The following is a 47,725-nucleotide window of genomic DNA, read 5'->3' as shown; positions in this document are numbered from 1 at the left end:
AAACCGGGTGATCTAGCCATGGGCAGGTTGAAGGTTGAGTAACATCAACTGGAGGACCGAACCCACTAACGTTGCAAAGTTAGGGGATGACCTGTGGCTGGGGGTGAAAGGCCAATCAAACTCGGAGATAGCTGGTTCTCCCCGAAAGCTATTTAGGTAGCGCCTCGGACGAATACTACTGGGGGTAGAGCACTGTTTGGGCTAGGGGGTCATCCCGACTTACCAACCCCATGCAAACTCCGAATACCAGTAAGTACTATCCGGGAGACACACGGCGGGTGCTAACGTCCGTCGTGAAGAGGGAAACAACCCAGACCGCCGGCTAAGGTCCCAAAGTTCTGGTTAAGTGGGAAACGATGTGGGAAGGCTCAGACAGCTAGGATGTTGGCTTAGAAGCAGCCATCATTTAAAGAAAGCGTAATAGCTCACTAGTCGAGTCGGCCTGCGCGGAAGATGTAACGGGGCTCAAACCAGGCACCGAAGCCGCGGATTTGCACTTAGTGCAAGTGGTAGGGGAGCGTTCTGTAAGTCTGCGAAGGTGTATCGAGAGGTATGCTGGAGATATCAGAAGTGCGAATGCTGACGTAAGTAACGATAAAGGGGGTGAAAAGCCTCCTCGCCGGAAGACCAAGGGTTCCTGTCCAACGTTAATCGGGGCAGGGTGAGTCGACCCCTAAGGTGAGGCCGAAAGGCGTAATCGATGGGAAGCAGGTTAATATTCCTGCACGACTTGTAATTGCGATGGGGGGACGGAGAAGGCTAGGTGGGCCAGGCGACGGTTGTCCTGGTGAAAGTGCGTAGGTGGTGTTTCTAGGCAAATCCGGAGACACAACACTGAGACACGAGACGAACACACTACGGTGTGGAAGCCATTGATGCCCTGCTTCCAGGAAAAGCCTCTAAGCTTCAGATTACAAGTCATCGTACCCCAAACCGACACAGGTGGTCGGGTAGAGAATACCAAGGCGCTTGAGAGAACTCGGGTGAAGGAACTAGGCAAAATAGAACCGTAACTTCGGGAGAAGGTTCGCTCTTGACAGTGAAGTCCCTTGCGGATGGAGCAGTTGGGAGTCGCAGTGACCAGATGGCTGGGACTGTTTATCAAAAACACAGCACTCTGCAAACACGAAAGTGGACGTATAGGGTGTGACACCTGCCCGGTGCCGGAAGGTTAATTGATGGGGTTAGCGCAAGCGAAGCTCTTGATCGAAGCCCCGGTAAACGGCGGCCGTAACTATAACGGTCCTAAGGTAGCGAAATTCCTTGTCGGGTAAGTTCCGACCTGCACGAATGGTGTAACCATGGCCATGCTGTCTCCACCCGAGACTCAGTGAAATCGAATTCGCCGTGAAGATGCGGTGTACCCGCGGCTAGACGGAAAGACCCCGTGAACCTTTACTACAGCTTGGCACTGAACATTGAACCTACATGTGTAGGATAGGTGGGAGGCTTTGAAGGCGTGACGCCAGTTGCGCTGGAGCCGTCCTTGAAATACCACCCTTGTATGTTTGATGTTCTAACGCAGGGCCCTGAATCGGGCTCGCGGACAGTGCCTGGTGGGTAGTTTGACTGGGGCGGTCTCCTCCCAAAGAGTAACGGAGGAGCACGAAGGTTGGCTAATCCTGGTCGGACATCAGGAGGTTAGTGCAATGGCATAAGCCAGCTTAACTGCGAGACGGACAGGTCGAGCAGGTACGAAAGTAGGTCATAGTGATCCGGTGGTTCTGAATGGAAGGGCCATCGCTCAACGGATAAAAGGTACTCCGGGGATAACAGGCTGATACCGCCCAAGAGTTCATATCGACGGCGGTGTTTGGCACCTCGATGTCGGCTCATCACATCCTGGGGCTGAAGTCGGTCCCAAGGGTATGGCTGTTCGCCATTTAAAGTGGTACGCGAGCTGGGTTCAGAACGTCGTGAGACAGTTCGGTCCCTATCTGCCGTGGGCGTTGGATGATTGAAGGGAGTTGCTCCTAGTACGAGAGGACCGGAGTGAACGAACCTCTGGTGTTCGGGTTGTCACGCCAGTGGCACTGCCCGGTAGCTAAGTTCGGAATCGATAACCGCTGAAAGCATCTAAGCGGGAAGCGAGCCCTGAGATGAGTCATCCCTGACCCCTTGAGGGTCCTAAAGGGCCGTTGGAGACCACAACGTTGATAGGTGGGGTGTGTAAGTGCAGCGATGCATTGAGCTAACCCATACTAATTACCCGTGAGGCTTAACCATACAACACCCAAGAAGTGTTCTAAGGCTTGTAGCAAACGAGCGAACTACTAATTCAGTGATAACGACAAGCCACGAGCAACATCGTTATTCACGTCAGCTTTCCAAGATTGAAGAATTTGCCTGGCGGCCATAGCGCCGTGGAACCACCTGATCCCATGCCGAACTCAGAAGTGAAACGCGGTAGCGCCGATGGTAGTGTGGCATTCGCCATGCGAGAGTAGGACACTGCCAGGCACCCAATTAAACGGTGATGTGAAAACACATAGCCGGCTGCGAGGATGACACCTCATAAAGAAGCGGCAAAAGATTTAGCGCAAGCTAACCGAATGCGGAGCGGTAGTTCAGTCGGTTAGAATACCGGCCTGTCACGCCGGGGGTCGCGGGTTCGAGTCCCGTCCGCTCCGCCACTAATTTGAAGGCCTTCCCGATTGGGAAGGCCTTTTTGCTATGAGCGTTTTTGTCCATAAGACCCACAGGTTTGCATACCAGAACGAATACAAAAGCCCGGGTTCATAACCGGGCTTTTGTATTTTTAGTGCGTTAAACCGCCAGTGTTAGCATTTATCTGCAGGAAGAAAGCTAAAATCCTGGCATTTTCTCCATTTTCTATCTATATCAAGCTCTTATCTGATGGATTACTGGCCATTTTAACTGGTTTACTTTTGGCCAAACTCTGTTCATGGCGCGCGATTAGGGTTGTATCTCGCTTATAACTCGGTAGAGTAAGGGCATCTTGAGTTTGCCTGCCCCGCGCCGAGTATGTTGGGTTCCAGGTGTAACTTGGCCAGTTTTTATCAACCTTAAGTCAGTGGTATCGATATGGAACAAGTAAACAAGTCCACCTTCAGCGATGTACTGGAATATGTGCGTATGTCCCGTCGCCAGAACAAACTCAAGCGTGAAATTGCGGATAACGAGAAGAAGATCCGTGACAACCAGAAGCGCGTGCTGCTGCTCGACAACCTGAGCGACTATATCAAGCCGGGTATGAGCATTGATGATGTGCAGGCGATCATCGCCAACATGCGTGCCGACTATGAAGAGCGCGTGGATGACCACATCATCAAGAACGCCGAGCTCTCCAAAGAGCGTAAAGAGCTGAGCACCAAACTGAAGGGCATGAGCTCTCACAAATAAGCGTTGCGCTTTCGCTTAAGAGACACCGGCCACTGGCCGGTGTTTTGTTATCAGCTCGGATCTCTGCCACTCCTGCAACAATCGGCTCCCCTTTTTAGAATTGCCCTGTTACCATCACCACAAAGCGGTCAATAGTTTCAAGCCATTGACTTGAAAAGACTAAGCTTGAGTGAAACACAATAAATTGCGCAACCATGGTGGGGCTGATATGGGCGCATCAGAACAGACGGATTTGACACAAGTGGCATCTCAAGATTCATCTGTCCAGACCTCGGACGGGAACCCAAAGCGCAAGCGTCGTCCCTGGTGGCGTTGGCTGTTCTGTTTTCTCTTTTTATTGTGCCTGGGGGCGGTGATCGCTCTGGTTGGCTATGAGATGAAAACCTCGAAGCTGCAATCTCAGGAGATCTCCCGCTATGCCGCCAAGCTCACCTATCAGGTCGAGCCAGGCCAGAGCAAGCAGATCGCTTTCCCTGAGGATGGCCCGTTCGACAAGCGGCTCGGCTATGTGCAACTGCCGATGATGCAGGAGCGCCTGCTGCAGCGGGGCTATGAAGTCAGCAAGCAGGTGCATTTCTCCGACGCGCTCTATGACTACGCCAGTCGAGGCTTCTTCGTGCCCTATACCGAGAAGGTGCAGGCTGGCCTGACGTTGCACGATTGCCGCGCCGAGCCCTTCTATCAATTCAAGTATCCGACCCATCACTATCCGGATTTTGACTCCATTCCGCCGCTCGTCATCCAGTCGCTGCTGTTTATCGAGAACCGCGACTTGCTGAGCAACGAAGAGCCGTTGGCCAACCCGGCGGTCGACTGGCCCCGTTTTGCCAAGGCCGCGCTCTCTCAGGTGGGCAAGGCGCTCGATATGCAGGATCAATCTGCCGGTGGCAGTACCCTGGCGACCCAGGTGGAGAAGTATCGCCACTCGCCGGATGGCCTGACCCTGTCGCCGACCGAGAAGATCCGTCAGATGGCCTCTGCCAGCGTGCGTGCCTATCGTCTCGGGCCGGAAACCCTCGAAGCGCGCAAGCTGGTCGCCTGGGCCTACCTCAACTCGGTACCGCTCTCGGCTGCACCGGGATATGGTGAGGTGCATGGTTTGGGGGATGGTCTCTGGGTCTGGTTTGGTGCCAATGTTGATGACGTGAACCGTCTGCTGGACCCCGCCCGCAACCAGAATGCGCCGCTGGCCGAACAGGGACTTGCCCTGCGTCAGGTTGTCTCGCTGATGATTGCGCACCGCCGTCCCTCTTACTATCTGGCTCAAGGGCGAGAGGCATTGGCTACCCTGACCGACAGCTACCTGCGCCTGTTTGTGCAGGAGGGGATGATCACGCCACCTCTGATGGAGGCGGCGCTCAAGGCCAAGATTACGTTCCGTGACTTCCTGCAGTCCCCGGCTATCACCCGGGTGAACAACAACAAGGGGTTGCAGGTTGCCCGTACTCGCCTGAGCCGTCAGCTCGGGGTGCAGCTCTATGACCTCGACCGGATGGATCTGACCGCCGATACCAGCCTCAACATGCCGCTGCAGAACGAAATCTCCCGTTATCTGCAACAGCTGGCCGATCCGACGTTTGCCGCCCAGGTAGGGCTGTTCGGTGAGCGCCTGCTCTCGCCAGAGAAGACCGGCGATGTGCGCTACAGCTTCACCCTGTTCGAGAAATCGCCGGAAGGGTTCAAGGTGCGGGTACAGACCGACAACACCGATCAGCCGTTCGATATCAACGAAGGCTCCAAGCTGGAGTTGGGCTCAACCGCCAAGTTGCGGGTGCTGACTACCTATCTGGAGATCGTGGCCGAGCTGCACGACAACTATGCCGGGATGCCGGTCGAGAATCTGCGCAAGCTGGCTGCTGTCTCTCAGGACAACCTCAGCCGCTGGGCCATCTCCTATCTGATGACGGCTCAGGACAAGAGCCTGCCTGTGATGCTGGAAGCGGCGCTGGATCGCAAATACTCCGCCAGCCCCAACGAAGGGTTCTTCACCGGTGGCGGCATGCACACCTTCAACAACTTCCGCCGCGAGGATAACAATCGTATTCCGACGTTGCGTGACTCTCTGCGTGAGTCGATTAACTTGCCCTTTGTACGGCTGATGCGCGATATCGTGCGCTACAGCCTCTACAAGGAGGGCAACCGTGCCCAGTTGCTGAAGGATGACAAGGATCCCCGTCGTCAGGAGTATCTGGCCAAATTTGCCGACAAAGAGGGCCAGACCTATCTGCTGCGCTTCTGGCGCAAATATCGCGGCAAGACCCCCGAGGAGCAGCTCGATACCTTCCTCGACGGTCTCAAGCCGAGTGCGGTACGTCTGGCGGCGGTTCACCGCTACCTGATGCCGGAAGCCAGCGAAGCCGCATTTGCTGCCTTCCTGGCGGAGCGGTTGCCGCGGGAGAAGCTGAGTGCGAAACGGGTCAATCAGCTCTACGTCAGCTATGGTCCGGGCAAGTATTCACTGCCGGATCAGGGCTACATTGCCCGGGTTCACCCGCTGGAGCTGTGGCTGCTGGCCTATCTCAAGGAGTTCGACAAGGCCACCTTTGCCGACGCGGTGGCGGCCAGTCGTGACGAGCGGCAAGAGGTCTACAGCTGGCTGTTCAAGACCCGTCATCGCAGTGCCCGTGACAGCCGGATCCGCACCATGCTGGAGGTTGAAGCCTTCCTCGATATCCATCAGCGCTGGGCCAAGCTGGGTTATCCGTTTGATCATCTGGTGCCTTCGCTGGCGACCGCGTTGGGTAGCTCCGGCGATCGTCCGGCTGCACTGGCCGAGCTGATGGGGATTATCCAGAATGGCGGTATCCGCTCGCCAACCTTGCGTATCGAACACCTCTCGTTCGCCAAAGGGACGCCCTTCGAGACCGAGTTTGAGCCGCAGCACACCGAGGGTACCCGGGTGATGCCGGCAGAGGTGGCGGCCGCCTTGCGCAGTGCGCTCTCCAAGGTGGTTGAAGGGGGTACGGCAAGACGTATCGCCGGTGCTTTTACCCTGCCGGATGGCACTGTGTTGCAAATGGGGGGCAAGACCGGAACCGGGGATAACCGGATTGAAACGGTGGGTCGTTATGGCAACGTGACCAGCTCGCTGGCGCGCAACCGCACCGCGACCTTCGTTTTCTATCTGGGTGAGGATCACTTCGGTACTCTGACCGCCTATGTACCGGGTAGCCAGTCGGACAAGTTCCGCTTCACCTCGGCGCTGCCGGTACAGGTGCTCAAGGGGATGGCTCCCCTGTTGATGCCCTACCTGCAACCGGGCTCCCATACCCAGTGTCTGGCGAACCAGTGATGCGAGCGAATTACCGCTCATCAGGCAGATAACTGACCAGAAAAAACGGGGAGGCTGACAGCCTCCCCGTTTTTATTTCCTTATCGGGCGCAGCGGTGCTCGATTGCGATCAGGCGTTCAGTACGAACTGCTCGATCACCTGAGCCACGCCATCTTCATCGTTGCGGGCAGTGGTGTGCTGGGCGAGAGCCTTGATCTCGTCGGTGGCATTGCCCATCGCAACCCCGAGGCCTGCGTATTCGATCATGTGGCGATCGTTGCCCGCATCCCCGACGCAGATCACCTGATCGGCGGTCAGGCCAAGGTGCTCGGCCAGTGCGGCCACGCCGGTACCCTTGTTGCTCTGCTTGTTCATGAACTCGAGGAAGAAGGGGGCACTCTGTACCACGGTATAGCGCTCATAGAGCTCTGCAGGCAGTCGCTCGATGGCGCGGGAGAGCTGGGGCGGCTCGTCGATCATCATCACCTTCATGATCTGCTCGTCGGCAGGCAGGGTGGCGAAGTCGATCAGATTGATCGGCATGCCGATCAGGCGGGATTCGTGCTCGGTGTAGGTGCTGACACGGGGACTGATGAGGCCCTGGGTGACCGAGAAACCGTGAACGTTCACCTCCAGCTCGTCAGCCAGTTTGGCGACGGCGCTGGCGTCACTGCCGGTCAGCAGCTGGCTGCGGATGATGCGCTGATCGGCCACCTGTTGCACCAGAGCACCGTTGTAGCAGATGACGTAGTCATGCTCTGTGGTGAGGCCGAGCTCTTCCAGATAGCGGCTCATCCCTTCCAGCGGGCGGCCGGAGGCCAGCACAACGGTTACCCCTTTGGCGCGCGCGGCGCTGATGGCGGCGTGGGTGCGGGGAGTAATCTGGCCCTGCGGGTTGAGCAGGGTGCCATCCATATCCAATGCGATCAGCTTGTACATCTCTCACTACCTGAGTCTGGGTGGCCCGCCCGGTGGGGCCAAGGAAGTGGCGAGTGTAGCGAAAATCTACGGCGGGATCACGGCCGGTTCAGCGATGGGGCCGTGCCGGTTGATCTATTTGTGCCCCTCGTAAGGGGTCATCTCGAGGGTTTCATCATGGATGGTCAGACGGGTAGGGCCTCGGGTGATGGTAACCTTGCGTTTGAAGCTGGCCATCTCGACCTCGATGCCGGAGTAGAGGTGCTGGGTGGCAATGACCTCCATCTGAGCCATCAAGTTTCGCAGCTCCTCCTGGTTGGCGGTGAGCTGCTCATCGAGCTGGGCCAGTTCGGCCAGCTGATGGTCCCGGATCGGTTTGAGCTTGCGCAGGGTATCCGGATTGCGCTTGTCGCCGGGCAGTTGCAGCAACTTCATGACCAGCTCCTTGATTTTCTCCAGCTGGGCCTGACACGCCTGCTGGCGCAGCTTGAGCTGGTGTTCCTGCTCCTTGTGGGTGAAGTAGCCGCCAAGGATCTGCAGCCGGGTATGGTTGGCGGCCTCGGCCCCCAGGCTGGGGGCCATGATCAGGCGATTGGCAATGCTGGTCCCCCCCAGCAGAGTGCCTTTGCGCATGTTGCTATCGCCTACCTTGATATCTTGTCCGCTGCGGGAGTAGCAGTGGTTGAGCTGGCTCTGGATCTGGATATCCCCCCCCGCTTCCAGCTGGGCATACTGCGCGTAGCTGGCGTGGATCTCCCCCTGCGCATTGAGTTGGCAAAGGTACTCTCCCTGCTCGTTGCGGCGGCCAATGATGCCGTGGCGTACCGTGATGCTGCCCCCGGCTTCGATCCAGCCCCCTTCGATAAAGCCGCCGATGACGATGTCACCGCTGACCTTGATCTTCATGCCCGGGTTGACGTCGCCGCTGACGATTAAGCCCCCTTCAAAATCAATGTGGCCGTGGCGGGCATCCACTTGTTTGACGCTGAGCACCTCGTCCACCTTCATGCCTGCTTTCTCCTGACAGGGCAGGCCCGCCCGACCGGCAATCAGCAGGTCGGGATCGTCGGGGGAGATGAAGGTGCCCTCACCAGCACTCATCGGACTGTCTTTGCCATCCTTGGCGGGCAGGTCCTGACCGGTCACGGTAAAACCGGGTACCCCGACGGTGGCCGGATGACGGCGCATCAGCGGAGCGCCGGCCTTGACGGTGACGATGGAGCCGAGATCCCGCAGGTCGACCTTGCCATGCCCCAACTCCTGCGGTTTGAGGATCCGTTCGGCCGGGGTCTCCACCAGCCGCTCATAGCGAGTGTCCTGACCATTGACGGCAGGCTGGCCGTTGGCAATCACCAGCTTGAGCTGACTGCCGGGGGCGGCCTCCTTGGCCGACTGGATGGCAGCGGTGAGCAGTTGCTCACTCACCCCCTTTTTGATTTCGCTGATGGCGATCGCCTCTTTCAGCTGTTCCAGCGTCACATACTTGCCACCCCAGTCGGCAGTGATCTGGGCGATGGCGCTCATGCGATCCTTCTCCACTATTACGGCGAGTCGGGCATCCTGACGCTTGCCGATGGGGATGGGGTTGGCTGGGACGGGGGCGGCAGGGTTGGTGAGCAGGGTATTGAGCAGGCTGATGGCCTGTTTGATCCCCTCGGGCAGCGGCTGATAGCGGCGACAGTTGGAAGCGAGCAGCAGAGCCTGCACATCCTGTTCCGTGACAGGTTTGGTGAGACCGGCGGCAATCCGCAGGCAGACCAGTTCCATATCGCTTGATAGCAGCAACCACTCTTTGCTTAACACCGCATCTCCTTGCTGGATGAGAACGGAACGATCGGCTCGCTCCTCTACTGTCATTTAATCTCTCAATGATTAATAAAGCGAGTCGCCAACCCTGAGAGTGGGCAGTATTCAGATATTTCCTCTGAATGGTCAATGAATTGAAGTCAAATCGGTGATGGCGGCCAGATAAATGTGGGCGCTGTTTGGAAACGGAGTGAAAAGGCGGATCGCAGCGCCAGCGACATAAGGTCGCTGGCAGGGGGGGTTATCAGCTGCGTTGGGCTGTTCTGGCCAGGGTGAGGTAATCGCCGAGCACCGGCTCACCCAGCATATGGCGGCGCAGCATATCGAGGGCGGCAAAGGCGAGGATCTTGCGGCGGCTCTCCGGGTCGGGGTGGCTGACCTTGACCGTCTGACCGATGTGCATGCCATCGGCGCTGAGCAGCAGTGGCACCCCCTCTGCACCCTCTCGCCCAATGGTCAGTTGCAGGCCTGCATCGGTGGTCGGCAGTTGTGCCAGCTCATCGGCCAGTTGCGCGCTGAAGCGTGCTTCCAGCCGGGGATGGCCGTGACAAAGCGCCAGCAGGGCGCCGCCACTCTCTCCCTCCAGCAGAGTCAGCGGTTTGCCTTGCAGCAGCGCAAGGATCTGCTGCGCCGGTTCCGTATCTCCGCAGCCAACCAGCCAGGGGCGGATCGTATCCAGCAGTCGGCGCTCTGCACTCTCCATGTCAGCGGCACTGGCGCCGTGGCCGATCAGCTTCAGCTCGATAAGGGGCATGGAGGAGCGGTAACCCAGCTCGATGCCAGCTTGCCAGGGTTCGGCATCCAGCATATCGCTGAGGGCAGATTCCGAGATGCCGAAGGTGTAAAAGCGACGCAGCTCGGTGTCGATCTGCGCCCCGGCCAGCTGTTTGAGGCGCGGCAGAATTTGCTCGCGCACCATCTGCTTGAATTCGAACGGCACGCCCGGGGTCAAGAAGAGCTGGCTCTTGCCACTTCGCACCACAAAGCCGCAGGCGGTGCCGACCGGGTTGTCGAGGATCTCGCAATTCTGCGGCAGCAAGGCCTGCTTGGCATTGCTGGTTGGCATAGTACGGCCGCGGCTGGCGTAACGCGCTTCGATGGTGGCGAGCCAGTCCGGAAACAGGGTGAGCGGCTGGCCGAAAGCCTCGGCGGCAGCTTGGGCGGTGAGATCGTCGGCAGTGGGGCCGAGCCCGCCACACACCAACACCACCTCGGCGCGGCTGGCACTCTCTTGCAGCACCGTTTTCAGGTCAGCGAGGTTGTCCCCGACCGTCAGGCGACGGCGCACCTGCCAGCCCTGCTCCAGCAGCAGAGCGCTGAGCCAGGCCGCGTTGGTATCCACCACCAGACCCGTCACTATCTCGTCTCCGGTACTGATGATCTCGATACGCATGGCAGGCTCCTTGGATTAAACGGGTGGCAACGGTTGGCCTTGGGCCAACACAATCAGGCTTTGTTGTGCTCGAAGTAGTAGCTGATCCGGGTACGCGGATTGAGGTACTCGAACACGGCGGGTGGCAGCCGTTTGGGGTGGATCACCTTGGCGATCGACAGTTCGGCTTGCTGCAGGTCGATGATGGCGGCTTCCTGACGGGGAATGCGCGGATCGTAGACCAGCACCGAGGGGTAGAGCAGGCGGGAAGCGTTGACCGACATCACCAGCCCCACCTGACCGTTGGAGAGTTGCACCACGCTGCCGGGGGGATAGATCCCCATCAACCGGATCAGCATGCTGAGGTACTCCGGATTGAACTGCGCCTTGCGCTGCTTATAGAGGCCGCTCAGAGCCGAGTAGGGCACCTTGGCCTGCATGTGGCAGAGGTTATCGTACTCGTTGATCAGCGACACCACCTGGGTCAGCGGATCGAGCTGGCCACCCTTGAGCCCTTCCGGCCCGCTGCCATCGAGATATTCATGGTGATGGAGCACGATCCCCTTAGCTTCGGCCGGGAAATCCTTGGCCAGATTGAGCAGATCAAGCCCGTAGCGCGGGTGCTGGGCCATCAGGTTCTGCTCCGGCTTGGTCAGCGGCTCGGTCTTGCGCAGGATCTGGCTCGGGATCTTCAATTTACCGATGTCGTGGAACAGCGCCCCCATGCCAACCTGACGGATCTCGTCGGCCGTCATGCAACACTCCTTGGCCAACAGCATGCTGAGCACGCTGACGTTGAGGGAGTGGAAGTAGAGGTTGTTGCCATCCTCGCTGTCGGAGACCAGATGGAGCACCATCTCGTCCACCGAGAGCAGTTGCTCGGTCATGGCGTTGACCAGCTCCTGCGCCTCGCCGATGGCATTGAGGGGGCGGGACTGGATCTTGCTCATCACGCTGCGCACCTGTGCCAGCGACTGCTGGAACTGCTTCTCGCACTGCTGCAGGTTGCGGCGATAGAGTTGCAACTGCTCGATGCGGCGATCTTTCTCCTGCTGCATCTGGGCCTGGCGCTGGGCGGCGTCTGCGCTCTCTTGTTGCTGAGGCTGTACCTGATTGAGGGGCTTGGGCGGAACGTCGCTCTTGTCGGGAATGATGGTGACCAGTTTCAGGCCGAGACGGCGGATCAGCTCGATCTCTTCTTCACTTTTGATCTTGAAGCTGGAAAACAGGAACGGGTGTTCGCGCCACCCCAGTGGCAGGGATACATAGTTGCCGACTTGCAGTCGATCTACGGAAATCTTGATACCGGTCATTATCTTGGAAGCAGGAGACACACTGAGCCGTATGCTAGTCAAAGGCAGGGGTGAATACAAAAGGTATCTGATGACAGGGCAGGAGCTTTATTATAGGCTTCTGGATGTCCAGACATATTTACTGATGCAGTACAGGGAGTAAGCATGCCGATCAAGATCCCGGATCAGTTACCCGCCGCCGAAGTGCTGGGGCAGGAGAACATCTTCGTGATGACGGAATCCCGGGCCGTCACCCAGAACATCCGTCCTCTGCGGGTGCTCATCCTCAACCTGATGCCAAAGAAGATTGAGACCGAGATCCAGCTGATGCGGATGCTCTCCAACTCGCCGCTGCAGGTGGATGTGGATCTGCTGCGCATCGATGACAGGGAATCAAAGAACACGCCGCAGGCCCATCTGGAGAACTTCTATCACGACTTTGAGCAGGTGCGTGGCAATAACTACGACGGCATGATCATTACCGGGGCGCCGCTCGGGCTGGTGGAGTTCGAGGAGGTGGTCTACTGGCCGCGCATCGTCGAGATCATCGAGTGGTCCCATCAGCATGTTACCTCCACCCTGTTCCTCTGCTGGGCGGTGCAGGCGGCGCTGAAAGCCTTGTATGGCATGGAGAAGCAGACCCACGGCGAGAAGCTCTCCGGGGTTTACCGCCACCATCGCCTCGATGAGCACGAGCCGTTGCTGCGCGGTTTCGATGACGAGTTCGTCGCCCCCCACTCCCGTTACGCGGCGTTTGATGGCGATCTGATCCGTGCCTATACCGACTTGCAGATTTTTGCCGAGTCAGAAGAGGCGGGGGTCTATCTGGCGGCGACCAAGGATTGTCGTCAGGTGTTTGTCACCGGGCACCCGGAGTACGATGCCCTGACGCTGGACGGGGAGTATCAGCGGGATCTGGCGGCGGGGCTCGACCCGGCCATTCCGGTCAACTACTACCCGAATAACGATCCGGGCAAGACCCCGCGCGCCAGCTGGCGCAGCCATGGTCATCTGCTGTTTGCCAACTGGCTCAACTACTACGTCTATCAGCTCACCAGCTATCGGGTGGAAGATATCGGCAAGGTCTTTACCTACGATCAGGGAGGCAAGTAGTCAGTCGCCCTGCGCCAGCCGCTCGGCCAGCTGGTCGAGCCATTGGCGGTGGCAGGCCAGGGTAAACGCCTTGGGTCTGTGGGCCTTGATGGCGGCCATCGCCTCTTGCTGTGGCTGGCCGAGGGTCATCAGCAGCGCGGCGGCGACCAGACCGGTACGACCGCTGCCCCCTTTGCAGTGGATGACCAGATGTTTGCCATCCCCCAGCAGCTCGCGCAGCTGTGGCAGCGCCTGTTGCCAGGCCGCCTCGAAGTCGGTGTCGGGGGCCAGATCATCCTCGATGGGCAGATGGAACCAGCGCATCCCTTCGTGCTCGACCTGCTGGCCGAGCTGCGCCAGTTCGAGTCGGATCAACTCGGCGCTTGTCATCAGGGTCACCACCCCGTGGGCACCGGCCAACCGCAGTTGATCGAGCGCCAGGGTCAGCGGCACCTGCTGGGTGCCGGGGCAGGGGGTCAGCAGCAGCTGACCGTCGACACGGGGAACCTCAAGGCTCCAGAAGGGGTGATACGGGTGCATGGCGGATCCTCGCGTGGTGGCCGCAGGGCTGCGGCCGGTGAATGGCGCCAAGGATAGGCGGGGCAGGGGGGATGTCAATGGCCGTTGTGTTTGCCCCGGTTTACGGGCAGAGTCTAAAAAATTGAGCGGTTCAAGGAGTTAAGATGAGAAACCTGGATCAACTGGATTTAGATATCCTGGCCCATCTGTTTCGGGATGCGGGCATGACCAACAAGGATCTGGCCGCGCTGGTGGGCGTTGCCCCCTCCACCTGTCTGGAGCGGGTGCGCAAGTTGCAGCAGGATGGCGTGCTCAAGGGCGCACACTGCGAAGTGGATTATCAGGCCCTGGGTGGCCACATTCAGGCCATGGTCTCCCTGCAACTGGCCCGTCACAGCCGCCAGATCATCGATGCCTTCCGCGATGCCATTCTGGCGCTGCCCGAAGTGATCAGCCTGTTCCACATGGGCGGCAAGGATGATTTTCTGGTGCACCTCTGTGTTTCCGATACCGAGCACCTGCGCAACTTTGTCTTCGATCACTTCACCTCCCGCGAAGAGGTGGTGCACCTCGAAACCTCGCTGGTATTCGAGCACAAGTTCAGCCGCTCCCTGCCCTGCTTTCCCCAGCCATAACGGCCTGCGGGCTGACAGTATGAATAGATAGAAAAAACCGCCAGCTGGCGGTTTTTTCCATTCTGCTATCGACTGAATCAGCTCGGGCGGCTCAATTGGCGGCGGTGCGTTCATCCTTGGCCGTCTGATAGAGGCTCTTCTGATAGGCCATGCTGCCCCACAGGGCCAGACCGAGGGCATCCTCCTTCAAGGCGTCCGGCTGCGCCGCCAGGGTCAGCTTCTCGCTGGCATCATCGTAGACATAGCCCTCTGCCGCGCGCTCCGGTTGCAGGATCACCACATCCTTGCCGCGCATCAGGGCGAAGTTCTTGTCGTACTGCATGATGGCGCGCCCCGGCCAGTCGGCGGGCATGCGGGTCAGATCCTTGCCGAGCATGGGGTAGTCGGCACTGATCCCCATCAGGGAGAGCAGAGTCGGCGCCATATCGATCTGGCTGACGATGCGCGGATCCTTTCTCGGTGCAATACCGTCGCCCACGATAACCCCCGGAATATGGAAGCGGGGGATGGGCACCAGACTGGCGCCACTGACCCGGCTGTCGTGATCGGCGATGACCAGGAACAAGGTGTCTTTCCAGTATTCGGACTGTTTCGCCTTCTTGAAGAACTCGCCGATGGCGTAATCCGCATACTTGGCCGCGTTGTTGCGGGTCTGCTTGGGCTGCTCGAAGAGTTCGATGCGGTTGTCCGGGAATTCGAACGGATCGTGGTTGCTGGAGCTGAACACCAGACTGAAGAAGGGTTTGCCCTCCTTGTGCAGCGCCTTGAAGGTCTCGTCGGCCTTGGCCATCAGATCCTCGTCGGAGGCGCCCCAGGAGCCCTTGAACACCGGATTGTCGAAATCCTTCTGTTCGACGATGGTGGTGAAGCCGTTGCCGAGGAAGAAACTGCGCATGTTGTCGAAGTGACTCTCGCCGCCATAAATAAAGCTGGTGTCGTAACCCCGTTGTTTGAGCAGATCCGCGATGGTGAAGAAGTTGGTCTGGCTCTTGCCGAGTTTGACCACCGACTGTGCCGGGGTTGGCGTGAAGCCGGTCAGTACTGCCTCGATACCACGCACCGAGCGGGTGCCGGTGGCGTAGAGCTGCTCGAAGGCCCAGCCCTGCTGCGACAGAGCATCGATGTTGGGGGTGAGCGGCAGACCGCCGAGGGAGCCGACAAACTGGGCGCCTAGGCTCTCCTGCAACAGGATCACCAGATTCTTCGGTTTACCCCGGAAGCTCGCCTGGTTGAAGGTCTGGCTGGGCAGCAGATCAGAGTTGAAATCACTGGCCGGACGGCCACTCTCCTTGCGCATGACCTCGAGCACCTTCTGAGGGGTCATCTCGCCGTAAAACTGGCCGGCATCCTCCTCGGCGCCCATCTGTTTGATGGCAAAGAAGAGGGAGTAGGCGGAGTTGACGGTGAGCGAGTTGACCAGCGGATCCTCGGCAAAGGCGACCATGGCCGGGTTCAGGGCGCGGTGGCCGAGACTGGAGCGGGCACCGAGAAAACCTATGGCCAGAATGAGCAGGGCGAAGGCCGGACGCAGATACCAGCGGGGGAAGCTGAGGCCACGTACCAGACGGCCGCTCAGCCACCAACCGCCGGCCAGCGCGGCGCCACTGAAGAGTACAGCCAGCAGCAGCTCGGCTTTGCGCCCCGCCCACAGCATGGCGAACACCTCTTTCGGATAGATGAGGTACTCCACATAGAGACGGTTGGGGCGCACGCCATACTCGGTGACAAACGAGGGGGTGGAGATCTCGAGGAACAGCATCAGCCAGAGTCCGACGGTCAGCCAGACGCGCATCAGTTGCAGCCAGCCCCGGCCGATGGCATGGGGGCCTGCCAGCAGCAGAGTGAGCATGGCGGGGACACCCCAGACCCAGCAGAGGGTCGCAAAGTCGACCCGGATCCCTTGCAGCAGCATCTCCTGCCAGCCGGCCACGGCATCCACCCGTTCCAGTTGCCAGAGACCGAGGGCGATTCGGCTGAAAGAGAGAGAGAAAAGCGCGAGCGCGCAGAAGACGGCGAAGGGCCAGAACGGGCCGAGTCGCTGTTTTAGATTTGTCATGTTTGTTCCTGAATGAGACTCTAAACGTCTGTCCACAGACGTTTTTTTAGTTGTTGTGAGGTTATGACAGATCGAATTGGTTAAGGTTGCATTCAAGTTTGTTAAAAGTCGGCATTAACACATTTATCATCTAAAAATGTGATGTCGCGCCACTAATGAGCACAGCATAATCTGCTGGGTAAAATGTGAGCCACCGCGTGTATGGATGGGGAGCTGGTGTTTATAATTGCCGCGAATTATCTCAATCGGAGCCGAAGGGATGCCGGTCTTTATCGATGTCGAGTATGTGCGGGGATGGCGCCTGTTTTTGGTGTTATCGGATGGCACCACGGGGGTGCTGGATCTGACCCCCTGGCGAACCCAGCCGCTATTTGCAAAGCTGGAGAGCGAGCGTCACTGCGCCCGGGTCTTCATCAACCGTCACCACCAGCTGGAGTGGCCTGTTGGCTGCACGCTATCCGCTCATGAGGTCTATCACCTTATCTCTCCCATCGATGAGCGGGAAGCCTTCAGCTAATCCCCATTTTTTGTGAGCCAACGCCAGATTCCTGTTACTGGAATGTTTGCCCGTTTGCCTTTCTGAGCCAACTTGGGTAAAACCTGCGCAACATTTTGCCAACTTGCCTTCGCTTCACCTGACAGAGGCTTGCCGCTTTCGCGCCGCAGGCCTTTTTTGCGGCCTGATGGCAAACCTTTCCCTTGCTGAAAGGTTTGGTCGGTTGAATGAAAATAACAAAATAAACAAATACATAAGGAAAATGTATGGCTTGTCATATGCGCACACCTCTTGCCCTGCTGGTGGGCGGGCTCGCCTGTCACGGCGCTGCCGGTCAGGAATCGGTGCAACAGCTGGATCCCATGGTGGTGGTGGCAACCCGCCCCGCCAGCACACTTGAAGTGACGCTGGATCCCAAGAAGCCCGGTTCCCCCATGCCCGCTGCCGATGGCGCCGGTTATCTGAAGAATGTCACCGGCATGAGCATGGTGCGCAAAGGGGGGCTCGGTGGCGACCCTGTACTGCGGGGGATGGGGATGTCCCGCCTCAACGTGCAGATGGATGGCGGCATGCTGGCCGGTGGGTGTGGTGGCCGAATGGACCCGCCCACGGCCTATGTGTTTCCCCAATCCTTTGACCGGATCCGGGTGCTGAAGGGGCCGCAATCCCTGGAGCAGGGTGCCACCCTGGCGGGAACCGTGCTGTTCGAGCGGGACAGGCCCGAGTTCACCGCACCGGGTCTCAAGGCCGATGCCTCGGCCCTCTTTGGCAGCTTCGGCCGCGATGACCAGATGGTCGATATGACGGCGGGCTCGACCGACGGTTATCTGCGCGGTCAGTTCACCCACTCCGACAGCGACGATTACCGCGATGGTCACGGTAACAAGGTGCGATCTTTCTATCGCCGCGAGAACGGCACTGTCCAGTTGGGCTGGACGCCGGGGGAGCACACCTGGCTGGAACTCACCGCCGAGCGCAGCAACGCCCGCGCCGCCTATGCGGATCGCACCATGGATGGCCCCATGTTTGATCGCGAATCCTTCGGGCTGAAGCTGAAGCAGGAGCAGATCACCACTCACTGGCAGCGCAGCGAGCTGACCCTGTGGGACAACTACATAGACCACATCATGGACAACTTCAGCCTGCGGCAAAACAGCGGCATGAAGATGCTCTCCAACCCGGATCGCCGCAATACCGGCGGGCGCTGGGCCAACGACATCGCTCTGCCAGCCGACTGGTTGCTGACCGCCGGGCTCGACAGCAACCGGGATCAGCACCGCAGTCGGAGTGGGGTCGACTATGCCACCAAGGATCGCCAGCGCACCCTGCGTTTCGAGCAGCAGGGCGGCTTCGCCGAACTGGGTCGTCAGCAGGGGGCTCACAGCTACAAGGGCGGTTACCGTCAGGATAGGGTCGAGACCACCCGCTATGGCGCCGGTGAACAGACCCTCTACAGTGATACCCTGAGTCTTAACAGCGGGTTTGGCCGCTACGAATATCAGTGGTCGCCCCGTTGGTCCAGCTATCTGGCCTGGGGGCAGGCAGAGCGGGCGCCGGACTACTGGGAGCGCAGCAAGGACAGTACCCCGTTCACCCTCAACCCGGAGCGCAGTCGCCAGTGGGATGCGGGGTTGGCTTTGCGCAGTCGCGAGCTGGACCTGACCCTCTCCCTCTTTAGCGCCGACATCAAGGACTACCTGCTCTACAACAGCAAGTCGAACAAGGTGCGCAATATCGATGCCCAGACCCGGGGTGGCGAGTTGGAAGGGCGCTGGCAGTTTGCCGAGCAGTGGCGTCTCGATGGTGGTCTGGCGGTGGTCTACGGCGAAAACCGCAGCGACAACAAACCGCTGGCCCAGATGCCACCGCTCGATGGCAAGCTGGCGCTGGGCTGGCAGCCGGACGAAGCGCTGAGTTTCACCCTGCTGGGGCGCGCCGTGGCGGCGCAGGATCGGGTGGATGTGGGCTCCGGCACGGTCGCCGGTCAGGATCAGGGCGAGACCCCTGGCTTCTTCACCATGAACCTGAGCGGCGCCTGGCAGTTTGCCAAAGGGTGGCAGCTTTCGGCCGGGGTGGACAACCTGTTCGACACCTTCTACTACGAGCACCTCTCCAAGTCGGTGCACGCCAGTCAGGCGGGGTTGGGCTATGAGCAGAGCGGCCGCATCCCCGAGCCGGGTCGCTCCTACTGGCTCTCGCTCAACTACCGTTTTGCCTCGGCAGGGGTGCTCTAACCAGTTGAGTCAGATAACGTTTTCAGTCACAGACACCGCTGTGTGAGCATCGCTATCATGGTGAAAAACAGGCGTATCAGACGCCTGCTCTCACAGCGGGAACATAACAATGAAACAGGGAACGTTACGCTATGGCGGCCTGCTCGGGGCCGCCCTGTTACTTGCGGCTTGCGGCGGCAGCGGTAGTTCAGGTGGGGAGAGTTCTCCCCCCGTCGTCAATCCGCCGGTCACTCACCCTCCGGTCTCCACGGCCAGTCGTGCCTGCTATGGCGACGATCAACTCGCCTGCAACCTGCGCATCTATCAGGTAATGGTGGAGTCGTTTGCCGATGGTGACGGCAGCGCCAACTACGGCGTCGGCTATGGCCCCTCCCAGCACAACGGCGATCTGCAGGGGATCATCGATAGTCTCGACCACATCAAGAGTCTCAACGTCAACGCTATCTGGCTCACCCCGGTGTTCGACTCCTGCGCGGGGCAAGGCGGCGATAACAAGCTCGATGCCACCGGCTACTTCGCCTGCGACTTTTTCACCGTGGATCCCAACTTTGGCAGCAATGCCAAGCTCAAGCAGCTGGTGGACGGGGCGCACCAGCGCGGCCTCTATGTATTCCTCGACGGGGTGTTTGGCCACGTCAACAAGGTGGGGGTGAGCAAGCCCTCGCCAGAGGGGCGTCTGCCAGCCCTCACCAGCGGCGGTGCGGGTTATCCCGGCCAGCTGGTGGATTACAGCAAGCCGGAGAGCCTCGCCTACTTCAAGGAGGTAGCCCGCTACTGGGTCGAGCAGTACGGTATCGACGGCTGGCGCCTCGATCAGGCCTATCAGCTTGGGCTGGATGATTGGCGCGCCATTCGCAGTGAGGTGGAGCAGGCCAGCGCAGCGCGCAAGGCCGCCGGTCAGCAGTGGGGCACCCTTGGTTACATGGTGGGTGAGGTGTGGAAGGGGGCTGACGACATTCGCGCCCAGGCTTACGGCAGCAGCGACAATCCGGCACTCTCCTCGGCCTTTGACTTCCCGTTGCGCTACGGCATCGTGCAGGCGCTGGCGGTGGAGGAGTCCGGCAAGGGCGGGCAGGGGGCCAGCGTGCTTGACGCCAGCTGGAACAAGGTGGAGAACTACCCGAATCACGCCATGCCGAACCTGATGCTGGGCAACCATGATCTGGTGCGTTTTGGTGATCTGCTGGAGCGTGGCAATTTCACGTCGACCGAGTACTGGCAGCGCCACAAGGCAGCCTTCAGCTTTATGGCGGCCCGCTCCGGCCCCATCACCTTCTACTATGGCGAGGAGTTTGGCGACGAGGTACCGGGCTTTGCCGCCAAGGCTGGTGGTGACTGCGCAGCGCAGGGCTTGTGCGACGACCATGTGGCCCGCAGCGATGGCAAGGTGCCCGCTGTCACCGGCTTTGTGCCAAGTAGCGAACAAGCCGAGCTGAAAGAGTGGCTGGCCCAGCTACTGGCGATGCGTGCCGCCCACCCCGCTCTCTATCAGGGAGAGCGAGTCAAACTGGTGGCCGAGGGCAGTCTCTATGGTGACATCAAGCAGACGGCGGGGGAACAGATAGTCTACCTGCTCAACCTTTCCACCACGGCGCTCAGCTACAACCTGCCGGCGGGCAAGCTGCGCAGCGGTAGCGCGCTGGTGGATCTGCAAAGCGGCGAGAGTCTGGCCATCGGCGGCAGCAGCGTGACGGTGGAGATACCGCCCTTGAGCGGGCGTTTCCTGCGTCTGCAATAAGTCAGCCACAGCACGCTTTGATATGAGAGAGGGCCCCATCGCGGGGCCCTCTCTGTCATTGTGGGCGACAAAGTCATGGCGGGGTTATGCGGTGCTCTGCCCCCGGTTCTCCAGCCGCTGGCGGAAGGCGCGGGCGAGGCGCTCGTAGAGGTCCTGTGCCTCTCTGTCCTCAATATCGCCACGTATCCAGGGATTGTCGATGATTTCCAGCAGCACGCAGTCGCGACCCTGCTGGCGCAGGTCGACCCCGAACAGGCCGTTGCCGAGCTGATGAACGGCGCGGCGGGCGGTTTGCAGTACCCGCTCCGGCACCTCGTTAAGCGGCAGCGCCTCGATGCGGCTCATGTCGAGGGGGTGCTTGCGGCGGCGAATGCGGTTGCCGGGTTCGGGCCGGTAGCGGCGGCAGGCGAACAGCGGCGAACCGTCGAGAAAGCCGATGCGCCAGTCGAACTCGGCGGGGATCCGGCTCTGCACCAGCAGCAGGGCGGATCTACCCAGCCCCTCGTCCAGCAGGCGGGCCAGCTGCTGCTCGTCGCTGGCCATGGCGAGATCGCGCCCCTGCGCGCCGTCGGGCACCTTCACCATCAGCGGCAGGCCGAGCCGTTGCACCAGTTCGTCCACATGGTGGCGGCCGCGGCGGGTGACCACCATGGTGGGCGGCATGGGCACGCCGCTGCGCACCATCAGCTCGTAGAGGTAGAGCTTGTTGCTGCAGGCGAGGATAGCGCGGGAGCTGTCGATCACCGGCATCTTGAGCTGTTCGGCGCGATGGGCAAATTCGAAGGTGTAGTGGCCGACCGCGGTTTCGGCACGCAGCCAGAGGGTGTCGAACTCCGGCAGCCGTTCGATGGCTGACGGTGGCAGGATCTCGGCCCGGATGCCCTGGGCGGCGGCAGCCCGGATAAAACGCTCCAGCGCCAGCCCATCACTGCTGGCACGGCCGTCGTTGGGGTCGACCAGAATGGCGAGCTGATAGAGCGGCGCCGCCTGCTCCTCGTCACCGGTGCCCACCAGTGCCTGAGCGTGGTGCAGCATCAACTCTTTCTCGCTTGGGCTCAGCGCCAGCGGCGACAGGCTCTGCTGCTGGCGTACCGACCAGCCGTGGCGACCGCGCTTGAGGGTCAGCTCCTGCAGCGGCAACTGGCTCAGGCCATAGTAGTAGCGGGCCAGCCCCGCCAGCTCGCTCTGTTCACACTGGCCGAAGATGGCACGTACCCGGATCCGATCCTCGTTCTGCTGGGCCAGCCACCCTTGTGCCTTGCGCCACAGTTTGGCCGGTGGCTGCTGGGGTTGCAGTCGGCTGATGGCCTGCAGACCCGGCAGACAGTGGTGGCCGCGTGCCTGGGCCAGCAGCGAGCAGTAGTAGCCTGCGCTAAGGTGCTCCAGATTGCGGCAGAGGTTGATGATGCGGGGTCGGCCGCCGGTGGTCGGCACGCCATGTTGCAGATAGGTGCGGGCGGTCAGCAGATAATCGGCATGGCAAGGCCAGTCGCCCAGCTCTTCGACGATGACATAGGTACTCATATTTTCGGCTCCACAGATCAGACTGCCTGAACAGGCAGGATCCCCAGTGGGCTTCGATGCACCGACAAGCACGACAATGGCGCGAGGGGAAACAAGAGGTTACAGTGCCTAATATGACGCCTTGGTAACTTGTGATACAAGTCGCATTTTTGGTGCTGAGGATAAATAACCGAACAAGGACTCCCCGTGTTGACCGTACGTGCGGCCCGAACCGATGATCTGGGCGCCATCGTTAATCTGGAACGCTACTGTTTTCCTCCCGAAGTCGCCTTTGGCCGCAGCCGCTGGCACTATCTGCTGGCCCACGCCAAGGGGCGCACCCTGTTACTGCTGGACGAGAAACATCAGCTGATGGGCTATCTCTGCCTGCTGGAGCACAGAGGCTGGGATCGGCTGGTCATTCAGGCGCTGGCTATCCGCTGGACGGTGCGTCGTCTGGGCTGGGCGCGGCGCCTGCTGGAGCAGGTGATCCGCGAGGGCAAGGCCGCTGGCTGGGGGGCGATCCGGCTGGAGGTGGCGGACGCCAACGAAGAGGCGCTGGCGCTCTATCAGGGATTGGGATTTCGTCCCCAGCAGCGGCTGGCGGACTACTATGGCCGCGACCAGCACGCCCACCGGCTGGTGCTGCCGCTGGTGAGCGACGAGGAGCGTGAGCGGCGCAGAGTGGCTCGCACTCAGGCGCGCAAGCCCTCTTCACAGGCCAACTGATCATGTTGAACGAGCAGAATCGAGGAGCAGGATGAGCTGCGACAACTGTCTTGCCACCGCCATCAGGGCCAAGCTGGGGCGCTGTCCGGTCTGCGCCATCCAGACCTTCATCATCGGCCTGAGTGGCTGGCTGGTCTGGTGGTGGTGCGGCGCCGACACCTCGGTCAACGCCCTCACCGGCCTGCTGTTTGCGCTGGGTGGCTCGGGCCTGCTGCTGCTCCATCTGGTGGTATTTGTCTGGCGCAAGGCGACCGGACGTGAATTGAGCGATGAATAAGTCAGATTGGTTTCAACAACATAAATAACAATATCGGTTGAGATAATGGAGGTTCAGATGATAGCAATGGTAACGGGCGCCTCGTCCGGGTTTGGTGAGTCCATCAGCCGCCAGCTGGTGCAGGCGGGCTACAAGGTGATCGGTACCGGTCGTCGCGCCGAGCGGCTCGCTGCGCTGGCTGACGAGCTGGGCGCGCAGTTCCTGCCGCTGGCGTTCGACGTGCAGGACAAGGCGGCCACCCGCGCTGCCATCGCTGCTCTGCCAGCCGAGTGGAGCGAGGTGGATCTGCTGGTCAACAACGCCGGTCTGGCGCTGGGGCTGGAGCCGGCCCACAAGGCGGATCTGGAAGATTGGGAGCAGATGATCGCCACCAACATCAGCGGTCTGACCCTGCTCACCCGATTGCTGCTGCCGGGCATGGTGGCGCGCAATCGCGGTCACGTCATCAATATCGGTTCGATTGCGGGCACCTACCCCTATCCGGGTGGTAACGTCTACGGCGCCACCAAGGCGTTCGTGAAGCAGTTCAGCCTCAACCTGCGCGCCGATCTGGCGGGTACCGCCATCCGCGTCACCAACGTGGAGCCGGGCCTGTGCGGCGGCACCGAGTTCTCCAACGTGCGCTTCCACGGTGATGATGCCAAGGCGGCCTCCGTCTATCAGGGGGTGGAAGCGATCCAGCCGGAAGACATCGCCAATACCGTGCTCTGGGTGAGCCAGCAACCGGCCCACGTCAACATCAACAGCATCGAGATCATGCCGGTGGCGCAGACCTTCGGCCCGCTCAATATCAGCCGTCGCTGATCGCCGCATTGGCTGAAACAAAAGAGGCTCCCTTAGGAGCCTCTTTGCGTTGGCGAACCGATTACAGGCTCATGATCTTCTTGAACTCCTCCGGCGAATACTTCTTCTCGGTGCGCTTGGTGAGATCCGTCATCAGCTTGTAGCGCAGCGTTTTGGCCATCTGATAGGTCTGCTCCAACTGGCCATAGGAGTAGTCGGCGGCTAGCCCGATGGCGGTAGCCTTGTCGCTGGCATAGGCCTGCTTGAGGCTCTTGTCGAGCAGGGCTACCTCCTTGTAAAGCTTGCTGCTCTCCTTGCTCCAGACGCCGCGCAGCAGCGGCAGGTACTTGTCCGGATCGGCGCTGGCCAGCGCGGTCAGGCTGCGGAACTGCCAGTAGGCAGAGTCATCGGAGTAGCTGTCGCTGCCGGTGCGATAGGGCTGGGGGTAGGATTCCAGGGTGTTGTATAGCGGCACCATCACAGATTCGGCCAGCACGCCGTAGCTCTGCCAGATCAATCCCTGCAGCTCTTTGGGCATCTCCTTGCGCAGCTGGATGACGTGGGATTCCAGCTGGCGATCGATGCGGATCGGCCGCTCAGCCTTGCCCGCCAGCGGCGTGCCCTCATAGGTGGCGCTCAGCAGTTTGGCCACGTCCGGCACGGCGATGGGATCATCCGGCTTCATAAAGAGCGGATATTGCGCCTGCCGGGTCGGCTGCGGATGGCTGGCGGTCAGCATTTTCTGGCCGAGCCACTCCCGATCCACGTTATACGGGTCAGCGATGACCCCGAACGCCTTGGCGAAGTTGAACTCTTTCGGGTCGGCGTTATCCAGCAGTTTGTGCTCGCGTACAAACTCCAGCAGCTTGGGCGAGTGCAGCACATCGGCGCTGTCGAGATTAACGCCGTGGATGCGCAGGCCGTTGGCCACCATGGCATAGCTGTCGTCCGGCACCCGCACCGCAATCCAGTGGTGGCCGGAGCCGATCTCCATCAGCCAGGCCTCGTTCACATCCGCCAGATAGAGGCTGTTGCCCTCACCGGCGCCATATTGCTCCACATAGCTGCCGAGCAGCTCGACCCCCTCTTTGGCCGTTTTGGCCTGCGGCAGGATCAGGGTCGGGATGATGGCTTCAATCACTCCCTTCTCGATCAGCGGATCGGCTTTCTGGGCCTTGTCGTTGACCTCGGCACTGGTGGTGGCCGAAATGGCGACGTTGAACTCGTTGATGCCGCGCTCCTCGTAATACTTGCCGTCGGGGTCGCTGGCTGTGGCATCCCAGTCACGAATGGCGGAGTAGGCGAAAAACGCCTTGGGCATCGGCACTTCCAGCCCGTTACCCAGTTTCCAGACCTTGCCCTCGTTCTGCTGCGCGGGCCGGAAGGCGAGGTACTTGTTCCAGTTGTTGACGCCAAAATCCTCGTTTCTGGCGATCATCACGCTGCCATCGGCACTGGCCCCCTTGCCGACGATAAGGCCGGTACAGGCGTCGGCACTGGTGCCAAGCAGGGTGAGCAGGGTGGCGGAGAGAAGACTCAAGGTGTGTTTTTTCATCGTTATGCCCGAAAGGTTGCGGTGAGTGAGAGTCAGACGAGGGGATGAGGTGTGGGGAGGCCGCAACTCCGAACTGGCAGCGGAGTGCGCTCGGCAGATTGGTCTGCCTGTTATTGGTTTTACGAACAGATCATCCATGACACGGCTGGCTGGTTGTGATGTGCGCCAAAATTGTATGCCTCGCTGGTTGTTTGTTTTGTGATCGACGGAGCGTTCCTGCGGTTTATAGGGTGCAGCGTTTTTGAGGCAGCGGTATGTGTCGGAAATTGGGGGAAAGTAGCGGATGAGTCATGATTCTGACGCTGCGTCGGGGCTGTAACCGCAGGCAAGCTTGCCAGCGCGGGGATCTCGCCCAATCTGACAAGTTGGCCTGTAACTTGCTGGTTTTATTGTCAAAGGTGGGGCCAGACCCCATAGCGCCGCATTCAGTCGGCCCGCTTCGGCGGGTCGGCACACAGAACGGGAGTCTTCATGGATATCAAACCCTACAGCCAGCAGCTTGCCCAGAGCGCCTCCAACAACCGCGCCCTCGCCACCCTCAACAGTGCCAGTAGCGGCGGGCAGGGTGGTGGCTGGGAGGAGATGGTCAGCCTCTCCACCCAGCGCATGACCGGTCAGGCCCAGCAGGTGCTGACCTACGAACATCTGGCCAAGAACAACAAGTTGCCACCGGCGCTGGATATGAGCTCCGACAAGGGGGGCGTGGTGCAGCAGCTGGTGGACAAGGCGCTCGGGTTTGATCGCAAGAAGTTCAACGAGATCGAAGAGAAGCTCAAGACCATCGCCGACAACAAGAAGCTGACGCCGGAAGAGCGGGCGGAGCAGAGCAAGCCGCTCAACGAGCAGCGAGAGGCGATGCTCAAGGAGGCGATGGATCGCCTGACCGGCAAGAAGAGCTCATCCAAAGATGAGGTCAAAACCGCCTGATCCTGCCGCTGTTCTGAGATCTACCCGGTCGGCACCGATGGGCCAGTGTCGACCGCCGATGGGCAAGCATCTGCCACCTCTTTTGACCTCACCTCCCCACAGGCGCACAATGTCCGCGCATTGAGCCAGTCGAGGAGTCCGCCGTGTACAACTTCCAATATGCCAATCCGACCCGCATCTGTTTCGGCGAGGGGCAGATCGCCAGCCTGCCCGAACTGATCCCGCCCGGCAGCCGGCTGCTGGTGCTCTACGGCGGTGGCAGCATCAAGCAAAACGGCGTCTATGAGCAGCTGACCCGGGCGCTGGAAGGGGTGACGTGGCAGGAGTTTTCCGGCATCGGCGCCAACCCCAGATTCGAGCTGTTGATGGAGGCGGTGGCTCAGGTTAAACGCGAGCGCATCGACTTCTTGCTAGCCGTCGGCGGCGGCTCGGTAGTGGATGGCACCAAGTTTGTTGCGGCGGCCGCCTGCTACGAGGGGGATGATCCCTGGGATATCTGCGGTAAACAGGCGAGTGTACACAAGGCGCTGCCGATGGGCTGTGTGCTGACCCTGCCAGCCACCGGCTCCGAGAGCAATCCCACCTCGGTGGTGAGCCGGGGGGATGTGAAGATCTCCTTCAGAAGCCCGCTGGTGCAGCCGCAATTTGCGGTGCTCGATCCGGCGACCACCTACAGTCTGCCGCCGCGCCAGACCGGCAACGGAGTGGTGGATGCTTTCGTCCATATTGCCGAGCAGTACCTCACCTTTCCTGTGGGAGGCGAGGTACAGGATCGGCTGGCGGAAGGTTTGCTGCAGGTGCTGGTGGAGAACGGCCCCAGGGCGCTGGCGGAGCCGACCAACTATCAGGTGCGGGCCAATCTGATGTGGGCGGCCAGTCTGGCGCTCAACGGCCTTATCGGTTGCGGGGTGCCGCAGGATTGGGCCTCTCACGCCATCGGTCATCAGCTGACGGCGCTTTACGGGCTCGACCACGGCCAGAGTCTGGCCGTGGTGCTCCCTTCGCTGCTCCGTGAGCGGGCGAGCCAGAAGCAGGACAAGCTGGCCCAGTTTGCCGAGCGGGTGTGGCATTCGACCCGCGAGGACAAGGCCCTGCGCATCGAAGAGGCGATCATCCGTACCGAGCAGTTCTTCCAGAAGATGGGATTGGGTACCCGGCTGTCCGACTATGGCCTCAGCGAAAGTTGCATTCCGGCGGTCTGCTCCAACCTCAAGCGGGTGGGGCGCACCGCGCTCGGTGAGCAGCAGGATATCGACCCGGATCAGGTGGCACACATTCTCGCCCGCGCGCTATAAGCCGGCGCCGGTTTGTGTCCCTGGCTGATTCATTTTCCCAATTAAAGAGGGCCGCTTGTTGCGGCCCTTTTGCATGACGGGTTAGCCGATCACTCGGTGCGAGCCTTCAGATAACCGGCGTAATCCGGGATCTGCACGCTGAACGCCTGGCGCATATGGGGGCTGTCCATGATGAAGTCGGCGGTCGCTTCGTTGGTGGCGACCGGGATGTTCCAGACTGCCGCGAGGCGGAGCAGCGCCTTCACGTCCGGATCGTGCGGCACCGCATTGAGGGGATCCCAGAAGAAGATCAGCACGTCGATCTTCCCTTCGGCGATCAGGGCACCGAGCTGCTGGTCGCCCCCCATGGGGCCGGAGAAGAGGCAGGTGATGGGCAGTTGTGCCTGCTTGCCGAGCATGGTGCCGGTGGTGCCGGTGGCGTAAAGATGGTGGAGCTTGAGCTCCTCCTTGCGGCGCATTACCCAGTTCAGCAGAGGGGTCTTCATGTTGTCGTGAGCCACCAGTGCCACCCGTTTGTGGGGTGCCATCTCGCGTGCAATCTGTTCCATGGAAATCGTCCGTAGCATTGTTATTGGAAGAGGGCCGTATCCTAATCGAAAGCGGCGCCCGTTGCCTTGCCGGGCGCCGTAACTGTGATCACTTCGACTGTTCAATCCACTGCTTGTTCTTCTGCTCCAGCACCGAGATGGGCAACATGCCGTATTCCAGCACATGGTGGTGAAACGCCTTGAGGTCAAAGCTTCCGCCCAGCGCCTGCTCGGCCGACTCCCGCATTCGGATCAGCGCCAGCTGGCCCGCCTTGTAGGAGGTCGCCTGGCCAGTGTAGGCCATGTAGCGCGGCACCTCGGAGCTGATGTCCCCAGCACCCAGCGCCGAGTTCTCCTTCATGTAGTTGACGGCCTGATCGTGGCTCCAGCCATACCAGTGGATACCGGTATCCACTACCAGCCGCATCGCCCTGAGCATCTCCTCGTTGAGACGGCCAAAGTATTGCAACTGGTTGTTGAAGGCAGACGAGCCCTCGACCTTCACGTCTCCCACCGCCGGATCATAGAGGCCCCGTCCCTGATAGAGCCCCATGTCGTGATCCGCCAGGTATTCGGTGTAGAGCGCCCAGCCCTCCGCATAGGCGGTGTAGGAGGCGTTCGCCACATACTGCGGGAAGTCGGGATCCTTGGCGGCCAGTTCCTGAGCGATGGTGATCTGGAAGTGGTGGCCCGGCGCCGCCTCGTGGGCCAGCAGGGTGCTGATGTTCCAGCTCTGCAGACCATAGGGGTAGTAGGTGTTGAGGAAGAACTGCCCCTTGCGGCCGGTCTGCGGGTTGCCGTCCTGATACCAGGCTACCCCGCCGTATGGCGCATCTTCATAGGAGACGGGCACCACCTCGTAATCGAGCTTGGGAATGGTGCGATCGGCATCGAAGAAGTCCGGCAGCACCAGCGCAGCCTTGCTCTTGAAGGCGTTGTACTCCTGCAATGCCCGCTCGTGTTCGGCCAGTGCCTGCTGCTGCGGCCCGCTCAGGGTCGCACCGGCCGCGTTGTCCGGGTTGAGGCCGGTCGACCAGAGTGCCAGCGGGTTCTGATAGAAGAAGGCCGGTTCGTTCAGATAACGGAAGAAGGCGTAGATCTGGCCGCTCTGCTTGCTTTGGGCCACGTCTTCGTTGTCGCACTTGCCAACGGTGTGGCACACCTTGACCATGGCACCGAAGATCCGGTCTACCTCACTCAATCCCAGCTCATGTACCTGCTCCGGTGTCATATTGGTGGTGGTGTGCTTCTTCAGCAGCCAGCGATACCAGTCGCGCCCGTTGGTCATGCCACAGAAACCGTCGTCACACTCGCCACTACCCAGGCGGACTGCATAGGCGCCGCCATGCTGGTAATCCAGATAGTCGCGCAGCGCCAGATAACGGCTGTTGATGCTGTCCAGCACGGCTTTGTAGTCTGCTCGCAGTGTGGCATCGGCATCCCCCGGCAACTGCTGCCAGCCGAGGTAGGCGCCAGCGAGCATGTCGCCATCAAGCTTGCTGTTGAGCTGGGCCAGCAGCCGGTCTACCAGCTCATCAGGCAAGGTGTTGCCCTGAACACTGGCCTGCTCGAACTGGTGTTTCACCTCGGCCAGATAGGCATCATATGCCTTGAGCCAGGTGAGGTGTTCCTGGTACCAGGCCAGCGGGGTCATTGTTGTCTTTGCCCGGGTTGCCATTGCAAGTGCCGGAGCTGTGTCTGTGCGGTCGAGGTCCCGTCGCCATGCGCCATCACCCGGTTCCACTCGGTCGGCCGAGCTGTGCTCGAAATAGTCGAAGTCACCGCTGACGGTGCGAGCCGCTTTGCCGCTGGCAGGGGCTGCACCAACGTCATCTGCCAGATCCACCACGCGGTTGCGGAAGTGATGGATCGGGATCTGGGATTGGGGTAAATCGTACCCTTCAAGATTGATCTGCAAGTCCCAGCGGATCATGTCGTAGAACAGCCGATCCCGCTCACTTAACACCGTGGGATCCAGTGTATTCAGTCGTTGGAGCAGTGAACTGTCGAGTGCCTTGCGCTTGGCGATGCTGGCGGCATCGATGGCAAAACCGTAGGGGTCGAGCGCCTGGCTCTCGCGCAGGGCCTCATCCATGGTCTGCATCAGGGATGCTTTGGTGGCTGCGGGATCTGCAGGTGCGTTCGAGCTGTTGTCATTGCAGGCGGCAAGAGACAGAGCAATGGCGCAGGCTAGTGCGAGCTTGTTGGGTAGGAAGTGCATGATGTAGTCCTTTCACATGTTGTTATTGTGTGTCCCTGTGAGGGGCCCCAATAGTGCAACTACCCGGCGTCTTTTTTTGCGACCTGAATAGCAAAAATACGCTTATTTTTCATGCTGATAAGTGGTGTGAAAAGCTATGCAGCCAGACATTAAAAAACCCGCCTGAGCGGGTTTTTTAACCGTTTTTTCATGCCATAACTATTCAGGATGAACCGTGGTGCAGTTGCGACTGCTGGTAGTTCTCCAGCCCAATGCGATCGATAAGATCGAGCTGAGTCTCCAGCCAGTCCACATGCTCCTCCTCGTCTTCCAGGATCTCCTGGAACAGGTCGCGGCTGATGTAGTCCTGCACCGACTCGGCATAGGCGATGGCTACCTTGAGGTCGGGGATGGCATCCATCTCCAGCGAAAGGTCGCAGCGCAGCATCTCTTCGACGGTCTCGCCGATACGCAGCTTGCCCAGATCCTGCAAATTGGGCAGCCCTTCGAGAAACAGCACGCGCTTGACCAGCTCGTCGGCGTGTTTCATCTCATCGATAGACTCGTGATACTCCTTGTGCCCGAGCGCCTTGAGGCCCCAGTCATCGTAGATGCGGGCGTGCAGGAAGTATTGGTTGATGGCAATCAGCTCATTGGCCAGCACCTTGTTGAGGTGGGCAATGATCTTGGGATCTCCTTTCATCGACAGTGCTCCTTGGTTCGTGCCTGAGGCTTCGATCGTTAGAGCTTAGTCCAGAAAAGTGACAACAAGAGGTCTGGCGAGCCAGCTCGCCTGAGAAAAGGGGTGACCCTGTTGGCGGGTCGCATCAGAAAAGAGGTGTCCGGATCAGGCCACTTCGTAGTAGAGCACGGGTTGCTCCTGCTCCATCCTGTCGAGCTCGGCGGCAATGATCTCCATGGTCATGCGCACGCATTTTCCACACTGGGCGCCCACCTCGAGCGACTGCTTGAGCTGGCGGAATTCGCTTTTACCTGACTGCACCGCTTTGCGGATCTGGGTATCTGTGATGCCGCGGCACAAACAGACGTACATGATGGTCACCTCTTGTGGAATAAGATGAAATCTAAATGAGAATGGTTCGTAGTGCAAATAACAATTCGTAATAAGATCCCCTGCTTGCCACTGTGCAACCCCTTGGGGACAATGCTGGCAACCAGAGGAGATCACCATGCTCAAGAAACTGTTCAGCGCCCTGTTCGGGGGCGAGCCGACCAAGGCGCCGGAAGTCACTCCCACCGAATATGCCGGCTATCTCATCTATCCGGAGCCCATGGCAGAAGGTGGCCAGTACCGACTGGCAGGGCGCATCACCAAGGAGCTGGACGGCGTGCTGCAAACCCACCGTTTCATCCGCTCCGATCTGTTTGCCAATCCGGCCGATGCCGAGCGTTTCATGGTGCAGAAGGCCCACACCTTTATCGATCAGATGGGGGAGCGCATGTTCGAGCCCCGCAAACCGGCTGACAGCCAAGCTTCATGACACAGCAAGAGGTCACCCTGCTGCGCGAGGCGCTGGCCCGCGCCGGTGAGCGGTGCCTGATCTGGCTGGAGGGGGAGGAGGCCGAGTGCATTGCCCGCGCCCAATCCCTGCTCGGTGAGACCGTCTTCTGGCTGGGTGCCGGGCCCGAGTGTTATGCCCCGCAACCCGCTGCCAAGGCGCTGCAGCGGCTCGGTCAGGAGTGCGACACGCTGGTATTCAACGCCTTCAGCGGCTTTCACCCCGATGCCTTCGGGGCGCTGGCGGGCACTCTGCGCGCTGGTGGCTTGCTGCTGCTGCTGACCCCGCCAAGAACACAGTGGCCTGCATGGCCGGATCCTGACCGGATCCGGCTGGTGGCCCAGCCGGAGGAGGCGGGCCGGGCCGGCCACGGCTTTATCGCCCGGCTGGTGCGGTTGCTGGAAGGTGATCCTGCCCTATCTCTGGAGCCGCCGGTTTGCTCGCAACCGTGGCAACCGATTGGGCCGGAGCGCAGGCTGAGCTGCGATCAGGCACGGGCACTGCCCGCCATCCACAAGGTGTTGCAGGGCCATCGTCGTCGGCCGCTGGTGCTGAGCGCCGACCGCGGTCGTGGCAAGAGTGCGCTGCTGGGGCTGGCTGCCGCCGAGCTGCTGCGCCAGCAGCCCGCGCTGAACATAGTGGTGACGGCTCCCTCGCAGGCAACGGTAGCGACCCTGTTTGCCCACGCCGCTCGTGGGCTAGATACCACGCCGGAACAGCTGACCGGACTGAGCTACTGCTCGCCGGATCGGCTGGTGCACGAGGCGATGAATCCCGATCTGCTGCTGGTGGATGAAGCGGCCGCCATTCCGACCCCGCTGCTCGAAGCCATGTTGGCCCGCTACAGCCGCATCGTGTTTGCCACCACCGAGCACGGTTACGAGGGGACGGGGCGCGGTTTTCACCTGCGCTTCAAGCGGGTGCTCGATAGCCAGACCCCGGAGTGGCAGGAGATCCACCTCTCTGAGCCTATTCGCTGGAGTAAGCGCGATCCGCTGGAGCCGCTGATTTTCCGCCTGCTCGGCCTCAATGCCGAAGTGGCAACGCCCTTGCCGCCGACCAGCCCGAGCTGGCGTCTGGTCAATCAGGAGGCGCTGGAGAGCGACGAGACGTTGCTCAACCAGCTGTTCGGCCTGCTGGTGCTGGCTCACTACCAGACTACGCCGAGCGATCTCAGATCCCTGCTGGAGAGCCCGGATCTCGATATCCATCTGCTGGAGCAGGACGAGAGCCTGCTGGGTGTGGCCTTGGTGGCGCGGGAAGGGGAGATAGAGCCCGAGCTGGCCGAGGCGATCTGGGCCGGGCGCCGCCGTCCGCGCGGCCATCTGCTGCCCCAGTCGCTGCTGGCCCACGCCGGTTTCAAAACGGCGGGGGGGCGCAGCTACGCCCGGGTGATGCGTATCGCCATCCATCCCAAGCTGCACCGCCACGGGTTGGGGTCGCTACTGCTTGGCAGGCTTGAAGAACATTATCGTCAGGCGGGGATCGATTACCTGGGTTCTGCCTTTTCGGCTAGCGCCGACCTGCTATCTTTCTGGCGCAAGGCAGGACTGACGGTGCTGCGCATCGGCCTGCAGCGGGATGCCGCCAGCGGCTGCCACGCAGCCCTGCTGCTAAAGGCGCTGAAACCCGAACATGAGCCCGAGCTGGATCAGTGGCAGCAGCGTTTTGTACGCCAGTTGCCGACCCTGCTGGCGGGCGAGCTGAAAGGATTGGAGCCCGAGCTGGTATGGCAATGTCTGCAAGGCAGCACTGTCACCGCGGCTGAGCTTGACGAGTTCGAGCGCGATGAGGTTGAGTGCTTTGCCCTGCATCACAAGCCGTTTGAACTGAGCCAATCCAGCCTGCAGTTGTGGTTGGCGCGCCATCTGGCTGTGCTGGGTTCACTGACTCCTGAAGAGCGTTATCTGCTGATCGCAGCCATCTGGCAATATGCCGACTGGGGAAGATTGGCTGCGAGGTTGCAACTGGCGGGCAAGCCCGCCGTGATCAAGAGTTTGCGGGCGCTGCTGGCACGTCTCTTGGGTTCCCCTACCACTCGATAGGATTGCCCTGCCAGTCGAGAAAGCTCAGTTCACCATCCGGTTGCAGCCGGTTCATCAGGTTAATCAGATGGTCGGCTACCAGCTCGGGACTCTGCACATTTCCCGCCGGTACATTGGCGTGAAACGGGCGAGAGAGTTGGGTATCCACTGTGCCGGGATGGAAGGCCAGCAATTTGACGCCTGGGGCCCGCCGGGCCAGCTCGATGGCGGCACACCTGAGCAGCATGTTGAGGGCGGCCTTGGATGCGCGATAGCCATACCAGCCGCCCGCTCGGTTGTCACCAATGCTGCCGACCCGGGCGCTGAGAACGGCCAGAGTGCAAGGCTCGCGGCCAAACAGCGGTAACAACTGGCTGATCCAGCGCAGCGGCAGCAAGGCATTGGTCTGGTAGAAGCGGGTCATGGCATCGAGATTGATTGCTTCGAGTCGTTTCTCTGGCTGGATTTCCCCCTGATGCAGTATGCCATTGCAGATCACCACCCGATGCGGTCTCGGTGCCAACTCCGCGATGTGGGCTACCGCAGTTGCCATCTGCTCATCGCTGTAATCACAACATAGCCAGTGCAGACCCGGCGATGAGAGGCCAGCAGGTGCGGGCTGACGGCTGATGGCAATCACTGGCCCGACACCCGCCGCCAACCAGTGTGTCACCAGAGCCGCCCCGATCCCGCCAGAAGCGCCAATCACGACTATGCCTTCACTCATCTCAGGCTCCTTGTGAGTACATGATGGATTTCACCATCTACCTATGTTGTCCTGATTGGCAGATACGATCCCGCCAGCCTGCGGGATCAAGCGGTTAAGGCTGCAATCTTGCCGAGATCCGAGCCGCTGGGTGAATTCCATTCCTATACTGAGGGAAAACCGCAGCGGTCTGCTGCCCGCGCAACCAGAATGAGAGTCACCATGATGTCCAAAGATGGGGAAGAGCGTAAATCTATCCTGACCGAAAGTGGCACCAACGAGCTTGAGATCATCGAGTTTCACCTCAAGAAGCAGCTACCGGACGGTCGTGAAAAAACCGCTTATTACGGGATCAACGTCGCCAAGGTGCGCGAGGTGATTCGGGTGCCGGAGACAACCGATTACCCCAATGCCCAGCGTCATATGGTGGGGGTCTTCTCCCTGCGGGATCGCCTCATCCCGCTGGTGGATCTGGCGGGTTGGCTCGGCATCAAGACCAACCCGGACCCCAGCCACAAGGTGGTGATCGTCACCGACTTCAACAAGATGGCCAACGGCTTTCTGATCGATAGCGTCAGCAGGATCCACCGGGTCTCCTGGGAGGATGTGGAGTCACCCAGCCAGTTTCTGGAGGCGGGGGAGAACGACTGCGTGGTGGCCGTGGTCAGGCGCGATGGCAACCTCATCATGATCCTCGATTTCGAGAAGATCATCGCCGATATCAACCCCGAGCTCAGCATGGAGAAGTACGACGTCACTCAGGACCGCAAGGTGCTCATCGACGATCGCATGATGGCGCTACGCCAGGGCAAGACCATTCTGGTGGTGGACGACTCGGCCTTTATCCGCAAGATGATCGAAACCACCCTGCGTACCGCTGGTTACAACGTGATTACGGCCAAGGACGGCGGCGAGGGGTTGGAGATGATGACGGATTTCGATCGTCTGGCACAGGAGGAGAGAATGCCGGTGACCGGCTTTGTCAACGCGGTGATCACCGATGTGGAGATGCCGCGCATGGATGGCATGCACCTGCTCAAGCGTCTGCGGGACACCCCCTCCTACAAGGAGATGCCCATCGTGATGTTCTCCTCCCTGATGAGCGATGACAACCGCCAGAAAGCGCTGCAACTGGGGGCCAACGATACCATCACCAAGCCCGAGATAGGGCGCATGGTGGGGATGATGGATCACATGCTGCTGGGAATTGCCCCGCCTTCGCCCGCCAACAACATCTGACCTGCCGTTAACTTCCAATTAGCCGGTCGAATCCACTGACCGGTTGCCTCAAGCGGCCATTCCTTGCCAAGAAGTGGCCGCGCTGTTTTGGCTGTTTGCTGCGATCCCGACGCCCCTTGTCTCCTGGATATGATTCATGTAATGATAATTATTATCATTTGTTGGTGTGAAGCATATGACAGCAACCTGGGTGAAGGGGTGGGTCGAGTCGACCGAAGGTGGCAGCAGCATGAGTCACTGGAAACAGCAGACCCGAGAGGGCAACCGGCTGTTTGACTGCGGCGAGTATCATCAGGCGTTGGCCCATTATCAGCAGGCGCTCTGGCTGGCTGGTCAGCAGTTGGTGCAGTGGCATGACGCCGATGAGGCGGTGGCTGCGCTGGTTGTGGCTCACCACAATCTGGCGGATCTGCTGGTGGCCATGACTCTGCCCGATCGCGCCGCCGACCTGCTCTGCTATGTGCACGACTGCCTGCTGGCGACCTGTCACTCCCCCGCTTGCTCCTCTCGCCTGCGAGAGGCTGCTTTGCGCCATACCCGCACAACCCGTGCCGAGTTGCTGACGTTCGTACAGCGCCACGGCAGCCACGCCGGGATCATGCGTTCGCTCGGTCACTGCCTGTGTCAGAGCGAGCCCTCATCCCGGCTCCATTAATCCGAACAGAGGTCATCATGAGCCATACCCTGCCAGCCCTGAACTATGCCTACGACGCACTGGAACCCCATATCGATGCCTTGACCATGGAGATCCACCATAGCCGTCATCACCAGACCTATATCAATAACCTCAACGCCGCACTGGAAGGGGCGCCAGAGCTGGCTGCACTGCCGGTTGAGGATCTGCTGCGCCGCTTCGATACTCTGCCCGCCACCTTGCAAGGGGCGGTACGCAACCATGGCGGCGGCCATGCCAACCACTCCCTGTTCTGGCTGGTGATGAGCCCGCAGGGGGGCGGTGAGCCGGGCGGTGAGCTGGCGCTGGCCATCGAGCGGGAATTGGGGGGATTCGATGCCTTCAAGCAGGCTTTCACTCAGGCGGCTCTGAGCCGCTTTGGCAGCGGCTGGGCCTGGCTGGTGGTGGACAAGGCGGGCAGATTGCATGTGGAGAGCAGTGCCAACCAGGATAGTCCCCTGATGCATGGCCATACCCCGATCCTGGGGCTGGATGTGTGGGAGCACGCCTACTATCTCAAGTACCAGAACAAGCGTCCTGACTATATCGCTGCCTTCTATCAGGTGGTGGATTGGGCCGAAGTGGCCCGCCGTTATCAAGCGGCGCGAGGCTGACCTGGTCGCTGGGAATGGGTGTACAGGCTCACCGCCACAACCCGCGCTGTAATAACAAGACCCGCCAGTTGGCGGGTCGTCTGTTTATGGTGTGGCAGTGCTGACGCTGGCGGCTGAAGGGGTCATCGGCAATGTGGGCAAGGCCGCGCTGGGCATCTCGGCGGTGGTTTCTGCCGCGGGTTTGGCGGGAGTGACCGGCTCAGTGGCTGCCGCTGCGGATAAAGCTAGCGTGACTTGTTCATTCACGGCCGAGGAAGATGGAGTAGCCGACTCGGTGGCAACCGCGGCAGAGATTGCCGCTGGCTTGGCCTCATCCACCGCCGGTTTGGGTTGCTTTAGGCAGGGTTGCAGACTGCCGATGGTACTTAGTGACTGGCAAGGCACAGGCAGGCCGATGGGGACCGGTGCCCCGAGGAACTTGGGCCCCTTGTCCAGCACATAGAGGTCGAGCAGCCCCATCAGGCGGGCAAAGACTTCCCGCACCCGGGTGCGGATCCCCTGATAGGCGCTGGGATCCTCGGCATTGAAGCCGACCGCATCGATACCGAAATGGCGGGCGATGAAAATGGCCCGCTCGTTATGAAAGCCCTGGGAAACCACGGTAAAGCGCTCCTGGCCGAACACCTCTTTGGCGCGAACCACTGAGTCGAGGGTGCGGAATCCGGCGAAATCCATATAGATGGCGGAGGCGGGGATGCCCGCCTTGATCAGGGCGCGGCGCATCTGGCGTGGCTCGTTGTACTGCACGGTAGCGTTGTCACCGGAGACGATGATGAAGTCCACCTTGGCATTGTTATAGAGCTCGGCCGCCGCCTTGATGCGGTATTTGAAGTAGTGGTTGGGGCCGCCACCGGAGAGATATTTGGAGGTACCCAGCACCACCGCAACCCGGTTGTAGGGCACCTTGTCCACCTGATCGTAGGTGTAGTGACGGGCATCCGAGACGATCCACTCGCTGTAGCCCAGCAGCATGGCAATCAGGGCCAGCAGCAAAACGAGGCAGGCGAGGAGGATCTTGGCAAACTTCTTCATGCGCGGTGCGGTCAGGGTCTGAAGTTGGGAGTGGCTATCGGCATTCTATTACAACTCGGCCGCTGGCGTCAGGCTTGATAACGGGCGGGCACCTCATTCGGGCAGAGGTTGTCGCAGCAGAGGCTGGGAGAGCGGGAGGATAAAGTGAGGGGCTGCGGCGGCAGCCCCTCTGTTGGGTGAAGGTCTATCAGTGGGCGGAGTCGTTACCCTTGCAGGCGTCTGACTCCTTGTTGGCTTGCCACCAGGGCAGCAGATCCCGGGCGAGCCACGCCTGATAGGCGTCGCTGTCGTTGGCGATCAGGCGGTCCAACTCCCCTTCGAAGTCGCTCATCGCCTGCTGCCGATCCGGATTGCGCAGCGCTTGTGCCAGCGCCAGCCAGCTGGCGCCGCGACCGGTATCGTTGAGGAAGCGGTGCACGGTATAGGACCAGGAGTAGACCATCTCGCCACCCTGCTCGTAGTCAAGGTGGAGGATAGCCGCCAGTGTCGGGCGCTGGTTGGCGGGGCGGTTTGCCACGTTATCCAGACCCCGGGCAAAGCACTGGCCGTGGGCGATGTACTCTGCAATCCCCTCGGCCCACCAGGTGGTGCGGTTGAGTGGATAGTGGCCGAAGCTGCCGTACTGGTTGAAGCGGCCATCCAGATAGTGAACGTACTCGTGGCGCAGGTTCCACACCTGGAAGGCAGGGCGTTTCCACTCCGCCTCATAGGCGAAGAAGCGGGCCTGATTGCCGGGGCGAGCCGGATCCCCCTCGATATAGATGCCGCCATTGTCGGTGGAGACGCCAAATAGCGCGCTGCCGTAGCGGCCCCAGTCGGCGGAGGAGTTGAAGATCACCAGTTCCAGCGCTTCGTTGTGATCATCGGCCACCGGTTGCCAGCCAGTCTCCATCTGCTGGTGGAAGCGCTGCTCTTCATCACCCAGCTCGCGGCAGATCCCTTCGGCCTGAGCCTGAGTCAGATCCTGGGCGCGCAGACGCAGGGTGGGCGAGCAGGTGTGCTCGAACGGCAGAATATCTTCCATGCGGATCGGGGTACAAAGCCCGGCGAACTCGCCGCTGACACAGGCTTCGCTGGTGCGATCCGTGTAGGTGAGGTAGTAGCTGGAGAGGGTCAGGGATACCTCTTCCAGCATGGCGGCCGGATGTTGGCCACCCGGGATCAGCCCCTGCTGGCGCATGATGGCGATGACATCGCGATCCAGCTGTTGGCGATAGGCGATCGCCTTATCCGGGCTGGTGTGATGGAGGTAGCGCATCATCTGGTAGAGGCGGCTGTGGGCATCGAGGATGTTGTTGAAGATAAACAGATCCCGTGAGCCATCGCGCTGTTTCCAGAGGGCCAGCTCGCTCAGGCCCAGTTGCAGCAGGCTCTGGCGCAATGTCGCCTCCTGTTGCAGCACTGCTGCGCTGAAGTCAGCCTGCTGACCGTAAGAGGCGCTCTGATCGACCAGATTGAGCAGCTCGAACAGGCCATCGGCCCAGGGTTTGTGGCCATTGATCTGCGCCGCATGTTGCACCGCATAGCCGAGCGCCTGGTTGAGCTGGGCCAGCATGGGGGCGGCACTCTGGCGGAAGGCTTCCTGTCCCAGCTGCCCCTGGGCGGCCACGCTCCACGCTTCCAGCACGGTTCCGGCCTGATCCTGCGGTTCTGCGCCCAGCAGCAAGGGGTGGTTGAGCAGGTCAATCATGACGCCAGCCAGTGCGCGGGCAACCTGATCGCTCTCCTGCTTGATGCCGCCGTGGTAGTTGTGGGCGCGCACATAGTAGAGCAGCTTGTCCATTGCCGGATGGGTCGGCTGGTTGGCTGCCAGCAGGGCACGCATCCCGCGCACCACCGCCATCAGCTTGGCGTCATCGTGGCCGTAATTCGCCTGCCAGGCAGGGCTGTTCTGGCCGCTCACGTCGGCCACCAGTTTGGCGGCATCGCTGTCGAGCAGATCCACATCGGGTTGCTCTGGCTCGGAGCAGAGACGACCGTTGGCGCGACGACACTCCAGCTGCTCCTCTTTGCTGTCTAGCACGATGGGGCGATTGAGCACCCGACTCTCCTGCCACTCTTTGCTCTCTGGCAGGGGTTGCCACTCGCCGCCAGCGACAGGGTATTGGTAGCCGCTATCTTGCAGCGTTACCTGCACCTCGCTGCCAGCGGGGATCACCTGACGACAGATGCGATAGCGGATGGTGTTGCTCCCCTCCTTGCGCTCCTGCGGCTCATCACACTCCTGCTGAGGCGTGAGCTGATCCAGCTGCCACTGATAACGGCGCCAGACATGGATCTCGCTGACCTGAGCGGCAGCCTGACTGCCTGCCACCGGTTGCAGACGGAAGAAGATCTGCTCCAACCGGCCATCCCGCTCACTCGGGGTCTCTTCAAGTACCTGCAACTGCTGCCAATCCTGCGGCTGATAGTGCCACTCCGGCTCTGCGCAGCGGCCTTGTGCGTTGAGTTCGCAGCGATCCAGCTCCCTTTCGCTCTGACCCAGGATGATGGCTTGCGGCAGCGGCAGACGATCCTGTCGCTGGGCGGTCGGCGTGCCCGCCAGCTGCTCCCAGCGACCCTGCTTGAGGCCATAACCGAAGTCATAACTGCTGGCGGGAATGAGCTTGCCCGCCGGAATCCGATCTTCACAGCGCACGAAGCGGATCTGCCAGCCTGCATCTACCTTGAGCTGCGGCTCGCCACACTGCTGCTCGGCCAGTGCGACGAGATCGCTGCTCTGCCAGTCGAAGCGACGGTAGACCCTAAGCTGCTGGTAAGGAGCATTGCTGCTACGCGCCTTGAGCTCGTAGGTGATCTCGGTGATGCGAGCGGCCAGTTGCCGGCTCGATTCGCCAGTCAGCTGATACTGTCGCCAGTCATTTGGGGAGTAGTTGGCTTGCGCCGAGGATGTAGCCAAAAGCAGGGGGCCTGCCAGCAGCAGCCACCCGGTACCTGAACGGTTCATTTTTATCCCTTTGTTCTTGTTTGTGTATTGTCTTGCGAGTAATCGCAAGGCAATTTACAGGGACTCAAAAGAATATCAATGATTTTTTAAATGACATATAAATCAATGATATAGCGTTGATTTATATGCTTGCTGTTTTTGAACTCCTGCTGCCGTAGTGAGGGCTCACATGCGACTTTATTGAAGAAGTTGTTAGTTGTGTAAAGTGCGTGTCAGATCTCATTTAATCAACACGAGACATGCAGCAAATGACCAGGAAAAGCGAGATGTCCCTGTGGCTTAAGCCACATTATCTGGGCGCATGATGACTGGTGACTCAATCAGCAAAGCCAGCTATTTGTTCGTGAGGAGGCGGGATGAAAAGATATTGGCCGCCTGTATGGGTAGCACAGGCGACCTGATAAGAGTTGCTTTCAACACCACCTGCTCATCTGTTTCGCGCCAATTTCAGCGTCACTACAGATGAGTCATCAGAGATAGCTGACAGTCACGATCGCCATGTTGCTGGCATTGGTCACTTTGTAGCTGATAGTGCTGCTAATTGAGCTGATTTGACCGGCTTGCTGCAAGTGAGCCAAAGGCATGGTTTGCTTGTTCATGCCTGAATAGCAGGTCACGCTGCTGTCAGAAAAATCACATGGAGATTCATAGATAGTGCCAGTAAACGTCACTGAGCCATCAGCCGCAGAAGCTGTGGATGGCAACAAGGCGGTACCAAGCAGCAAGGAGGTGCATACAGAGAAAACTGTCTTGCGAACTAAACGGGAGGCGGTGTGTTGAGCTTTCATATCTATGTCCTTTTCGTCACAGGTGTTGTACGAAAAGGGCAACGCAATCAAAGAGTAATGCCATAAATCGGCAATAACATCACTCTTCTCAGATGGCAGCTCCGCTGTCTTAGGTATCAAAACCCTTAGACCGGTGGCTTTGCGTCCCGACCTTTCGATCGGTTTGCCCTTTACTCTATGTCTAGATGATAACACTCCACTTTGAGAAATCAATCGGCTTAAAAATCATGAGAGATGGATCACAGTTAGTCTGCATAATTAATAACGTATATTTATTTTTTATCTCAAATCATGCCTGTGAATATTGCGGACAAGTCTCTATATTAGCGCGTCATATCTATGATTAATATGTAATGTAGTAGATGTATATTTATGTGTGGGCTGCCAATAATTTGATTACCTGATTACCTGATTACCTGATTACCTGATTACCTGATTACCTGATTACCTGATTACCTGATTACCTGATTACCTGATTACCTGATTACCTGATTACCTGATTACCTGATTACCTGATTACCTGATTACCTGATTACCTGATTACCTGATTACCTGATTACCTGATTACCTGATTACCTGATTACCTGATTACCTCTTTAGGGGGCGGTTTATGAAGTGGTTGATAACTATTGTCAAAAATAGATAGATTATCTTTGTTGTGTTCTTGTTGAAATTTTGTGTGCGACTTTAAATTCATAGTCTGACAATATTGCAACAGATGCCCTTTATATGAACTTTATTTATTTCATGATATCGTTTTATGTTTCATTGTTGGTTTAAGTCGTTGTTTTTTAGGTGTTTATAAAAAAATTTATACAAATCAAAATGTATTTGATGTGCATCAAACGAGTCGTTAATTTGTTCGTCAAGCAAAAGCGGAATGCGGCTTTCTGCACAGACGACAAGGACGTATGTAGTTGTGCAGTTGAGGTGTAGCGGGAACTACCCCTGATGCGGTGTGCTGCTTTTGCTTATTTAAATAAACCTGAAGAGGCACAGTTTATTATTGGCATGACTTCTCATCGGCTTAATGAGAGACGAGCGCCAACAGTTGCTGTGCAGTATATCGCGGCATCACTTAATATCGTGACTCCAGCATGATTGGAGTGATGCAGTACAACACACGTTAATGTAGGTATAAACGAATGAAAGCTAATAAGATTCTGGTTGCTATGGGTGTTGGTTCCATGCTGATGTGCGGCTCCGCTTTTGCTGCTGGTGGTGCCGGTTCCGGTAAAGTCACTTTTAACGGTGAAATCATCAACGCCCCTTGCTCTGTAGCCCCTGAGTCTGTTGACCAGGTAGTTGAAATGGGCCAGATCAGCACCAAAGAGCTGGCCAACGGTGGTGAGTCCAGCTCCAAGCCGTTCAGCATCAAGCTGCTGAACTGTGAAATCTCTGACAAGGAAGATGCCGTCAAGGTGACCTTCAGTGGTGCCAAAGACCCGGTAGACCCCAGCCTGCTGGTGATCGGTGGTGGTGACGCCGCGGGTGCCGGTATCAAGATGACCGCTCCGGGCGGTGCTCCGATCGTACTGGGTACCCCGACTGCCGCCTTCGGCCTGGTCAACGGTGACAACGAGTTGCCCTTTAGCGCCGTGCTGAAAGGCTATGCAAGCCAAGACACCAACCCGCTGAAAGCCGGTGCTTTCACTGCAGTGACCAACTTTACTCTCTCCTACGAGTAATAGAGTGCCTTAACGTGTGACAAGGGTTGTGGTGGTGCGAGCCACCACAACTTCACACATTCTGTTTCCTCACATCGAACCCTAATCATGAAAACTTCAATGATGGCGGCCATGGTGCTGCAACTGGTGATGATGGCGGGATCAGTCCACGCCAACGAACTCACGGATGGACTAGCCGAATCGGGCTGTACGCTGGAGGTGCTGCGCAGTATTCCATTGCAGGCTCAGCAACTGGGCACGCTGAAAATCAGCGGTTGTCAGGTTGACGGGGCAACGGTGGCATCACTGCCTTTTATTTCCATGTCCGTGCGTGGTGCCATGAGCGATGAGCTGGGCATTCTCAATAACGGCCAATATCACAAGGTGTCCGGCGAGCGCTTTATTGTCTCGGATATCGTCAACAGTGATCTGGAATTCAATTTGGGGCTCATGAGCAGTCAGCTGTTTTTCCAAGACAGTACGACGCTGTTAGAACTCAATTATATGTAAGCAAACCAATTGCTTAGTGTAGATACCTCATTACGTGAGACCTTTATGCAATTCCTAGAGTGAAAATATGAGCGTTTCAACATCAGACTCTGTGAGAAAAAAACATTATTCAAAAATGACTTTTATGCTATGCGTGTCCGGCCTGATGGCGGTAGCAAATCACGCATGGGCAGAAACGGAGTTTAATATTGATGCGCTCGATCTGGATGATCGGACCAAGATCGACCTCTCCCAGTTTGCCGACGAAGGCTACATCCTGCCCGGCGACTACTACCTCGAGGTCGAGGTCAACAAGAACAAGCTGCCTCTGCAGAAAATCCCTTTCTACGAGAACGATACTGGCAAGGGAAAGGGCGGGGTGGCCTGCCTGCCGCAAGATGTGATCCCCAAGCTGGCGCTGACCGACGAGGCCATCGCCAAGATCGGTACCTGGCACGATGGCCAGTGTGCCAACCTGCTGGCGCTGGACGGCGTAGTGATCTCGAACGATATCGGTAACGGCTTGCTGCGCATTGCCATCCCTCAGGCGTGGATGAAGTACAGCGATCCCAACTGGATTCCGCCCGAACAATGGGATGAAGGGATCCCGGGGATGATGCTTGATTACAACATTAACGCCCAAGTCAACGAAGGCGATGGTTACTCCAATCGCAACATCAGCAGCTATGGTACGCTGGGGTTCAACTACGGCGCTTGGCGTCTGCGGGGTGACTATCAGGCCAGCTCTTACTGGGGCGACAATGAGCGGACATCGACCGAGTTGAACCGTATCTATGCCTATCGTCCGCTGCCGAACATGGCCGCCAAGCTGACAGTGGGTGAGCAGCAGCTCAACTCCCAGTTAATCGATGGTTTCCGCTATACCGGCGTCAACCTAGCCAATGACGAGCGCATGCTGCCGCCTAGTCTGCAGGGTTATGCGCCGGAAGTGAGCGGTATTGCCAAGACCAACGCCAAGGTCACCATCTCCCAGTCCGGCCGGATCATCTATGAAACCAACGTGCCGGCGGGCCCGTTTCGCATCCAGGGGCTGGACAGCTCGGTGCGCGGCCGTCTCGATGTACGGGTAGAGGAGCAAGATGGCAGTGTCAATTCGTTCCAGGTAGACACGGCAACTGTTCCCTACCTGACACGCCCTGGCTATGTTCGATACAACCTGGCGGTTGGTGCGCCTTCCGAACAGACGGATTCGGTGCACGATGTGCACGGCCCTGCCTTTGTGACCGGTGATTTCTCCTGGGGGGTGGCGAACTCCTGGTCGCTGTACGGCGGCAGCCTGATTGCGGGTGAATACAACTCCATGGGATTGGGTATCGGTCGTGATCTCTATGCCTTCGGCGCTATTTCCGCCGACCTGACCCAGTCCATCGCCAAGTTGCCGGGCCTGTCGACCAAGATTGGCCAGTCGGTACGGGTGAACTACGCCAAGCAGTTTGATGAATACAACAGCTCGATCACCTTTGCAGGTTATCGCTTCTCCCAACATGACTTCATGACCATGTCGCAGTTCCTCAATAACAAGGAGCGGTTGGAGAACAACACTACGACCTCGAGCGATGATTACAATACCTGGGGTGACAAGGAGCTCTACACCATCACCGCCAACAAGACCTTCTGGGCGGAGGATGCAGCCAAGGCGCTGACTGTTTATCTGGACTACACCCACAGAACCTACTGGGACCATGAGGCAGAGGATCGCTACGGCCTCACTATCAACAAGAACGTGAACATCGGCAGCTTCAAGGATGTTTCCGTCTATGTGTCGGCCTACAAGACCAAGACCGAGAACTACGAGGATGACAAGAGCGTCATGTTGACCCTCAGCGTGCCAATAGGGGACAGAAAGAGCGCGGGATACAGCGTACAGTCCTCCAACGGCAAGGTGACTCACCTGGCCACCTATCAGGATTACAGTCGACCCGATGATACCTATCAGTTGGGGGCGGGCGTGCAGAGCAATGGCCACGCCGTGGCGCGGGGTTACTACAACCACAACAGCGACATCGGAGCAGTCAGTCTCAATGCCTACAGCGTGCAGAGCGAATACACCTCGGTTGGTGCCAGCCTGCGTGGCGGTCTGACGGCGACCCAGCACGGTGCAGCCCTGCACCAGGCGACTCGTCGTGGCGGTACCCGTATGATGGTGGATACCGACAATACCTCCGGCGTCTCTTTCAACAATGGCCGAGCCGTGACCAACCGCTTTGGCGTCGCGGTGATCAGCGACATGACCGACTATCGCAAGAGCGACACCCGGGTCGATGTGGATCAGCTGAGCGACGACATCGATGCGATGAATGCCATCAAGCAGGGGACCCTGACCGAGGGCGCAATTGGGTATAATGCTTTCGAAATTGCGGAAGGGTTCAAGCTGCTGGCCAATGTCAGACTACCCGATGGCTCAGTGCCGCCGTTTGGTGCCACCGTCGTCAAGGATTCCGGCCGTGTGCTCTCGGTGGTGGATGAAGATGGCCTGGTCTATCTGACCGGGGTGAAACCGAATGAAGCGTTTGAACTCTCCTGGGGCGGGGCCCGCCAGTGCAAGATAGTGGCGCCGCAACAAGTAACCGATCTGTCGATGAAGACTCTCACTTGCAAGTAATGGGATACCGATGAAAAAGCTGCTCTCTTATATCTGTCTGGCTGCGCTTGGCATGACCTCACTCAACGTCAGTGCCGCCATTGTGCTGGATCGTACTCGTGCCGTTTATCCGGGCGGCGCAAAGTCCATCAGCCTCAACATCAAGAACGAGAACCAGAAGCTGCCCTACCTGGCGCAGGCCTGGATTGAAGATGCCCAAGGCCAGAAGATCTCTTCTCCCTTCGTGGTGCTGCCGCCGGTACAGCGGGTGGATGCCAACCAGAAGTCCATCGTGCGCATCGCCAGTGTGCCGGCCATCGATAGCTTGCCCAAGGATCGCGAGTCCATCTACTACTTCAACCTGCGCGAGATCCCGCCCAAGAGCGAGAAGAGCAACGTGATGCAGATTGCCGTGCAGTCCAAGATCAAGCTGTTCTACCGCCCCGAGGCCATTCTGCCCGAGCGTGGGGCAGTCTGGCAGGATCAGGTGCTGATCACCAAGCAGGGCAAAGCCCTCAAGGTCAACAACCCGACCCCTTACTACATCACCTACGTGGGCCTAGGTCATCCGCAGGGCAAGGAGCGGACCACTATCAAGGGTTTCTCCGCCTTTATGGTTTCTCCCAAGTCAGAGCTGACGGTCACTATCCCGGAAACCCTGGGCAACGAATTTGTGATCAGCTATGTCAATGACTACGGCGGATATATGGATATCAAATACCAGTGCGCAGGCAATGCCTGTAAAGCCGTGAAGAGCGAGTAAGCCTTATGCTACGTTCCATCTTCTGTTCAAGTCTTATGCTGTTGGCAGGAACGGCATTGGCAAATGGCTATG

General features: G+C 59.2%; 39 protein-coding genes, 1 tRNA gene, 2 rRNA genes and 1 riboswitch (2 of these 43 cut by a window edge). Of the genes, 25 read left to right on the top strand and 17 right to left on the bottom strand.

The features are described 5' to 3' along the window. From I6L46_RS14450 to I6L46_RS14430, 5 genes are all read left to right on the top strand, one after another. A 23S ribosomal RNA gene (locus I6L46_RS14450) occupies positions 1-2,226 on the top strand; it begins 664 nt to the left of the window's first position. Between the two features lie 119 nt (positions 2,227-2,345). Next, positions 2,346-2,460: ribosomal RNA gene (gene rrf, locus I6L46_RS14445) — 5S ribosomal RNA — on the top strand. 96 nt (positions 2,461-2,556) lie between these two features. Then, a tRNA-Asp gene (locus I6L46_RS14440) sits at positions 2,557-2,633 on the top strand. Between the two features lie 412 nt (positions 2,634-3,045). Continuing rightward, positions 3,046-3,363, top strand: a complete 318-nt coding sequence (tmaR, locus tag I6L46_RS14435) for a PTS system regulator TmaR (protein WP_005336024.1) — start codon at positions 3,046-3,048, stop codon at positions 3,361-3,363. 208 nt (positions 3,364-3,571) lie between these two features. Beyond that, a complete protein-coding gene (locus tag I6L46_RS14430) occupies positions 3,572-6,655 on the top strand; it encodes a transglycosylase domain-containing protein (protein WP_216976099.1) in 3,084 nt (1,027 codons plus the stop codon). 109 nt (positions 6,656-6,764) lie between these two features. Here I6L46_RS14430 and yidA read toward each other — a convergent pair whose 3' ends face one another. The 4 genes from yidA to I6L46_RS14410 form a co-directional block, all read right to left on the bottom strand. Continuing rightward, positions 6,765-7,574, bottom strand: a complete 810-nt coding sequence (gene yidA, locus I6L46_RS14425; protein ID WP_005363212.1) for a sugar-phosphatase — start codon at positions 7,572-7,574, stop codon at positions 6,765-6,767. Positions 7,575-7,688: 114 nt separating this feature from the next. Then, positions 7,689-9,356: a DUF342 domain-containing protein gene (locus I6L46_RS14420; protein WP_216976097.1), complete on the bottom strand. Its 1,668-nt coding sequence runs from the start codon at positions 9,354-9,356 to the stop codon at positions 7,689-7,691. 247 nt (positions 9,357-9,603) lie between these two features. Beyond that, positions 9,604-10,752 (bottom strand): CinA family nicotinamide mononucleotide deamidase-related protein, encoded by a 1,149-nt coding sequence (locus I6L46_RS14415; protein ID WP_216976095.1) that lies wholly within the window; start codon positions 10,750-10,752, stop codon positions 9,604-9,606. A 53-nt stretch (positions 10,753-10,805) separates the two neighbouring features. Next, positions 10,806-12,044 (bottom strand): DUF3391 domain-containing protein, encoded by a 1,239-nt coding sequence (locus I6L46_RS14410; RefSeq protein WP_216976094.1) that lies wholly within the window; start codon positions 12,042-12,044, stop codon positions 10,806-10,808. 144 nt (positions 12,045-12,188) lie between these two features. Between I6L46_RS14410 and metA the strand changes: the two genes are divergently transcribed. Further along, entirely contained in the window at positions 12,189-13,136 is a 948-nt protein-coding gene (gene metA, locus I6L46_RS14405; RefSeq protein ID WP_216976092.1) for a homoserine O-succinyltransferase, read from the top strand. Here the strand turns inward: metA and I6L46_RS14400 are convergent, their stop codons facing one another. After that, positions 13,137-13,655 (bottom strand): cyclin-dependent kinase inhibitor 3 family protein, encoded by a 519-nt coding sequence (locus tag I6L46_RS14400; protein ID WP_040067125.1) that lies wholly within the window; start codon positions 13,653-13,655, stop codon positions 13,137-13,139. 143 nt (positions 13,656-13,798) lie between these two features. Between I6L46_RS14400 and I6L46_RS14395 the strand changes: the two genes are divergently transcribed. Next, complete coding sequence (locus I6L46_RS14395; protein WP_005336001.1) at positions 13,799-14,269, top strand: Lrp/AsnC family transcriptional regulator; 471 nt, start codon at positions 13,799-13,801, stop codon at positions 14,267-14,269. Positions 14,270-14,360: 91 nt separating this feature from the next. On the opposite strand, the gene I6L46_RS14390 is transcribed toward I6L46_RS14395, so the two are convergent. Beyond that, entirely contained in the window at positions 14,361-16,325 is a 1,965-nt protein-coding gene (locus I6L46_RS14390; protein ID WP_216976090.1) for an LTA synthase family protein, read from the bottom strand. A 259-nt stretch (positions 16,326-16,584) separates the two neighbouring features. Here I6L46_RS14390 and I6L46_RS14385 point away from each other — a divergent pair, with 259 nt between their 5' ends. Beyond that, positions 16,585-16,842, top strand: a complete 258-nt coding sequence (locus I6L46_RS14385) for a DUF2442 domain-containing protein (RefSeq protein ID WP_005335997.1) — start codon at positions 16,585-16,587, stop codon at positions 16,840-16,842. On the opposite strand, the gene I6L46_RS14380 is transcribed toward I6L46_RS14385, so the two are convergent. Continuing rightward, positions 16,839-17,099 carry a hypothetical protein gene (locus tag I6L46_RS14380; protein ID WP_141108901.1) on the bottom strand — a complete coding sequence of 87 codons (261 nt, stop codon included), beginning with the start codon at positions 17,097-17,099 and terminating at the stop codon, positions 16,839-16,841. The genes I6L46_RS14385 and I6L46_RS14380 overlap by 4 nt on opposite strands. Between I6L46_RS14380 and I6L46_RS14375 the strand changes: the two genes are divergently transcribed. Together I6L46_RS14375 and I6L46_RS14370 are read left to right on the top strand one after the other, a co-directional pair. Further along, positions 17,088-19,055 (top strand): TonB-dependent copper receptor, encoded by a 1,968-nt coding sequence (locus tag I6L46_RS14375; RefSeq protein ID WP_216976088.1) that lies wholly within the window; start codon positions 17,088-17,090, stop codon positions 19,053-19,055. The two genes, I6L46_RS14380 and I6L46_RS14375, sit on opposite strands and share 12 nt — an antisense overlap. Positions 19,056-19,164: 109 nt before the next feature. Continuing rightward, positions 19,165-20,793 (top strand): alpha-amylase family protein, encoded by a 1,629-nt coding sequence (locus tag I6L46_RS14370; RefSeq protein ID WP_216976086.1) that lies wholly within the window; start codon positions 19,165-19,167, stop codon positions 20,791-20,793. Between the two features lie 84 nt (positions 20,794-20,877). On the opposite strand, the gene I6L46_RS14365 is transcribed toward I6L46_RS14370, so the two are convergent. Next, positions 20,878-22,317 (bottom strand): RimK family protein, encoded by a 1,440-nt coding sequence (locus tag I6L46_RS14365; RefSeq protein ID WP_216976084.1) that lies wholly within the window; start codon positions 22,315-22,317, stop codon positions 20,878-20,880. 186 nt (positions 22,318-22,503) lie between these two features. Between I6L46_RS14365 and I6L46_RS14360 the strand changes: the two genes are divergently transcribed. Genes I6L46_RS14360 through I6L46_RS14350 form a run of 3 tightly spaced genes read left to right on the top strand, consistent with a single transcriptional unit; the run spans position 22,504 to position 24,106 of the window. Further along, positions 22,504-23,025: a GNAT family N-acetyltransferase gene (locus tag I6L46_RS14360; protein WP_106844032.1), complete on the top strand. Its 522-nt coding sequence runs from the start codon at positions 22,504-22,506 to the stop codon at positions 23,023-23,025. 31 nt (positions 23,026-23,056) lie between these two features. After that, complete coding sequence (locus I6L46_RS14355) at positions 23,057-23,302, top strand: DUF3624 family protein (protein ID WP_042053656.1); 246 nt, start codon at positions 23,057-23,059, stop codon at positions 23,300-23,302. Between the two features lie 57 nt (positions 23,303-23,359). Then, positions 23,360-24,106, top strand: a complete 747-nt coding sequence (locus I6L46_RS14350) for an SDR family oxidoreductase (protein WP_104016563.1) — start codon at positions 23,360-23,362, stop codon at positions 24,104-24,106. A 61-nt stretch (positions 24,107-24,167) separates the two neighbouring features. Here I6L46_RS14350 and I6L46_RS14345 read toward each other — a convergent pair whose 3' ends face one another. Continuing rightward, positions 24,168-25,640 (bottom strand): C69 family dipeptidase, encoded by a 1,473-nt coding sequence (locus I6L46_RS14345; protein ID WP_216976082.1) that lies wholly within the window; start codon positions 25,638-25,640, stop codon positions 24,168-24,170. Positions 25,641-26,111: 471 nt separating this feature from the next. Between I6L46_RS14345 and I6L46_RS14340 the strand changes: the two genes are divergently transcribed. Next, complete coding sequence (locus I6L46_RS14340; protein ID WP_150997189.1) at positions 26,112-26,567, top strand: hypothetical protein; 456 nt, start codon at positions 26,112-26,114, stop codon at positions 26,565-26,567. 143 nt (positions 26,568-26,710) lie between these two features. After that, the gene (locus tag I6L46_RS14335; protein ID WP_216976081.1) at positions 26,711-27,862 is read left to right on the top strand and encodes an iron-containing alcohol dehydrogenase; all 1,152 of its coding nucleotides are present in this window, start codon (positions 26,711-26,713) and stop codon (positions 27,860-27,862) included. A gap of 89 nt (positions 27,863-27,951) precedes the next feature. On the opposite strand, the gene I6L46_RS14330 is transcribed toward I6L46_RS14335, so the two are convergent. From I6L46_RS14330 to I6L46_RS14315, 4 genes are all read right to left on the bottom strand, one after another. Then, positions 27,952-28,410, bottom strand: a complete 459-nt coding sequence (locus I6L46_RS14330; protein ID WP_005354960.1) for a methylglyoxal synthase — start codon at positions 28,408-28,410, stop codon at positions 27,952-27,954. 88 nt (positions 28,411-28,498) lie between these two features. Next, positions 28,499-30,610: a DUF885 family protein gene (locus I6L46_RS14325; protein WP_216976080.1), complete on the bottom strand. Its 2,112-nt coding sequence runs from the start codon at positions 30,608-30,610 to the stop codon at positions 28,499-28,501. Between the two features lie 202 nt (positions 30,611-30,812). Further along, positions 30,813-31,292 (bottom strand): bacterioferritin, encoded by a 480-nt coding sequence (bfr, locus tag I6L46_RS14320; RefSeq protein WP_005335967.1) that lies wholly within the window; start codon positions 31,290-31,292, stop codon positions 30,813-30,815. A 144-nt stretch (positions 31,293-31,436) separates the two neighbouring features. Continuing rightward, positions 31,437-31,643: a bacterioferritin-associated ferredoxin gene (locus I6L46_RS14315; protein WP_042081881.1), complete on the bottom strand. Its 207-nt coding sequence runs from the start codon at positions 31,641-31,643 to the stop codon at positions 31,437-31,439. Between the two features lie 136 nt (positions 31,644-31,779). Between I6L46_RS14315 and I6L46_RS14310 the strand changes: the two genes are divergently transcribed. Both I6L46_RS14310 and I6L46_RS14305 read left to right on the top strand, forming a co-directional pair. Further along, positions 31,780-32,091: an HlyU family transcriptional regulator gene (locus tag I6L46_RS14310; protein ID WP_107682840.1), complete on the top strand. Its 312-nt coding sequence runs from the start codon at positions 31,780-31,782 to the stop codon at positions 32,089-32,091. Beyond that, the gene (locus I6L46_RS14305) at positions 32,088-34,154 is read left to right on the top strand and encodes a tRNA(Met) cytidine acetyltransferase TmcA (RefSeq protein ID WP_216976079.1); all 2,067 of its coding nucleotides are present in this window, start codon (positions 32,088-32,090) and stop codon (positions 34,152-34,154) included. Before I6L46_RS14310 ends, I6L46_RS14305 begins: the two co-directional genes overlap by 4 nt. On the opposite strand, the gene I6L46_RS14300 is transcribed toward I6L46_RS14305, so the two are convergent. After that, positions 34,141-34,860, bottom strand: coding sequence for an SDR family NAD(P)-dependent oxidoreductase (locus I6L46_RS14300; protein ID WP_216976078.1), 720 nt, complete (start codon positions 34,858-34,860; stop codon positions 34,141-34,143). The genes I6L46_RS14305 and I6L46_RS14300 overlap by 14 nt on opposite strands. Positions 34,861-35,061: 201 nt before the next feature. Between I6L46_RS14300 and I6L46_RS14295 the strand changes: the two genes are divergently transcribed. The 3 genes from I6L46_RS14295 to I6L46_RS14285 all read left to right on the top strand — a co-directional run bounded on the left by I6L46_RS14295 (position 35,062) and on the right by I6L46_RS14285 (position 37,365). After that, positions 35,062-36,078 carry a chemotaxis protein gene (locus tag I6L46_RS14295; protein ID WP_005335957.1) on the top strand — a complete coding sequence of 339 codons (1,017 nt, stop codon included), beginning with the start codon at positions 35,062-35,064 and terminating at the stop codon, positions 36,076-36,078. Between the two features lie 175 nt (positions 36,079-36,253). Then, positions 36,254-36,733, top strand: coding sequence for a tetratricopeptide repeat protein (locus I6L46_RS14290; protein WP_216976077.1), 480 nt, complete (start codon positions 36,254-36,256; stop codon positions 36,731-36,733). A gap of 17 nt (positions 36,734-36,750) precedes the next feature. Further along, positions 36,751-37,365, top strand: coding sequence for a superoxide dismutase (locus I6L46_RS14285; protein WP_216976075.1), 615 nt, complete (start codon positions 36,751-36,753; stop codon positions 37,363-37,365). A gap of 84 nt (positions 37,366-37,449) precedes the next feature. On the opposite strand, the gene I6L46_RS14280 is transcribed toward I6L46_RS14285, so the two are convergent. From I6L46_RS14280 to I6L46_RS14270, 3 genes are all read right to left on the bottom strand, one after another. Then, positions 37,450-38,397: a vancomycin high temperature exclusion protein gene (locus I6L46_RS14280; RefSeq protein ID WP_216976073.1), complete on the bottom strand. Its 948-nt coding sequence runs from the start codon at positions 38,395-38,397 to the stop codon at positions 37,450-37,452. A gap of 187 nt (positions 38,398-38,584) precedes the next feature. After that, positions 38,585-41,344, bottom strand: coding sequence for a collagenase (locus tag I6L46_RS14275; RefSeq protein ID WP_216976070.1), 2,760 nt, complete (start codon positions 41,342-41,344; stop codon positions 38,585-38,587). A gap of 470 nt (positions 41,345-41,814) precedes the next feature. After that, the gene (locus I6L46_RS14270) at positions 41,815-42,132 is read right to left on the bottom strand and encodes a hypothetical protein (RefSeq protein WP_005354947.1); all 318 of its coding nucleotides are present in this window, start codon (positions 42,130-42,132) and stop codon (positions 41,815-41,817) included. Between the two features lie 91 nt (positions 42,133-42,223). After that, a riboswitch (cyclic di-GMP riboswitch) is annotated at positions 42,224-42,310 on the bottom strand. Positions 42,311-43,277: 967 nt separating this feature from the next. Here I6L46_RS14270 and I6L46_RS14265 point away from each other — a divergent pair. The 5 genes from I6L46_RS14265 to I6L46_RS14245 all read left to right on the top strand — a co-directional run. Beyond that, complete coding sequence (locus tag I6L46_RS14265; protein WP_042053638.1) at positions 43,278-43,820, top strand: fimbrial protein; 543 nt, start codon at positions 43,278-43,280, stop codon at positions 43,818-43,820. A 99-nt stretch (positions 43,821-43,919) separates the two neighbouring features. Continuing rightward, a complete protein-coding gene (locus I6L46_RS14260) occupies positions 43,920-44,309 on the top strand; it encodes a hypothetical protein (RefSeq protein WP_042053637.1) in 390 nt (129 codons plus the stop codon). A gap of 67 nt (positions 44,310-44,376) precedes the next feature. Continuing rightward, entirely contained in the window at positions 44,377-46,911 is a 2,535-nt protein-coding gene (locus I6L46_RS14255) for a fimbria/pilus outer membrane usher protein (RefSeq protein ID WP_216976068.1), read from the top strand. Between the two features lie 10 nt (positions 46,912-46,921). After that, complete coding sequence (locus I6L46_RS14250) at positions 46,922-47,653, top strand: molecular chaperone (RefSeq protein ID WP_127006036.1); 732 nt, start codon at positions 46,922-46,924, stop codon at positions 47,651-47,653. A gap of 5 nt (positions 47,654-47,658) precedes the next feature. Beyond that, positions 47,659-47,725 carry the start of a fimbrial protein gene (locus I6L46_RS14245; RefSeq protein ID WP_216976066.1) on the top strand. It continues 962 nt past the right edge of the window, so 67 of the gene's 1,029 nt are visible here — the first part of the coding sequence; its start codon is at positions 47,659-47,661; its stop codon lies off the right edge, out of view.

This window comes from Aeromonas sp. FDAARGOS 1416 (assembly GCF_019048085.1).
Taxonomy (GTDB): Bacteria; Pseudomonadota; Gammaproteobacteria; order Enterobacterales; family Aeromonadaceae; genus Aeromonas; species Aeromonas veronii.
The sequence above is the reverse complement of the archived record's forward strand: the minus strand, read 5'-3'. Positions and strand labels throughout refer to the sequence as shown.

What these genes read in the sequence shown, in the direction of transcription:
- tmaR (WP_005336024.1), top strand. Translation starts at nt 3,046, where the DNA reads ATGGAACAAGTAAACAAGTCCACCTTCAGCGATGTACTGGAATATGTG.
- I6L46_RS14430 (WP_216976099.1), top strand. Translation starts at nt 3,572, where the DNA reads ATGGGCGCATCAGAACAGACGGATTTGACACAAGTGGCATCTCAAGAT.
- yidA (WP_005363212.1), bottom strand. Translation starts at nt 7,574, where the DNA reads ATGTACAAGCTGATCGCATTGGATATGGATGGCACCCTGCTCAACCCG.
- I6L46_RS14415 (WP_216976095.1), bottom strand. Translation starts at nt 10,752, where the DNA reads ATGCGTATCGAGATCATCAGTACCGGAGACGAGATAGTGACGGGTCTG.
- I6L46_RS14410 (WP_216976094.1), bottom strand. Translation starts at nt 12,044, where the DNA reads ATGACCGGTATCAAGATTTCCGTAGATCGACTGCAAGTCGGCAACTAT.
- metA (WP_216976092.1), top strand. Translation starts at nt 12,189, where the DNA reads ATGCCGATCAAGATCCCGGATCAGTTACCCGCCGCCGAAGTGCTGGGG.
- I6L46_RS14400 (WP_040067125.1), bottom strand. Translation starts at nt 13,655, where the DNA reads ATGCACCCGTATCACCCCTTCTGGAGCCTTGAGGTTCCCCGTGTCGAC.
- I6L46_RS14395 (WP_005336001.1), top strand. Translation starts at nt 13,799, where the DNA reads ATGAGAAACCTGGATCAACTGGATTTAGATATCCTGGCCCATCTGTTT.
- I6L46_RS14390 (WP_216976090.1), bottom strand. Translation starts at nt 16,325, where the DNA reads ATGACAAATCTAAAACAGCGACTCGGCCCGTTCTGGCCCTTCGCCGTC.
- I6L46_RS14385 (WP_005335997.1), top strand. Translation starts at nt 16,585, where the DNA reads ATGCCGGTCTTTATCGATGTCGAGTATGTGCGGGGATGGCGCCTGTTT.
- I6L46_RS14375 (WP_216976088.1), top strand. Translation starts at nt 17,088, where the DNA reads ATGGCTTGTCATATGCGCACACCTCTTGCCCTGCTGGTGGGCGGGCTC.
- I6L46_RS14380 (WP_141108901.1), bottom strand. Translation starts at nt 17,099, where the DNA reads ATGACAAGCCATACATTTTCCTTATGTATTTGTTTATTTTGTTATTTT.
- I6L46_RS14370 (WP_216976086.1), top strand. Translation starts at nt 19,165, where the DNA reads ATGAAACAGGGAACGTTACGCTATGGCGGCCTGCTCGGGGCCGCCCTG.
- I6L46_RS14365 (WP_216976084.1), bottom strand. Translation starts at nt 22,317, where the DNA reads ATGAGTACCTATGTCATCGTCGAAGAGCTGGGCGACTGGCCTTGCCAT.
- I6L46_RS14355 (WP_042053656.1), top strand. Translation starts at nt 23,057, where the DNA reads ATGAGCTGCGACAACTGTCTTGCCACCGCCATCAGGGCCAAGCTGGGG.
- I6L46_RS14350 (WP_104016563.1), top strand. Translation starts at nt 23,360, where the DNA reads ATGATAGCAATGGTAACGGGCGCCTCGTCCGGGTTTGGTGAGTCCATC.
- I6L46_RS14345 (WP_216976082.1), bottom strand. Translation starts at nt 25,640, where the DNA reads ATGAAAAAACACACCTTGAGTCTTCTCTCCGCCACCCTGCTCACCCTG.
- I6L46_RS14340 (WP_150997189.1), top strand. Translation starts at nt 26,112, where the DNA reads ATGGATATCAAACCCTACAGCCAGCAGCTTGCCCAGAGCGCCTCCAAC.
- I6L46_RS14330 (WP_005354960.1), bottom strand. Translation starts at nt 28,410, where the DNA reads ATGGAACAGATTGCACGCGAGATGGCACCCCACAAACGGGTGGCACTG.
- I6L46_RS14325 (WP_216976080.1), bottom strand. Translation starts at nt 30,610, where the DNA reads ATGCACTTCCTACCCAACAAGCTCGCACTAGCCTGCGCCATTGCTCTG.
- bfr (WP_005335967.1), bottom strand. Translation starts at nt 31,292, where the DNA reads ATGAAAGGAGATCCCAAGATCATTGCCCACCTCAACAAGGTGCTGGCC.
- I6L46_RS14315 (WP_042081881.1), bottom strand. Translation starts at nt 31,643, where the DNA reads ATGTACGTCTGTTTGTGCCGCGGCATCACAGATACCCAGATCCGCAAA.
- I6L46_RS14310 (WP_107682840.1), top strand. Translation starts at nt 31,780, where the DNA reads ATGCTCAAGAAACTGTTCAGCGCCCTGTTCGGGGGCGAGCCGACCAAG.
- I6L46_RS14305 (WP_216976079.1), top strand. Translation starts at nt 32,088, where the DNA reads ATGACACAGCAAGAGGTCACCCTGCTGCGCGAGGCGCTGGCCCGCGCC.
- I6L46_RS14300 (WP_216976078.1), bottom strand. Translation starts at nt 34,860, where the DNA reads ATGAGTGAAGGCATAGTCGTGATTGGCGCTTCTGGCGGGATCGGGGCG.
- I6L46_RS14295 (WP_005335957.1), top strand. Translation starts at nt 35,062, where the DNA reads ATGATGTCCAAAGATGGGGAAGAGCGTAAATCTATCCTGACCGAAAGT.
- I6L46_RS14290 (WP_216976077.1), top strand. Translation starts at nt 36,254, where the DNA reads ATGACAGCAACCTGGGTGAAGGGGTGGGTCGAGTCGACCGAAGGTGGC.
- I6L46_RS14285 (WP_216976075.1), top strand. Translation starts at nt 36,751, where the DNA reads ATGAGCCATACCCTGCCAGCCCTGAACTATGCCTACGACGCACTGGAA.
- I6L46_RS14280 (WP_216976073.1), bottom strand. Translation starts at nt 38,397, where the DNA reads ATGAAGAAGTTTGCCAAGATCCTCCTCGCCTGCCTCGTTTTGCTGCTG.
- I6L46_RS14275 (WP_216976070.1), bottom strand. Translation starts at nt 41,344, where the DNA reads ATGAACCGTTCAGGTACCGGGTGGCTGCTGCTGGCAGGCCCCCTGCTT.
- I6L46_RS14270 (WP_005354947.1), bottom strand. Translation starts at nt 42,132, where the DNA reads ATGAAAGCTCAACACACCGCCTCCCGTTTAGTTCGCAAGACAGTTTTC.
- I6L46_RS14265 (WP_042053638.1), top strand. Translation starts at nt 43,278, where the DNA reads ATGAAAGCTAATAAGATTCTGGTTGCTATGGGTGTTGGTTCCATGCTG.
- I6L46_RS14260 (WP_042053637.1), top strand. Translation starts at nt 43,920, where the DNA reads ATGATGGCGGCCATGGTGCTGCAACTGGTGATGATGGCGGGATCAGTC.
- I6L46_RS14255 (WP_216976068.1), top strand. Translation starts at nt 44,377, where the DNA reads ATGAGCGTTTCAACATCAGACTCTGTGAGAAAAAAACATTATTCAAAA.
- I6L46_RS14250 (WP_127006036.1), top strand. Translation starts at nt 46,922, where the DNA reads ATGAAAAAGCTGCTCTCTTATATCTGTCTGGCTGCGCTTGGCATGACC.